This is a genomic window from Wenjunlia tyrosinilytica (assembly GCF_014646055.1).
GTDB lineage: Bacteria > Actinomycetota > Actinomycetes > Streptomycetales > Streptomycetaceae > Wenjunlia > Wenjunlia tyrosinilytica.
Map to the genome: position 1 here is coordinate 57,672 of NZ_BMMS01000018.1, position 57,671 is coordinate 115,342.

Annotated in this window: 48 protein-coding genes (2 of these 48 cut by a window edge); 19 read left to right on the forward strand and 29 right to left on the reverse strand. The window is 71.2% G+C overall.

The window, feature by feature from the left end:
• The 13 genes from IEY86_RS20820 to IEY86_RS20880 all read right to left on the reverse strand — a co-directional run.
• Nucleotides 1–2,105: the 5' portion of an MMPL family transporter gene (locus tag IEY86_RS20820; protein WP_229698625.1), read on the reverse strand. The gene continues 157 nt to the left of window position 1, outside the view; only the first 2,105 of its 2,262 coding nucleotides appear in the window; the start codon lies at nt 2,103–2,105; the stop codon falls past the left edge of the window.
• Between the two features lie 399 nt (nt 2,106–2,504).
• The gene (locus IEY86_RS20825; protein ID WP_189133304.1) at nt 2,505–3,251 is read right to left on the reverse strand and encodes a sirohydrochlorin chelatase; all 747 of its coding nucleotides are present in this window, start codon (nt 3,249–3,251) and stop codon (nt 2,505–2,507) included.
• A gap of 23 nt (nt 3,252–3,274) precedes the next feature.
• Nucleotides 3,275–4,336, reverse strand: a complete 1,062-nt coding sequence (locus tag IEY86_RS20830; protein ID WP_229698626.1) for an ABC transporter permease — start codon at nt 4,334–4,336, stop codon at nt 3,275–3,277.
• Nucleotides 4,323–5,132, reverse strand: a complete 810-nt coding sequence (locus IEY86_RS20835) for an ABC transporter ATP-binding protein (RefSeq protein ID WP_189133305.1) — start codon at nt 5,130–5,132, stop codon at nt 4,323–4,325. Before IEY86_RS20835 ends, IEY86_RS20830 begins: the two co-directional genes overlap by 14 nt.
• A gap of 72 nt (nt 5,133–5,204) precedes the next feature.
• A complete protein-coding gene (locus IEY86_RS20840; RefSeq protein ID WP_189133306.1) occupies nt 5,205–6,341 on the reverse strand; it encodes an aliphatic sulfonate ABC transporter substrate-binding protein in 1,137 nt (378 codons plus the stop codon).
• A 193-nt stretch (nt 6,342–6,534) separates the two neighbouring features.
• Nucleotides 6,535–7,851: a sulfate adenylyltransferase subunit 1 gene (locus IEY86_RS20850; protein ID WP_189133308.1), complete on the reverse strand. Its 1,317-nt coding sequence runs from the start codon at nt 7,849–7,851 to the stop codon at nt 6,535–6,537.
• A gap of 2 nt (nt 7,852–7,853) precedes the next feature.
• Nucleotides 7,854–8,807: a sulfate adenylyltransferase subunit CysD gene (cysD, locus tag IEY86_RS20855; protein ID WP_189133309.1), complete on the reverse strand. Its 954-nt coding sequence runs from the start codon at nt 8,805–8,807 to the stop codon at nt 7,854–7,856.
• The gene (gene cysC / locus IEY86_RS20860; RefSeq protein WP_189133310.1) at nt 8,804–9,454 is read right to left on the reverse strand and encodes an adenylyl-sulfate kinase; all 651 of its coding nucleotides are present in this window, start codon (nt 9,452–9,454) and stop codon (nt 8,804–8,806) included. Before cysC ends, cysD begins: the two co-directional genes overlap by 4 nt.
• Nucleotides 9,451–10,155 (reverse strand): phosphoadenylyl-sulfate reductase, encoded by a 705-nt coding sequence (locus IEY86_RS20865; RefSeq protein ID WP_189133311.1) that lies wholly within the window; start codon nt 10,153–10,155, stop codon nt 9,451–9,453. The genes cysC and IEY86_RS20865 overlap by 4 nt, the downstream gene beginning before the upstream one ends.
• Entirely contained in the window at nt 10,152–10,373 is a 222-nt protein-coding gene (locus IEY86_RS20870; RefSeq protein WP_189133312.1) for a hypothetical protein, read from the reverse strand. Before IEY86_RS20870 ends, IEY86_RS20865 begins: the two co-directional genes overlap by 4 nt.
• 118 nt (nt 10,374–10,491) lie before the next feature.
• Entirely contained in the window at nt 10,492–12,240 is a 1,749-nt protein-coding gene (locus IEY86_RS20875) for a nitrite/sulfite reductase (RefSeq protein ID WP_189133313.1), read from the reverse strand.
• 178 nt (nt 12,241–12,418) lie between these two features.
• Entirely contained in the window at nt 12,419–12,502 is an 84-nt protein-coding gene (locus IEY86_RS38135; protein WP_373287063.1) for a putative leader peptide, read from the reverse strand.
• 342 nt (nt 12,503–12,844) lie between these two features.
• Complete coding sequence (locus IEY86_RS20880; RefSeq protein ID WP_189133314.1) at nt 12,845–13,432, reverse strand: GNAT family N-acetyltransferase; 588 nt, start codon at nt 13,430–13,432, stop codon at nt 12,845–12,847.
• A gap of 326 nt (nt 13,433–13,758) precedes the next feature.
• On the opposite strand from IEY86_RS20880, the gene IEY86_RS20885 reads away from it, so the two are divergent.
• Nucleotides 13,759–14,718, forward strand: a complete 960-nt coding sequence (locus tag IEY86_RS20885) for a carbohydrate kinase family protein (protein ID WP_189133315.1) — start codon at nt 13,759–13,761, stop codon at nt 14,716–14,718.
• A 36-nt stretch (nt 14,719–14,754) separates the two neighbouring features.
• Here IEY86_RS20885 and IEY86_RS20890 read toward each other — a convergent pair whose 3' ends face one another.
• Nucleotides 14,755–16,392, reverse strand: a complete 1,638-nt coding sequence (locus tag IEY86_RS20890) for an acyl-CoA dehydrogenase family protein (RefSeq protein WP_189133316.1) — start codon at nt 16,390–16,392, stop codon at nt 14,755–14,757.
• An 18-nt stretch (nt 16,393–16,410) separates the two neighbouring features.
• Here IEY86_RS20890 and IEY86_RS20895 point away from each other — a divergent pair, with 18 nt between their 5' ends.
• A complete protein-coding gene (locus IEY86_RS20895) occupies nt 16,411–17,595 on the forward strand; it encodes a YihY/virulence factor BrkB family protein (RefSeq protein ID WP_189133317.1) in 1,185 nt (394 codons plus the stop codon).
• Nucleotides 17,596–17,885: 290 nt separating this feature from the next.
• Nucleotides 17,886–19,016, forward strand: a complete 1,131-nt coding sequence (gene rsgA, locus IEY86_RS20900; RefSeq protein ID WP_229698628.1) for a ribosome small subunit-dependent GTPase A — start codon at nt 17,886–17,888, stop codon at nt 19,014–19,016.
• Nucleotides 19,017–19,056: 40 nt separating this feature from the next.
• On the opposite strand, the gene IEY86_RS37590 is transcribed toward rsgA, so the two are convergent.
• Entirely contained in the window at nt 19,057–19,182 is a 126-nt protein-coding gene (locus tag IEY86_RS37590) for a hypothetical protein (RefSeq protein WP_265805124.1), read from the reverse strand.
• 264 nt (nt 19,183–19,446) lie between these two features.
• Here IEY86_RS37590 and IEY86_RS20905 point away from each other — a divergent pair, with 264 nt between their 5' ends.
• The 4 genes from IEY86_RS20905 (at nt 19,447) to IEY86_RS20920 (ending at nt 24,051) form a co-directional block, all read left to right on the forward strand.
• Nucleotides 19,447–20,730, forward strand: coding sequence for an ABC transporter substrate-binding protein (locus tag IEY86_RS20905; RefSeq protein WP_189133318.1), 1,284 nt, complete (start codon nt 19,447–19,449; stop codon nt 20,728–20,730).
• A gap of 30 nt (nt 20,731–20,760) precedes the next feature.
• The gene (locus tag IEY86_RS20910) at nt 20,761–21,738 is read left to right on the forward strand and encodes a carbohydrate ABC transporter permease (protein ID WP_189133319.1); all 978 of its coding nucleotides are present in this window, start codon (nt 20,761–20,763) and stop codon (nt 21,736–21,738) included.
• Nucleotides 21,739–21,753: 15 nt separating this feature from the next.
• On the forward strand, nt 21,754–22,599 hold the full coding sequence (locus IEY86_RS20915; protein WP_189133320.1) for a carbohydrate ABC transporter permease: 846 nt from the start codon (nt 21,754–21,756) through the stop codon (nt 22,597–22,599).
• Nucleotides 22,600–22,668: 69 nt separating this feature from the next.
• Nucleotides 22,669–24,051: a GH1 family beta-glucosidase gene (locus IEY86_RS20920; RefSeq protein ID WP_189133414.1), complete on the forward strand. Its 1,383-nt coding sequence runs from the start codon at nt 22,669–22,671 to the stop codon at nt 24,049–24,051.
• A 272-nt stretch (nt 24,052–24,323) separates the two neighbouring features.
• On the opposite strand, the gene IEY86_RS20925 is transcribed toward IEY86_RS20920, so the two are convergent.
• Entirely contained in the window at nt 24,324–25,346 is a 1,023-nt protein-coding gene (locus tag IEY86_RS20925) for a LacI family DNA-binding transcriptional regulator (RefSeq protein WP_189133321.1), read from the reverse strand.
• Nucleotides 25,347–25,487: 141 nt separating this feature from the next.
• Here IEY86_RS20925 and IEY86_RS20930 point away from each other — a divergent pair, with 141 nt between their 5' ends.
• Nucleotides 25,488–27,242, forward strand: coding sequence for an AlkA N-terminal domain-containing protein (locus IEY86_RS20930; protein ID WP_229698629.1), 1,755 nt, complete (start codon nt 25,488–25,490; stop codon nt 27,240–27,242).
• Nucleotides 27,239–27,730, forward strand: a complete 492-nt coding sequence (locus tag IEY86_RS20935; protein WP_189133322.1) for a methylated-DNA--[protein]-cysteine S-methyltransferase — start codon at nt 27,239–27,241, stop codon at nt 27,728–27,730. The genes IEY86_RS20930 and IEY86_RS20935 overlap by 4 nt, the downstream gene beginning before the upstream one ends.
• A 130-nt stretch (nt 27,731–27,860) precedes the next feature.
• Here IEY86_RS20935 and IEY86_RS20940 read toward each other — a convergent pair whose 3' ends face one another.
• The 5 genes from IEY86_RS20940 to IEY86_RS20960 all read right to left on the reverse strand — a co-directional run bounded on the left by IEY86_RS20940 (nt 27,861) and on the right by IEY86_RS20960 (nt 31,572).
• Nucleotides 27,861–28,343, reverse strand: coding sequence for a DUF456 domain-containing protein (locus IEY86_RS20940; RefSeq protein WP_189133323.1), 483 nt, complete (start codon nt 28,341–28,343; stop codon nt 27,861–27,863).
• 120 nt (nt 28,344–28,463) lie between these two features.
• The gene (locus IEY86_RS20945; RefSeq protein WP_373287064.1) at nt 28,464–29,045 is read right to left on the reverse strand and encodes a DUF305 domain-containing protein; all 582 of its coding nucleotides are present in this window, start codon (nt 29,043–29,045) and stop codon (nt 28,464–28,466) included.
• A gap of 176 nt (nt 29,046–29,221) precedes the next feature.
• A complete protein-coding gene (locus tag IEY86_RS20950; protein WP_189133324.1) occupies nt 29,222–29,869 on the reverse strand; it encodes a thioredoxin-like domain-containing protein in 648 nt (215 codons plus the stop codon).
• Between the two features lie 159 nt (nt 29,870–30,028).
• The gene (locus tag IEY86_RS20955) at nt 30,029–30,490 is read right to left on the reverse strand and encodes a hypothetical protein (protein WP_189133325.1); all 462 of its coding nucleotides are present in this window, start codon (nt 30,488–30,490) and stop codon (nt 30,029–30,031) included.
• 50 nt (nt 30,491–30,540) lie between these two features.
• Nucleotides 30,541–31,572 carry a helix-turn-helix domain-containing protein gene (locus IEY86_RS20960; protein WP_189133416.1) on the reverse strand — a complete coding sequence of 344 codons (1,032 nt, stop codon included), beginning with the start codon at nt 31,570–31,572 and terminating at the stop codon, nt 30,541–30,543.
• A gap of 166 nt (nt 31,573–31,738) precedes the next feature.
• On the opposite strand from IEY86_RS20960, the gene IEY86_RS20965 reads away from it, so the two are divergent.
• From IEY86_RS20965 to fxsT, 7 genes are all read left to right on the forward strand, one after another.
• On the forward strand, nt 31,739–33,100 hold the full coding sequence (locus IEY86_RS20965) for a protein phosphatase 2C domain-containing protein (protein ID WP_189133326.1): 1,362 nt from the start codon (nt 31,739–31,741) through the stop codon (nt 33,098–33,100).
• Nucleotides 33,101–33,220: 120 nt separating this feature from the next.
• Entirely contained in the window at nt 33,221–34,963 is a 1,743-nt protein-coding gene (locus tag IEY86_RS20970; protein ID WP_189133327.1) for a pyruvate dehydrogenase, read from the forward strand.
• A gap of 74 nt (nt 34,964–35,037) precedes the next feature.
• Entirely contained in the window at nt 35,038–35,514 is a 477-nt protein-coding gene (locus IEY86_RS20975) for an ATP-binding protein (RefSeq protein ID WP_308425158.1), read from the forward strand.
• A gap of 150 nt (nt 35,515–35,664) precedes the next feature.
• On the forward strand, nt 35,665–36,843 hold the full coding sequence (locus IEY86_RS20980) for a hypothetical protein (RefSeq protein ID WP_189133328.1): 1,179 nt from the start codon (nt 35,665–35,667) through the stop codon (nt 36,841–36,843).
• 70 nt (nt 36,844–36,913) lie between these two features.
• Nucleotides 36,914–38,356, forward strand: a complete 1,443-nt coding sequence (locus IEY86_RS20985; protein WP_189133329.1) for a VMAP-C domain-containing protein — start codon at nt 36,914–36,916, stop codon at nt 38,354–38,356.
• Complete coding sequence (locus IEY86_RS20990; RefSeq protein WP_229698630.1) at nt 38,356–39,513, forward strand: AAA family ATPase; 1,158 nt, start codon at nt 38,356–38,358, stop codon at nt 39,511–39,513. Before IEY86_RS20985 ends, IEY86_RS20990 begins: the two co-directional genes overlap by 1 nt.
• Nucleotides 39,514–39,647: 134 nt before the next feature.
• Nucleotides 39,648–44,018: an FxSxx-COOH system tetratricopeptide repeat protein gene (gene fxsT, locus IEY86_RS20995; RefSeq protein WP_189133330.1), complete on the forward strand. Its 4,371-nt coding sequence runs from the start codon at nt 39,648–39,650 to the stop codon at nt 44,016–44,018.
• 21 nt (nt 44,019–44,039) lie between these two features.
• Here the strand turns inward: fxsT and IEY86_RS21000 are convergent, their stop codons facing one another.
• From IEY86_RS21000 to IEY86_RS21035, 8 genes are all read right to left on the reverse strand, one after another.
• Nucleotides 44,040–45,893, reverse strand: a complete 1,854-nt coding sequence (locus tag IEY86_RS21000; RefSeq protein WP_189133331.1) for an HEXXH motif domain-containing protein — start codon at nt 45,891–45,893, stop codon at nt 44,040–44,042.
• A gap of 9 nt (nt 45,894–45,902) precedes the next feature.
• A complete protein-coding gene (locus IEY86_RS21005; protein WP_189133332.1) occupies nt 45,903–46,067 on the reverse strand; it encodes a hypothetical protein in 165 nt (54 codons plus the stop codon).
• Between the two features lie 124 nt (nt 46,068–46,191).
• Nucleotides 46,192–47,391, reverse strand: coding sequence for an effector-associated domain 2-containing protein (locus tag IEY86_RS21010; RefSeq protein WP_189133333.1), 1,200 nt, complete (start codon nt 47,389–47,391; stop codon nt 46,192–46,194).
• 231 nt (nt 47,392–47,622) lie between these two features.
• The gene (locus IEY86_RS21015; protein WP_189133334.1) at nt 47,623–49,101 is read right to left on the reverse strand and encodes a glutamate-cysteine ligase family protein; all 1,479 of its coding nucleotides are present in this window, start codon (nt 49,099–49,101) and stop codon (nt 47,623–47,625) included.
• Between the two features lie 39 nt (nt 49,102–49,140).
• Nucleotides 49,141–50,394, reverse strand: coding sequence for a cation diffusion facilitator family transporter (locus tag IEY86_RS21020; RefSeq protein ID WP_189133335.1), 1,254 nt, complete (start codon nt 50,392–50,394; stop codon nt 49,141–49,143).
• Nucleotides 50,395–50,502: 108 nt separating this feature from the next.
• Entirely contained in the window at nt 50,503–51,567 is a 1,065-nt protein-coding gene (locus IEY86_RS21025; protein ID WP_189133336.1) for a DUF2637 domain-containing protein, read from the reverse strand.
• A gap of 261 nt (nt 51,568–51,828) precedes the next feature.
• Entirely contained in the window at nt 51,829–52,557 is a 729-nt protein-coding gene (locus IEY86_RS21030; RefSeq protein WP_229698631.1) for a hypothetical protein, read from the reverse strand.
• 197 nt (nt 52,558–52,754) lie between these two features.
• Nucleotides 52,755–54,395: a PucR family transcriptional regulator gene (locus IEY86_RS21035; protein ID WP_189133337.1), complete on the reverse strand. Its 1,641-nt coding sequence runs from the start codon at nt 54,393–54,395 to the stop codon at nt 52,755–52,757.
• A gap of 290 nt (nt 54,396–54,685) precedes the next feature.
• On the opposite strand from IEY86_RS21035, the gene IEY86_RS21040 reads away from it, so the two are divergent.
• The 3 genes in view from IEY86_RS21040 to pucD are tightly spaced (at most 1 nt apart) and all read left to right on the forward strand, a layout consistent with a single transcriptional unit that may run on beyond the window.
• Nucleotides 54,686–55,579, forward strand: a complete 894-nt coding sequence (locus IEY86_RS21040) for an FAD binding domain-containing protein (RefSeq protein ID WP_189133338.1) — start codon at nt 54,686–54,688, stop codon at nt 55,577–55,579.
• The gene (locus IEY86_RS21045) at nt 55,570–56,193 is read left to right on the forward strand and encodes a (2Fe-2S)-binding protein (protein WP_189133339.1); all 624 of its coding nucleotides are present in this window, start codon (nt 55,570–55,572) and stop codon (nt 56,191–56,193) included. Before IEY86_RS21040 ends, IEY86_RS21045 begins: the two co-directional genes overlap by 10 nt.
• A 1-nt stretch (nt 56,194) precedes the next feature.
• On the forward strand, nt 56,195–57,671 hold the 5' portion of the coding sequence (gene pucD, locus IEY86_RS21050) for a xanthine dehydrogenase subunit D (protein ID WP_189133340.1). The gene runs 902 nt beyond the window's last position; 1,477 of the gene's 2,379 nt are visible here — the first part of the coding sequence; its start codon is at nt 56,195–56,197; the stop codon falls past the right edge of the window.

The window sequence follows — 57,671 nt, forward strand, 5'->3', positions numbered from 1 at the left end:
GGGAGGAGCACCGCGCGGATGAGCGTGGCGTCGATCAGGACGGCCACCGCGAGGCCGACGCCGAGCTGCTTCATGGTCTGCATCGACAGCGTTCCGAAGACCGCGAACACGGCGACCATGATCACCGCCGCGCTGGTGACGACACCCGCGGTGCTGGTGATGCCCCGGAAGATGGCCGCGCGGGTCGCCAGCCCCTGCTCATGGGCCTCCTTGATCCGCGAGAGCACGAAGACGTGGTAGTCCATGCTCAGGCCGAACAGGATCACGAACAGGAACAGCGGCAGCCACGACTGCACCGCGCCCACGCCCTCCGCGCCGACCAGCGAGGCGCCCCAGCCGTGCTGGAAGACCATGGTCAGCACACCGTAGGCGGCGCCGACCGACAGCAGGTTGAGCACGATCGTCGTGGCGGCGATGGTGAGCGAGCGGAACGACAGCAGCATCAGGATCGCCGCCAGGGCCAGCACGAACCCGAACACCGGCACCACACCGTCGCCGAGCTGCTTGCTGAAGTCCACCGAGGCGGCCGTCGAGCCCGCGATCGCCGTGGTGGCGCCGTCCACATGGCCGAGGGTGGCCGGAACGACGTCGTGGCGCAGGGTCCCCAGCGCCTTCTCGCTGGCGCTGTCATTGCCGTCGCCCGCCAGCGGAACGTCGATCACCGCGACATTCGAGGACTTGTGCAGGGTGACCGTGACCGGGCCCTCGCTGGCTCCGGAGGAGACCGCCTGCCTCTTGAACGCGGCTATCGCGCCGCTCACGGGGCCGGAGGTGATGCCGTCCGCCTTGACCACGACCTGGGCGGGCTCGGAGCCGCCGGGGAACGCCTCGTTGATGTGGTTGGACGCCTGGACGACCGCAACGCTGTCGTCGGCCTCCTGCTGCAACGTCAGATGCGCGGTGTTGAGGCCGATCACCGGCACCGCGAGCAGGACCAGCGCCCCTCCGGCGACCGCCGCCGACATCCCGGGACGCCCGAGCACACGGGTCAGGACCGCCCGCCAGAAGCGGCTGCCGTCGCTGTTCTTCTTCATTCGGTGCAGGAACGGCACCCGGCCCTTCTCCACCCGGTCCCCCAGCATCGACAGCAGGGCGGGCAGGACGGTCAGCGAGCCCACGACCGCGGTGAGCACCACCAGGATCGTGGCCACGCCCATCGCCTTGAAGGTGCCTATGCCGGTGAAGAACATCCCCGCCATCGCGGCCATCACCGTGAGCCCCGACACCAGCACGGCACGGCCCGAGGTGGCCGCGGCGATCCGCAGCGCGGTCTGGGCGTCGTGCCCGGCCTCCCGCTCCTCGCGCTCCCGGCGCAGATAGAACAGGCAGTAGTCCACACCCACGGCGAGGCCCACGAGCAGCATGACCGAACTGGCGTCGTCACTGGTGTGGATGGAGTGGCTGGCCACCGCGACCAGGCCGGAGGCCCCGATGAACGCGGTCAGCGCCAGGGCCACGGGAAGGAGCGCGGCCACGAGCGCGCCGAAGGCTATGAGCAGGATGCCCAGCGCCAGCGGCACCGCCGTCCACTCGGCCTTCCGGAAGTCGCCGTCGACGATGTCGCTGAAGTATTTGTCAGCGCTCGCCCCGCCGAACTCCTCGATACGCAGCGCCTTGTGCTCGCTCTGGACCCTGGCCACCGCGTCGAGGACCGGCTGCACATGTGCGGACGCGTCGTCCGCGGGCCCCCGCATGTCGAACTGCACCAGCGCCGAGCGCTTGTCCTTCGACACCGTGCCCGACTGATAGGGGCTGCTGACGTGCTCGACCTTGCCCGTCCGGTTCACGGCCGCGACGATGTCGTCCACCGCGGCACGGAAGGCCGGGTCCCCGGCGGAGACCGAGCCGTCCCTGGCCTGCACGAGGACCATCTCATTGGCCGGATCCTCGATACCCGCCTCGTCGAGGATCTTGACGGCGCGGCCGAACTCGCCCGGCACCTCCTCGGCTTCGGTCAGGTTGGTCCGGCCGGCCATGCCGCCGATCACGGTGGCCAGCGCCACCAGCAACAGCCAGCCGAAGACGGCTGTCTTCCTGTGCCGGGCGCTCCAGCCCCCGATGGCGGCGGCCAGGCCCTGCTTGGCGCCGCCGTGCTTGTGCGACACGGTGTCCTCCCCCTCGGTGAACGGGTCCGTCGATGCTCCGAATGCGATGCGGTCGACGCTACGGGCGGCCGGTTCGAGGGCCCATCCGGCGCACAGGTGATTACGGGCGGGGGTGCTCCTCCGCGGGGGGTGGGGCATTCCCTACCTGTCCAAGGTCGATGCCCCTTACACGGAGGCGGCCGAAGCATCCGGCCGAAGCCGTCGGGAAAGCCGCCGGGAAAGCCGCAGGCCGAAGCCGCCGGGAAAGCCGTCGGCCGAAGCCGCCGGGGAAGGCGCCGAGGGGCAGACGAGGGGGCCACCCGGGGAAGGCGCCGAGGAGGCCACCGGCCGAAGCCGCCGAGGGGGAGCCGCCGTTGGGAGCCGCCGGGGGAGGTGCTGCGTGGACGGCGGGTCGGCCGGTCAGGCCGACAGGGCCGCGGGCTGCGCCACGCGGGCCTCGTCGAAGCGCGCCAGCAGCAGCCGTGCCACCTCGGGAGCGTCACCGAGGACGTCCGCCACGGTGTCGGCGCCGGCCGCGCGGGCACCGCGCACGATCCGGTCCGGCAGAAAGCCCGGAGCCAGCACGTACGGCGCGACGGCGATGTGCTCCACGCCGTCGCGGCGCAACCGCTCCACCGCTTCTTCCGTACGCGGACCTCTGGCGGAGGCGAACGCGGGGACCACGGCGCACCAACCGGTACGCCGCCACTCCCGCGCGACTTCTGCGATCACCGCGACCGCCTCCGGGTCCGAGGAGCCCGCCGAGGCCAGGACGACCCCGGTCGAGCGTTCGCCGGGCCACACCCCGGCCTCCCGCAGCCGCCGGTCGAGGGCGTCCTGCAACAGGGGAGAGGGGCCGAGGACCCAGGCCCTGGTGATGTCGAGCCCCGGGTTGCGGGCCGAGGCGAGGTCCAGCACCTGCGGGATGTCGGCCTTGGCGTGGAAGGCCCGCGTCAGCAGCAGCGGCAGCGCGACCACTTCCCGCCGCCCCTGCGCCGCCAGCCGGTCGAGCACCTGCCCGACGCCGGGCCCGCAGTGGTCCAGGAATCCGGTCTCCACACGCAGCCCCGGCCGCAGCCGCCGGACCCTCGCGGTCAGGGACCGGACGGTCTCGGCATGCCGCGGGTCGCGGCTGCCGTGGGCGATGATGACCAGGACGGGGTTCATGGGAGACCTAACGGACCGACGACCTACAGAGAGCGGGCGATCAGGCCGCGGCTGCGCAGCACCCGCCGCTCGATCGGGGAGAAGACGAGCAGTTCGATGCCGATGCCGACGACCAGGATGAGCAGGATCGCGGCGAGCACACCGGGCATGTCGGAGTTGCCGCGGGCGTTCTCCAACTGCTGGCCGAGGCCCACACCGAGGTCGGGGGAGTGCGTGATCAGCTCCGCCGCCATCAGCGAGCGCCAGGAGAAGGCCCAGCCCTGCTTGAGCCCCGCGAGATACCCCGGCAGCGCGGCGGGCAGCAGCACATGCCGGATCCCGCTGAGCCCGGCGGCACCCAGGGTGCGCCCGGCCCGCAGGAACAGCGGGGGCACCTGGTCGACGCCGGACACCAGGCCGTTGGCGATGGAGGGGACGGCGCCAAGGAGCACCACCGCGTAGATCGTGGAGTCGTTCAGCCCGAACCAGATGATCGCCGCGGGCACCCAGGCGACCGACGGCAGGGACTGGAGTCCCGACAGGATCGGGCCGATGGCGGCACGCACGAACGGCACCCGGGCGACGAGCAGCCCCAGCGGGGTGCCGATGGCGAGTGAGGCGAGGAAGCCGAGGGCGCCGCGGCTCAGGCTCTGCCAGACCACGCCCAGGAGCGTGCCCTTGTGCCACTGGTCGCTCAGTGAGTGCCAGACGTCCAGCGGGCTGGGCAGCATGTAGTCGGGCTTGACGTCCGCGGCGGCGAGGATCTGCCACACACCGAGGACGAGCACGACGGCCACGACCGGCGGCAGGACCTTGTGCAGCAGGATCGTGCCGAGCGGCACCCGGGACTGTGCCTGCGTCTCCAGGGCGTCCAGACCGGCCTCGAGGCCACCGAGGTCGTCCCCGACAGGACGGTCGCCCGCACTCCCGTGTGTGGCCTGCGTGTCCTCGAGCCCGGCGTCCGCGACTGCGCTGCCCTCGAGCCCGGCGTCCTTGAACCCGGCGTCCTTGAACCCGGCGTCCTCGAGTCCAGCGGCCCCGGTCTTCTCGGCGTCCTGGCCATCGGTGGTGACGCCCGCGGACCGCCCGGTGTCAGTGCTGGCCATGTCGACGGATCTCCCCCCGCAGTTGTTCGGTGATCTCGATGGACAGATCGGCGACCGCGGCGTCCTCGATGCGGCGCGGCTGGGGGATGTCGACCCGCCACTCGCGGGCGATGCGCCCTGGCCGCGAGGACAGCAGCACGACCCGCTGGGCCAGCCGGACCGCCTCGCGGACGTTGTGGGTGACGAACAGGATGGACACGCCGGTCTCGGACCAGATCCGCGTCAGCTCGTCGTGCAGGACATCGCGGGTGATCGCGTCCAGGGCCGCGAAGGGCTCGTCCATCAGCAGGACCGGGGTCGCCTGGGAGAGCGCGCGGGCCAGCGCCACCCGTTGGCGCATCCCGCCGGACAGCTCGTGGACCCGCTTTCCGTAGGCGCCCCGCAGCCGCACGATCTCCAGGAGCCGCTCGGCCTCGCCGCGCCGCTCGGAGCGCGGGACCCCGCGAAGCCGCAGGGCGAGTTCGATGTTCTTGCCCGCGGTCAGCCACGGGAACAGCGCGTGCTCCTGGAACATGAGCGCGGGACGGCCGCCGGGCACCTCGATGCTGCCGGCCGACGGCCTGTCGAGGTCGGCGACGAGATTGAGCAGGGTGGACTTGCCGCATCCCGAGGCACCGAGGAGGCAGACGAACTCACCGGGCGCCACGTCCAGACTGATGTCGTCGAGCACCGTCTGCGCAGCGCCGGGACGACCGAACGACTTCGACACGTGGTTCAGACGGACGGCGGGTGAAGCGGAGTCCACGAAGTCTGCGCCGGACTCGGCCTTGACGAGGGTGGTTGCCATCGAGGTCACCTCCTTGGGTCGGGGGCCGGTCCGCCCCGCCGCACGGGGGCGGGGCGGACCGGTGTGTCCGCTTGACGTGCGTTACTTGGCGCCGAGTCCCGCGTCGGCGACCTCCGGCTGTCCCTCGGCCTTGAGCACCTTGTTCAGGAGCGTCAGGTCGTAGATCCCCTTGAGGTCGACCTTGTCGAGCAGGCCCGCCTTGATGCCGTGGTCGGCCTCCTGCTGGAGGGTGGAGGCCAGCGGGTCATTGGTGATCTGCACGTTCTTGAAGGCGGGGTCGAGCACCTCGTCGGGCAGGGCCTTGCCGGAGAGCGTCTCCAGAGCGGAGTTGATGTCCTTCTTGGCCTTGTCGGGGTTGGCGGTGATCCAGGCGTTGGTCTTCACCGAGCCGCGCAGCACGGCCTCGACCACGTCCGGGTGCTCCTTGAGGAACTTCTGGGAGACGATCACGTTCGTGATGACGAACTTGCCGTCCTTCCACAGCGTCTTCTCGTCCAGGGCGACCTTGCCGCCTGCCGCGACCAGCTTGGAGGCGGTGGGCTCGGGCACCCAGGCGCCGTCGAGGTCACCGCGCTGGAAGGAGGTGGGGATCTCCTTGTTGTCCTGGCGGATGACCTTCACGTCGCCCTTGCCCGTCTGGGCGTCGACCTTCAGGCCCTTCTCCGCCAGGTAGTTCAGCAGCGCCACGTCCTGCGTATTGCCGAGCTGGGGAGTGGCTATCCGCTTGCCCTTGAGGTCGTCCAGGCCCTTGATCTTCTTGGGGTTGACGACGAGCGAGACACCGCCGGAGGCCGAGCCGGAGATGATCTTCAGGCTCTGGCCCTTGGACTTCACATAGCCGTTGATCGACGGGGAGGGGCCGATCCAGCCGATGTCGATCGCACCCGCGTTGAGGGCCTCGATCTCCGCCGGGCCGGCGTTGAACACCTGGGTCTTGACCGAGGTTCCGCCGAGCTCCTTGGCGAACAGGCCTTCCTGGAGGCCCACGATGGGAGTGGCGTGAGTGGTGTTGCCGAAGTAGCCGATCTTCACCTCGGAGGCGGACAGCTTCTTCTTGTTCGCGTTGGCCGCGGGAGCGGCCTTCTTGGAGTCGTCCTTCTTCTCCGAGCCGTAGCCGCAGGCGCCGAGAACGCCGATCACGGGGATGAGCGCGGCCACGGCGATCAGACGCCGGGAGGAGCGGATGGTTCTGGAGGGCGTGGACTGAGCGGATGACACGGGAGGGTTTCCTCTCGGCGGGGTCCGGGCGTCAGGGCGCGGACCGGACAGCGATATGTCTTCGGTGCTGGTACTGCGACAGGGTGGGGACAGCGGTGATCGTCAGCGCACACATCGCGCCACCCCGCCCTGCCCACTGCTCAGTTGGCCGCCGCTGATCCAGCCGCCCAGCTTGTCGAACGTGGAGAAGACCTCACATGCCATGTGCCGCACCCCCCGAGAAAGCCTCGCCGACCAGGCCGGCGGTCAGTGTCGTACCGTCGGCGGCGTCGATGAGCAGGAACGAGCCGGTGCGCCGCGAGACCGCGTAGGCGTCCAGCGCCAGCGGCTCGGCCGTGCGCAGCACGACCCGCCCGATGTCGTTCACCTTCAGCGACCCCGGCCGCTCCTGCTTGTCCAGTGTGTCGATGTCCAGGCGGTGGGTGATGTCCTTCACGATCGCCTTGACCGTGCGGGTCGTGTGCTTCAGCAGCACCCGGTCACCCACGCGCAGCTCGCGCTCGTTGAGGTGGCAGACCGTCGCCTCGACGTCCTTGACCGCCGCGGGCGCCTGCGCCGTCGGGGCGATCAGGTCACCGCGGGCGATGTCGATGTCGTCGGCCAGCCGTACGGCCACGGACTGCGGGGCCCAGGCGACGTCCACCGGCTCACCGAGCAGGTCGATGCCCGCGATCGTGGAGGTGTGGCCGGACGGCAGCACGGTGACCGGCTCGCCCACCCGCAGCACACCGGAGGCGATCTGGCCCGCGTAGCCGCGGTAGTCCCGGAACTGCTCCGTCTGCGGGCGGATCACGTACTGGACCGGAAGGCGCGCCGCCTCGTCGCTCGGGTCGCTGCCGACCGGGATGGTCTCCAGATGCTCCAGCAGGGTCGGGCCGCCGTACCAGTCCATGTTGGCGGACGGCTCCACCACGTTGTCCCCGGCCAGGGCCGAGATCGGTATCGAGGTGACGTCCGGCACGCCCAGGGAGGCGGCGTAGGCGGTGAACTCCTCGGCGATCGCCGCGAAGACGGGCTCCGACCAGTCGACCAGGTCCATCTTGTTCACGGCCAGCACCACATGCGGCACCCGCAGGAGCGCGGCGACCGCGGCGTGGCGGCGGGTCTGCTCGACCACCCCGTTGCGGGCGTCGACCAGGACCACGGCCAGCTCCGCCGTGGAGGCGCCGGTCACCATGTTCCGCGTGTACTGCACATGTCCGGGGGTGTCGGCCAGGATGAACCGCCGCCGGGCGGTGGCGAAGTAGCGGTAGGCGACATCGATGGTGATGCCCTGCTCGCGCTCGGCCCGCAGCCCGTCGGTCAGCAGCGCCAGGTCCGGCGCGTCCTGGCCGCGGCTGCGCGAGGCGTGCTCGACGGCCTCGAGCTGGTCGGTCAGCACCGACTTGGAGTCGTGCAGAAGCCGGCCGACGAGGGTCGACTTGCCGTCGTCCACCGAGCCCGCGGTGGCGAAGCGCAGCAGGGAGGTGGCGCTGACCTGCTGGAGGTCGACGGTGGTGTTCGCACTCATGGTTAGAAGTACCCCTCGCGCTTGCGGTCCTCCATGGCGGCCTCGGACATCTTGTCGTCGGCCCGGGTCGCTCCCCGCTCGGTCAGGCGGCTGGCGGCCACCTCGGTGATCACCTCGGGGACGGTGGCGGCGGAGGACTCCACCGCGCCCGTGCACGACATGTCGCCGACCGTGCGGTACCGCACCATGCGGCGCTCGACCGCCTCGCCCTCCTTGGGGCCGCCCCACTCGCCGGGCGCCAGCCACATGCCGTTGCGGCTGAACACCTCGCGCTCGTGGGCGAAGTAGATCTCGGGCAGCTCGATCCGCTCGCGCAGGATGTACTGCCACACATCCAGCTCGGTCCAGTTGGACAGCGGGAAGACACGCACATGCTCACCGGGCGCGTGGCGGCCGTTGTAGAGCTGCCACAGCTCGGGGCGCTGCCGGCGCGGGTCCCACGCCCCGAACTCGTCCCGCAGGGAGAACACGCGCTCCTTGGCGCGGGCCTTCTCCTCGTCCCGGCGCCCGCCGCCGAACACCGCGTCGAAGCGCCCGTTCTCGATGGCCTCGAGCAGGGGAACGGTCTGCAGTGGGTTGCGGGTGCCGTCGGGACGCTCGCGCAGCCTGCCGCCGTCGATGTACTCCTGCACGGAGGCGACCACGAGCCGCAGCCCGTGCGCCTCGACCGTGCGGTCGCGGTACTCGATGACCTCGGGGAAGTTGTGCCCGGTGTCCACGTGGAGCAGGGTGAACGGGACCGGCGCCGGGCGGAACGCCTTGAGCGCCAGGTGCAGCATCACGATCGAGTCCTTGCCGCCGGAGAACAGCAGCACAGGGCGCTCGAACTCGCCGGCGACCTCACGGAAGATGTGGACCGCCTCGGACTCCAGGGCGTCCAGGTGGCTGAGCGTGTAGGGGTTCTCCAGCGTCTCGGCCGTCTCGACGGCCGTGATCACACCGCGTGCGTCGCTCATGCCAGACCCCTTTCAACGAGCAGCGCGTGCAGCGCCGCCGCGGACTCGTCCACCGTCTGCGTGTGCGCCTCGATCCGGCCGTCCGGCCGCTCCGGGGCCTCGTAGGGGTCGTCCACACCGGTGAGGCCGGAGATCTCCCCCGCCCGCTGCTTGGCGTACAGGCCCTTCACATCGCGGTCCGAGCAGACCTCGACGGGGGTGGCCACATGGACCTCCACGTACGGCGTCCCCGCCGCGTCGTGCCGCTTGCGCACGGCCTCACGGCTGTCCGCGTACGGCGCGATGACGGGCGCCAGCACCTTCACCCCGTGCGAGGCGAGCAGTTCGGCGACGAAGCCGATGCGCTGGACGTTCTGGTGCCGGTCCTCGCGGGAGAAGCCGAGCCCGGCGGAGAGGAAGGTGCGGATCTCGTCGCCGTCCAGCACCTCGACCCGGTGGCCGTCGCCGCGCAGCCTCTCGGCCAGGGCGAAGGCGATCGTGGTCTTGCCCGCGCTCGGCAGACCTGTGAGCCAGACGGTGGCTCCCCGGTCCGTGACGGTCATCTGCGGCTCCTGCTCCTTCGCGTGCCCGGTGTGCGCGTGTTCTGTCCCGGCATGCCCGGTCGTCGTGGCATCCCTCGTCGTCGTGGCCGTCGTCGTCGTTGTCATCCGTGCAGCCCGCACTCGGTCTTGGCCCGGCCCGCCCAGCGGCCCGCGCGGGCGTCCTCGCCCTCCAGCACCCGGCGGGTGCAGGGCGCGCAGCCGACGGAGGCGTATCCGTCCGTCAGCAGGGGGTTGGTGAGGACTCCGTGCTCCGCCGCGTAGGCGTCCACGTCGTCCTGGGTCCAGCGGGCGATGGGGGAGACCTTCACCTTGCCGCGGCGGGGATCCCAGCCGACGACCGGGGTGTTCGCGCGGGTCGGCGACTCGTCGCGGCGCAGCCCGGTGGCCCAGGCGTCGTACCCGGCCAGGCCCTCCTCCAGCGGCTTGACCTTGCGCAGGGCGCAGCACAGGTCCGGGTCGCGGTCGTGCAGCTTCGGCCCGTACTCGGCGTCCTGTTCGGCAACGGACTGGCGGGGCGTCAGAGTTATGACGTTGACGTCGTAGACCTCGGCGACGGCGTCACGGGTGCCGATCGTCTCCGGGAAGTGGTAGCCGGTGTCCAGGAAGACCACGTCCACACCGGGGCGGGCGCGGGAGGCCAGGTGGGCCACGACCGCGTCCTCCATCGAGGACGTCACGCAGAACCGGTCGCCGAACTTGTCGGCGGCCCAGCGCAGCACCTCGAGCGCCGACGCCTCCTCCAGCTCTCTGCCCGCCCGTTCGGCCAGCTTCTCCAGCTCCTCCGCAGTGCGCTGAGCGGTGGTCACCCGGTGCCCCTCTCGCGGTCGGTGGTGGTGTTGCCGGTGGTGGTGGTGCCGGTGGTCGTGCCGACGGCCTGAAGGCCCTTGGCCAGCAGGCCGAGGAACTTCAGCTGGAACGCGCGCGAGCAGGCGGCGCACTCCCAGGCGCCGTGCCCCTCCTCGGAGGGACGCAGGTCCTCGTCGCCGCAGTAGGGGCAGTAGAACGGTGCGGCTCGCTCGCTCACTGCTCCGCCCTTTCGTTCGCTTCTCCGCCCGCTCGGCGAAGCTCCGGTGCGTTGCGGACCTGCGGTTGGGCGGCCTCGCGTGCGTCGCTCACTGGAGTGCCTTCGTTCGCTTCTCCGCTCACTGGAGTGCCTCCTCCGGCGCGCGCGCCGCCCACTGGGCGAAGCGCTCGCCGTCCTCGCGGTCGTCCTGGAAGCGGCGCAGCACCCGCTCGACGTAGTCGGGCAGTTCGGCGGCGGTGACCTTCAGACCGCGGACCTTGCGGCCGAAGCCGGGCTCGAGGCCGAGAGCGCCACCGAGGTGCACCTGGTAGCCCTCCACCTGGTTGCCCTCGCTGTCGGTGACGAGCTGGCCCTTGAGGCCGATGTCGGCGACCTGGATACGGGCGCAGGCGTTGGGGCAGCCGTTGACGTTGATCGTGAGGGGCTGGTCGAAATCGGGCAGGCGCTTCTCGAGCTCGTCGATGAGCGACGAGCCGCGGGCCTTGGTCTCCACGATCGCGAGCTTGCAGAACTCGATGCCGGTGCAGGCCATGGTGCCGCGCCGGAACGGGGACGGGTCGACCCTCAGGTCCAGCGCCTCGAGGCCGGCGACCAGGGATTCGATCCGCGACTCCTCGACGTCGAGCACGATCATCTTCTGCTCGACGGTGGTGCGCAGGCGGTCGGACCCGTGCTCGGCGGCCAGTTCGGCGATCCTCGTCAAGGTGGCACCGTCGACGCGTCCGACGCGCGGGGCGAAGCCGACGTAGTAGCGGCCGTCCTTCTGCCGGTGCACACCGACGTGGTCGCGCCACTGCTCGAGCGGCTGCTCGGGCGCGGGTCCGTCGATGAGCTCACGCTCGAGGTACTCGTCCTGGAGCACCTGGCGGAACTTCTCGGCACCCCAGTCGGCGACGAGGAACTTCAGCCGCGCCCGGTTGCGCAGTCGGCGGTAGCCGTAGTCGCGGAAGATCCCGATGACACCGGCCCAGACGTCGGGCACCTCGTCCAGCGGGACCCACGCGCCGAGCCGGACACCGATCTTGGGGTTGGTCGACAGGCCGCCGCCGACCCACAGGTCGAAGCCGGGGCCGTGCTCGGGGTGCTCGACGCCGACGAACGCGATGTCGTTGATCTCGTGGGCGACGTCGAGGAGCGGGGATCCGGAGATCGCCGTCTTGAACTTGCGGGGGAGGTTGGAGAACTCCTTGCTCCCGATGTACCGGCTGTGGATCGCGTCGATGGCGGGCGTGCCGTCGATGATCTCGTCCTCGGCGATCCCGGCGACCGGCGAGCCGAGGATGACGCGGGGGGTGTCACCGCATGCCTCGGTCGTGGACAGGCCGACGCTCTCGAGACGGCGCCAGATCTCCGGTACGTCCTCGATTCGGATCCAGTGGTACTGCACATTCTGCCGGTCGGTGATGTCGGCCGTGCCGCGGGCGAACTCCTGGGAGATCTCACCGATGGTGCGCAGCTGCTCGGCGGTCAGCCGCCCGCCGTCGACGCGCACCCGCATCATGAAGAACTTGTCGTCCAGCTCCTCCGGCTCCAGGATCGCGGTCTTGCCGCCGTCGATCCCGGGCTTGCGCTGGGTGTACAGGCCCCACCAGCGCATCCGGCCGCGCAGATCGGCCCCGTCGATGGAGTCGAAGCCGCGGTGGGCGTAGATCGTCTCGATGCGTGCCCGGACGTTGAGACCGTCGTCGTCCTTCTTGGTCTGCTCGTTGGCGTTGAGCGGTGTGAGGTGTCCCGCGGCCCACTGGCCCTCGCCGCGGTGGCGGCTCTTGCGGGCGCCACCGGCTGCGCCGGCGCCCCGGGCACCGGCGCCGGGGGAGGCGCCGTCCGGGGCGTTCGCGGAGCTGGACGAACGGGGGGTGGCGGCCATGGAGCGTCCTTCAGGCGAGCAAGCGGGTGGGCGGATGGGCGCGGCGGACGAACCCCGGCCGGACGTGACGGGTTCACCGTCGACGGCGGCCGATTCGGATGCCGAGGAGTGTCGGGACGACCGGGTGCGCGCCCGCACATCCGCGGCGGCGGGGACGGCGTGGGGTCTGCGCTCGAAGTCAGATCACCGGACAGATGGCGCTGGACATGCGGCCGAGGTCGACGTGAAGTCGACCTACCAAGGCGGTTCCGGCGCGTGACATGTGGGAAGCGTGGCACGCGGGTCTCGGGCCAGTCCACTGACATCCACTATCTGGACATCATTGGCTCGAATGGCGAGACAGTGTGTCGTGCGCCACGAAAGCCCGTGGGCCGGGCTCCCGGGCATCCTCTCAGCACCCTCTTGGCTGGATCGGCTCGGCTGGATCTGTTCGGCGGGATGCCCCGCGGATCCCCAGCCCGATCCCCCGCCCGATCCCCTCAGCCCGATCCCCTCAGCGCGATCCCCCAGCGCTATCCCCCCAGCACGATCCCCTCAGCACGATCCCCTCAGCGGTACCTCCTCGGCGGGACCCCCGGAGCGTGACCCGCAGAGCGGGACCCCCTCAGCGGGCGCCCGGCCACGGGCCGGGCGTGGGGCCCACCGTTTCCGGACGGGTGCGGGCGTCGTAGATCCGCATGCCCCGGCGCTCGTAGTTCCCCAGGGCCGCGGGGCCGTCCAGCGAGCAGGTGTGCACCCACACCCGGGTGGTCACCCGCCGACCGGTGTGGCGTTCCGCGAGGTCCCAGGCGCGGGCCAGGCCGAACGAGAGCAGATGGCCGCCGAGGCCCCGGCCGGTGAACGAGGGCAGCAGGCCGAAGTAGGCGATCTCCACCGTGGCGCCGTCCTGCGCGTCGAGCTCCACGAATCCCGCCGGTGTGCCGCGTACGTAAAGCACCCAGGTCTCCGAGCCCGCCCGGCCCAGCCACTCCTCCCACTGCCGGTGACTCCAGGGCAGCCGGTCGGTCCAGTGGTGGTCGCCACCGACCGCGGTATAGAGGAACCGGCTGAATTCGGGCGAGGCGATCTCGGCTCGCAGGATGTCCGTCCCACTCTCCGGACCGGGTGCGGCGGAGGGGGAGAGGTCGCCGGGGGAGGTCTGCTCGAGAAACCAGGTGGTCACGTCGACGGCGGGGGCGTTCGGGGCGTTCATGCGGCGACCCAATCACGGGTGGCGCCCTCCGCCCATTCGCGACGGCGGCAGCGGTCACACGAGACGGGCGCCACCGCGTGCCGATGGCACGCACACCCCACGGTCGGGAACGCGGCCCGCGAGCGGTTCGGTACGGCAACGCGCTCGTGTCCAAAGCCTGGACGCTGATTCAAAGTGACGCTGATTCCAAGTAATGAACCGAGGCGAGGAACGAACGGGCACAAGCGGTCAGAGGCGGTCACAGGCGCGTGCCACCCGGGTGGCTCTGCCGGAGCGAAGATCGGGCAGAGTTGGGGGCACGCCGTTCACCCCCGGAAAGGCACCTCATGACCCTCAGCAGGCCCATTGCCGTCCTCGGAGAGGCCGTCGCCGATGCCTTCGTCGAACCCGGCCGCAGCGAGGCGGGTGAACTGGCGCTGCGCGTCCTCCCCGGCGGCGGCCCTGCCAACACCGCCGTGGCGCTCGCCCGCCTCGGCACCCCCACCCGGTTCCTCGGGCGGCTGTCCAACGACGTGTTCGGCCGCCTCTTCCGGGCCCACCTCACCGAGTCCGGGGTCGACCTGACCGGCTGCCCGGAGGCCGCCGAGCCCAGCACCCTGGCGGTGGCCGACATCGACGAGCGGGGCCATGCCCGCTACTCGTTCCACGCCGAGGGGACCGCCGACTGGCAGTGGACCCGCCCCGAGCTCCAGCAGGGCATGCCGCAGGACGCCGTCTGCGTGCACACCGGCTCACTGGCGCTCGTGCGCGAGCCGGGCGGGACGCGCGTGGAGGAGATGCTCGCCGAGGTCCGCACCCGGGCGACTGTCTCGATAGACCCCAATGTCCGTCTGCACCTCGTACCCCCGGACGTCTACCGCACGGCCCTGCCCCGGTGGTGCGCCGTCGCCGACATCCTGCGCCTCAGCGACGACGACCTGGCCCAGATCCGCCCCGGTATGCCGGTGGAGGAGGCGTGCGACACCTGGCACGCGGCCGGGGTGGGCCTGGTGGTGATCACCCGCGGTCGGCACGGCGCCGTGGCGTCGCTGGCCGGGGAACGGGTCCGGGTGCCCGCGCCCAAGGTCGAGACGGTGGACTCGGTCGGCGCGGGCGACGCGTTCACCGCGGGGCTGCTGCACTGGCTGCACGCCCATGGCCGCCTCGGCGGGCGCCTCGACGGGCTCACCATCGACGAGGTGCGCGAGGCGGCGACCCTGGCGGCGAAGGTCGCCGCCCTCACCTGCTCGGTCAGCGGGGCGAACCCGCCGTACGCCGAGCAGCTCGACGGCATGCCGGTCGGCTAGAGCGCGGTCGCGGGCCCGCTGCGGGGCGGCGTTCCGCTACAGGTCGACCTTCGCCCGGTTGACGATGCCGCTCAGGTCCAGGCTGCCCGGAAGCGTTCCGAACGCCGAGCCCCAGTCCCCGGCGAGGCGTGAGGCGCAGAAGGCGTCCGAGACCTCGGGGGGCGCGAACCGCACGAGCAGCGACCCCTGGAGCACCAGCGCCATCCGCTCCACCAGCCGCCGGGCCCTGGCCTCGATGCCGTCGAGGTCGGCCAGCTCGGTGAGCATGTCCTTGATCGCCGCGTCGAGGCGGTGGTCGGCTCCGCGGGCCCGGCCGACCTCGGTCAGGAAGGCGTTGAGCGACTGCGGCTCGCGCTGGATGGCGCGCAGCACATCGAGGGCGTTGACGTTGCCCGAGCCCTCCCAGACGGAGTTCAGCGGCGCCTCGCGGTAGAGCCTGGGCATGCCGGACTCCTCCACGTAGCCGTTCCCGCCCAGGCACTCCAGCGCCTCGGCGGCGAGCGGAGCGCAGCGCTTGGTCACCCAGTACTTGGAGACGGCCACGGCCAGGCGGCGGAAGTGCCGCTCCTGCTCGCTGTCGTCGTCGAACGCGGCGGCCAGGCGCAGAGCGGTCGTGGCGGCGGCCTCGGACTCCACGGCCAGGTCGGCCAGCACATTGCGCATGAGCGGCTTGTCGATGAGCGGGCCGCCGAAGGCGCTGCGGTGGGCCGTGTGGTGGATCGCCTGCGCCACGGCCCGGCGCATCAGCGCGGCGGACCCCAGCACGCAGTCGAGGCGGGTGGCCGACACCATCTCGATGATCGTGGCGACGCCTCGCCCCTCCTCGCCGACGCGGCGCACCCAGGTGCCGTCGAACTCCACCTCGGAGGAGGCGTTCGAGCGGTTGCCGAGCTTGTCCTTCAGGCGCTGGATCCGGAAGACATTGCGGGTGCCGTCCTCCAGGACACGGGGCAGAAGGAAACACGTGAGGCCGCCCGGGGCCTGCCCCAGCACCAGGAAGACATCCGACATCGGAGCGGAGCAGAACCACTTGTGACCCGTCAGCAGGTACTCGCCCTCGGCCGCCAGCGGCTCGGCCCGCGTGGTGTTGGCCCGGACGTCGGAGCCGCCCTGCTTCTCCGTCATGCCCATCCCGGCCAGGCATCCGGCCTTCTGCGAGGCGGGCCTGAGGTCCTGGACGTAGACGCGGGAGGTCAGCAGGGGTTCCCACTGCCGGGCCAGCTCCGGTTCGGCGCGCAGGGCCGGTACGGCGGCGTGGGTCATCGACAGTGGACAGGCATGACCGGCTTCGGCCTGGGTCCAGACGATGAACGAGGCCGCGCGTCGCAGATGCCCTCCCGGACGGGTCCACGCGTCGCCGGTCAGTCCCTTGGACACCGAGTGGCCGAGGAGCCGGTGCCAGGCGGGGTGGAAGTCCACCTCGTCGACGCGGTTGCCGTAGCGGTCGTGGGTGCGGAGCACCGGTTCGTGCCGGTTCGCGTCCTCACCCCACCGTTGAGCCTGCGCGGACCCCGCCGAGTGCCCCAGATCGCTCAGATCGCGGAAGAGTTCCTCGTGCAGTTCGGGCGCGGCGTGGCGCCGCACCCCCTCGGTCAGCGCCGCGTCCGAGGAGAAGACGTCGTACCCGACGAGCGGCACTGCCTGGTTGGTCACGGTGTGAGTGGGAGGCGTCATGGAAGATACGGTAAGTAGGTGCAAGCAGCAGGCGAAACACCTGGGGGGAAGACTCCCAAGCACCGGGCCACGCGAAACCGGCTCCCGGGGCGAATCAGGCGGGTGAGGATCGCCACGCGTGGCGTTTCCGTTCGTAGGATCGTCTGGCTGCTGTTGAAGGACACGGTGAACTCCTGCATGGAGTACCGGGTCACCGGTTTGGCGGCGGAGGCCGCGTTTTTCACGCTGTTGTCGTTGCCGCCGTTGCTGCTGAGCCTCGTGGGTGCTCTGGGGTATCTCGACACGATCATCGGGACCGACACCATCGACCACATCCGGTCGAACATCCTCACCGCCTCGGGGAAGGTCCTGTCCGCGCAGGGTGTGGACCAGTTGGTGCGGCCGCTGCTCAAGAGCGCCTTCGGCGGGGGACGGCCCGACCTGATCTCGATCGGCTTCGTCATCGCGCTGTGGTCGGGATCGCGGGCGCTGAACGTGTTCGTCGACACCATCACGATCATGTACGGGCTGGAGGGGCGGCGGGGGATCGTCAAGACGCGGCTGCTGTCGTTCATGCTCTACGTGATCGCCCTGGTCATCGGGGCGGTGGTGCTGCCGCTTATGGTGGTGGGGCCCGACGCGGTGGTCCATCTCCTGCCGTTCAGCGCGGGGGCGGTACATGTCCTGTACTGGCCCGTGGTGCTGGTGTTGTCGGTGGTGTTCCTGACGACGCTGTACCACGTATCGGTGCCGGTGCGGACGCCGTGGCAGGAGGACATCCCCGGGGCGCTGGTGGCGCTGCTGATGTGGGTGGTCGGCAGTGTGGTGCTGAGGATCTATCTCACCCGTACGGTGGAAGGGCCGTCGCTGTACGGATCGCTGGCGGCGCCGGTGGCGGTGCTGCTGTGGATCGGTGTGTCGGCGTTCGCGGTGCTGGTGGGGGCCGCGGTGAACGCTTCCATCGACCGGGTGTGGCCGTCGCTGGCGACGGCCGCCGCTCGCGAGGAGAACGCGCTGGCCGCGGAGAAGGCGGCCGCCGCCGTGGTCGCGCAGGCCGCCGCCCGGCGGCGGGCGGCGGAGGAGGGCGAGGAGTACGAGGCGGAGGATCCGCCGGCGGAGTTCCCGGAACGGTGGGCCCATTTCTTGCCGCCGGACGATTTCCGGGCGCATTTGCGCACGAAGAACGGCTCGAAGCGCCCCTCGGAGGGTGAGCCGGAAGAGTGATCCCCGCTGTGGTGACGGTTGGGCCGGTGGGCTGCGATTGGTCCGCGCGAGCCCGTGGCATCAGCGCGAATATTCAGTGGCGGGCCCCGGCCCGCGCCGCTAGCGTTTCCTCCGCCGCGCGGCCGAATGCCGCGTGCCCATGGGAGATCCGGAGGTGAGGAGAATGGCCGTCATGACGATGCCCGCTGCCCGCGTGCAGCACACATTCCTCTCCATCCTCCCGGTCTCCGGCTGACTTCCCGCGCGTCTTCGCGACAACAGCTGGGGCCACCTTCGAAGGGTCATCCACGTTGTCCGTCCTTCCCGAGATCCCGCACACCCTCGCCGACTACGGCTGGGACAGCGCTTTCGCCGAAGACTTCTCGCTCCACCACTGCCACCGCACCACCGATCTCATACCCGGCCGCATCATCCGGGTCGACCGCGGCCGCTGCGACGTCGTGATCAGCACCCGCCGGAGCACCAGTTCGGACACAAGCACCGCCCCGGTCACCGTCGTCCCCGCCGACATCGCACCGGTGCACACCTCCGACCCCATGGAATGGGCCTGCACCGGCGACTGGGTCGCCCTCGACCCACCCTCCGCCAACACCCTCGCCACCGTCCGCGCCCTGCTCCCGCGCCGCACCGCCATGGTCCGCTCCACCTCCTCCAAACGGTCCGAGGGCCAGGTACTGGCGGCCAATGTCGACCACGTGGTCGTCGCCGTCTGCCTCGCCACCCAGCCCGACCTCGGCAGGCTCGAGCGGTTTCTCGCCCTCGCCTGGGAGAGCGGTGCCCAGCCGCTCGTCGTACTGACCAAGGCCGACCTCGCCACCGACGCCGAATATGTCAGGGCGGACACCGAGGCCGCCGCTCCCGGCGTCCAGGTACTCGTCGTCAGTTCCGAGACCGGCGAGGGAATCGACGTCCTGTCAGCCGTCCTGGCCGGCAGCACGTCCGTCCTCATCGGGCGATCCGGCGCGGGCAAGTCCACCCTCGCCAATACCCTCCTCGGCCAGGAGGTCCAGGAGGTCAACCACACCCGCGACAGCGACGGCAAGGGCCGCCACACCACCGTTGCCCGCGATCTGCTTCCCCTGCCCTTCGGCGGGGTCCTGATCGACACACCGGGCCTTCGCGGTGTGGGCCTGTGGGACGCCGAGTCCGGACTCCAGCAGGTGTTCTCCGAGATCGAGGAACTGGCGCAGGAATGCCGTTTCCACGACTGCGCCCACAACCGCGAGCCCGGTTGCGCGGTGCTCAACGCGGTGGAGGACGGCGCCCTCACCGTCCGCCGCCTGGAGAGCTACCGCAAACTCCTCCGGGAGAACGCCTGGATCGCCTCGCGCACGGACGCGAGGCTGCGTGCCGAGCGGCTGCGGCACTGGAAGATGATCCACAAATCGGTGCGCGACTCGGGTGTCACCCGTCGGCGGTGAGTCCCGCCGCCGACACGCAGCCGCCGACACGCAGCCGCCGTCACCCGATGTGCGGGGGGCGGCGGCGACGCCCGTGAAGCGGGCTGCCCTCGTGCCAGAAGGTGTAGATCACACTGCCGGCGCCGAGCGCGACGATGACGACTCCGAGGACGAACGTGGCGACCAAGGTGCCCTCCTGCGGGCGACGCCGGGCACGGTGGGGAACGGGCCCGTCACGGATGGTGTATGCCGGTGATGTGCCCTTGGCGCGCAGCCCCCACACGCCTTGACGGGAAACAGAAGTGGAGCACGCCATTCCGCTCCCCGTTATGAAGCCGAGACAGTCGTGATCTCCAGTCGTCCCTTGACAGTGGTTCGGCGCCCACCCCATTGTGAGAGCGCTCTCAAAACGAGACACACACTGTTCACAAGTTGAACATCAGGAGGACGCATGGGCACGACGCGGATCGTGCGCGGGGCCAGGATCTTCGCGACGTGCGGCGCGGCGGCGCTGGTGCTGACCGCTTGCGGCTCGAACTCTGGCTCCGGCGGCGGCGACATCACACTCACAGTCGCGGACTTCGGCGGCTTCGGCTACGACAAGCTCATCAAGGACTACGAGAAGAGCCACCCCGGCATCAAGGTCAAGGAGAAGGTGGCTCAGTTCGACCCCCACCACCAGCAGTTGAGCACTCAGCTCGCCGCGGGCGCCGGAGCCGCCGACGTCGTGGCGATAGAAGAGGGCTACCTGCCCAAGTTCCGCCAGTCCAAGGACAAGTTCGTCAACCTCGCCGACCACGGGGCCGACAAGCTCAAGGACCGGTGGCTGCCCTGGAAGTGGGAGCAGGGGGTCACCGACAACGGCAAGTACGTCCTCGGCTACGGCACCGACATCGGCTCCCTGGCGATGTGCTACAACACCGAGCTGTTCAAGAAGGCCGGTCTGCCCACGGACCGGGACAAGGTTTCCGCCCTGTGGACGACGTGGGACGACTACCTCGGCGTCGGGCACAAGTTCGTCCGCAAGGTCAAGGGCGCCGGCTGGTACGACACCGACCAGAACCTGTTCACCGCGATCATGAACCAGACCCAGTACGGGTTCTTCGACCAGGACGACAAGTTCATCGGCGACACCAACCCCAAGGTCAAGGAGGCGTTCCTGCAAGCCGGCAAGGACGCCAAGAAGCTCTCGGCCAAGCTGCTCGCCTTCTCGCCGCAGTGGAGCGCCGGGATCAAGAAGGGCGCCATGGCGACGATCCCGTGCCCGTCCTGGATGAACGGCCTGATCGAGACCGCGGCCGGCAAGGAGAACTCCGGGAAGTGGGACATCGCCAAGCTCCCCGGCGACGGCGGTAACTGGGGCGGTTCCTTCCTGACCGTTCCCAAGCAGGGCAAGCACCCGAAGGAGGCCGCGGAGCTGGCCGCGTGGCTGACCGCCCCGGAGCAGGAGAAGCGCCTGTTCGCCGAGGTCGGCGCGCTGCCGTCGCAGCCGGCGCTGCTGAAGGACCCCGCGATCCTCGGCAAGACGCGGCCGTTCTTCAACAACGCTCCCGTGGGCAAGATCTACGGCGATTCGGCCACCGCGCTCCAGCCCAACTACCGCGGCTCGCGTGACGGTGACATCCGCCCCGGCTTCAGCAACGCCCTGATCCGCGTCGAGCAGGGCAAGCAGTCGCCAGAGGCATCGTTCAACCAGGCGATCAAGGAAGCCAAGAAGGCCCTCAAGCTCGGGTAATCCCCGGCACCGGATGACAGGGAAGTGACGATGGCGGTGCAGACCGCTGAGAAGGCCCCGCCCGCGCCGAAGAGGAGCGCGGGCGGGGCACCGGAGAAGCGAGGCAGGAAGCGGGCCTTCGGCTTCGACCGCAAGGTCACGCCGTACTTGTTCGTCATCCCGTTCTTCGTCGTGTTCGGCGTCTTCGGGCTCTATCCCATCCTCTACACGTTCTGGGTGTCGCTGCACGACTGGCACCTGGTCAACGGCGAACTCGGCTTCGTGGGCCTGGACAACTTCACCGAGCTGTTCCACGACCCCGACTTCTACCGGGCGTTGCGCAACACGCTCAGCATCTTCGTCATTTCCACCTTCCCGCAGCTGCTGTTCGCGCTCGGCATCGCGTGGATGCTGGACACGAAGCTGCGGGCCCGTTCGTTCTGGCGCTCGGCGGTGCTCGTTCCCAACGTGGTCTCGATCGTCGCCGTGGGAGTCGTGTTCTCCCAGATGTTCGCGCCGAGCGACTGGAGCGTGAGCAACTGGCTGCTCTCGCTGGTCGGCCTCGGCGCGGTCGACTGGCCCGCCAACGTCTGGTCCTCGCACCTGGCCATCAGCGTCATGGTGATCTGGCGCTGGACCGGCTACAACGCGCTGATCTACCTGGCCGCGATGCAGGCGGTCCCACGTGAGCTCTACGAGTCCGCCGAGCTCGACGGCGCGAGCCGCTGGACGACGTTCTGGAGCGTGACCGTCCCGTCGATCCGGCCGACGATCGTCTTCACCGTCGTCATCTCGACCATCGGCGGGCTCCAACTCTTCACCGAGCCCCTGCTCTTCGGCGGTGTCAACGGCCAGGAGGGCGGCAGCGACCACCAGTTCCAGACGCTGACGCTCCTGCTCTACAAGTACGCCTTCGTCCAGCAGAACTCGGGCTACGCCTCCGCCATCTCCTGGGTGCTGTTCCTGCTGATCGCACTGATGGCCGTCGTCAACCTGCTGCTCGTGCGGCGCATCTCGTCCACCCGCTGAGAGGGCTCGTCTCCCATGGCCGCGAAGTCAACCGCGAGGGCCGAACGGCGCCCCGGTCCGCTCGTCTACACGGCGATGGCGCTGCTCGTCCTCGCCTCGCTCTTCCCCCTGTACTGGACGTTCGTTGTCGCCTCCAACGACAACTCGGTGATCGGCCAGTCCACTCCACCGCTCGTTCCGGGCGGCCACCTGTTCGACAACTTCTCCAGGGTCTTCGACTCGGTGGAGTTCTGGATCGCGATGAAGAACAGCCTGATCATCTCGACGACCACGGCTGTCAGCAATGTCGTGCTCTCGACGATGGCCGGGTTCGCCTTCGCCAAACTGCGGTTCCGCGGGCGGAACCTCCTGCTGGGCACGGTGGTCGCCACCGTCATGGTGCCGACCCAGCTGGGCATCGTCCCGCTCTACATGATGATCACCAAGATGGGGCTGTTCGCCTCCGTCTCCGCGGTCATCCTCCCGTCGCTGGTCTCCGCGTTCGGTGTCTTCTGGATGCGCCAGGCCATCGACGAGAACATACCCGACGAACTGGTGGAGGCCGCCCGGGTCGACGGCTGCCGCCTGATCGGGGTGTGGTGGCACGTCGTGCTGCCGGGAGTGCGCTCCACCGCCTCGGTGCTGGCCATGTTCGTGTTCATGACGGCCTGGAACGACTTCTTCTGGCCGCTCATCGTCCTGCCGCCCGGCACCGGGGGCACCGTGCAGACCGTTCTCAGCCAGCTCGCGGCCGGGTACTTCACCGACTACTCGCTCATCATGAGCGGCGCCTTCCTCGGAGTGCTGCCGTTGCTCGTGCTGTTCGTGGCGTTCGCCCGGCAGATCGTCTCCGGCGTCATGGCCGGCGCGGTCAAGGGCTGATCCCGCCGGCCCGACCGGCCGACCGACTCTAGGAGAAGTTTCCAGGTGACCAACCTCTTTACCTCCACCATGCCCGCTCACGCCTCCCGGGGCCCCCTGCGCTTCCCCGAGACCTTCCGCTGGGGCGTTTCCACCGCGGCCATCCAGATCGAGGGCGCGACGCGAGCGGACGGCAGAGGCCGCTCCATCTGGGACACGTTCAGCGAGCGGCCGGGCGCCGTCCTCGACGGCGACACCCCCGAACATGCCTGCGACCACTACCGGCGATGGCCCCAGGACATCGCGCTGATGCGGGAGTTGGGCGTGGGTTCCTACCGCTTCTCCATCGCCTGGCCGCGTATCCAGCCGCAGGGGCGCGGCCCCGCCCTCGAAGCCGGTCTCGACTTCTACGACCGCCTCGTCGACGGCCTGCTCGAAGTGGGGATCGACCCGGTCGCCACGCTCTACCACTGGGATCTTCCGCAGGCGCTCGAGGACGAGGGCGGCTGGGCCGAGCGGGGGACGGCGCAGCGCTTCGCCGAGTACGCCCATGTCGTGGCGGGCAGGCTCGGCGACCGCGTCAGGCAGTGGTCCACACTGAATGAGCCCTGGTGCTCGGCCTTCCTCGGCTACTGCAACGGTGTCCACGCCCCCGGCCGCACGGAGCCCGCCGCGGCGCTGGCCGCGATGCACCATCTCCTGCTCGGCCATGGACTGGCCGTCGAGGCGCTGCGCTCGCAGGCACCGGACGCCAGGCTGTCCATCGTCCTCAACCTCACCCAGGTGCACGGCGACGACCCGGAGGCCGTGCGCAAGGTGGACGGCCTGCACAACCGCGTCTACCTCGACCCGGTGCTCCTCGGGCGCTACCCGGCCGACGTGGTCGAGGACACCCGGCACCTCACCGACTGGTCGTTCGTCCGCGAGGGCGACGCGGCGACGATCGCCGCGCCCATCGACTGGCTGGGCATCAATTACTACGCACCCGCGCACGTCGGGGCCGCCGCCGACCCCTCGGAGGTGACCACCGGTGCGCTGCCGGGCCTGCGCGGAGTGGTGTACCTGCCGCCGAGGCCCCCGCTGACCGGCATCGGCTGGGAACAGGACCCGGCTTCCTTGACCTCGCTGCTGCTGCGTCTGAGCCATGACTACCCCGGTGTGCCGCTGGTGATCACCGAGAACGGGGCCGCGTTCCCCGACGCCGTCGGCCCCGACGGCGGGGTGGACGACGCCGACCGGCTCGCCTACATCGACGGGCATCTGCGGGCGGTCCACGCGGCCATCGAGGGCGGCGCCCCGGTCCAGGGCTATCTGGCCTGGTCGCTGCTGGACAACTTCGAATGGGCCTTCGGCTACAGCCAGCGCTTCGGCCTGGTGCATGTGGACTACGAGACGCAGGAGCGCACGATCAAGCGAAGCGGCCACTGGTACGCGCGGGTGGCCCGCTCCGGTGAGCTGCCGGCGACGGACTGAGGCGCCCTACCGCGGCGCTGCGACGGCACTGCGCGCTGCGCGCTGCGACGGCACATCGAGGCGCGCCATGGCGCGCGCGAATGACTCCGGGGCGCGGAAATCTGGGGAGACGTCCGTGCCCCGGGCCGGCACCCGGGCACCCCGAGCCTGACCTCGGGGTGCCCGGGGCACCATCGCGGTCGCACGTGCTCCCGGGCCCGGCAACGAACGTTCCAGGCCACGGCCCCGACGCGGGCCCCGGTACCAACGTCTTCGATGGAGGGGCGGCACGCTCAGGCGGAGGCGCGCCGCACCAGGCGGGTCGGCATTATCGCCGGGGTGAGGCCCTCGGGACCCTCGGCGAGCAGGCGCAGGAGCAGACGGGTCATCTCCCTGCCCATCTCCTCCACGTCCTGGCGGACGGTGGTCAGCGGGGGATCGGTCCACAGCGCTATGGACTCTATGTCGTCGAAGCCGACCACGGCGACGTCCTCGGGCACCCGCTTCCCGCGCTCGTGCAGGACGGTCAGGGCGCCCGAGGCCATGAGGTCGTTCCCGACGAACACCGCGTCCAGGTCGGGGGCGGCATCCAGGAGCTGGGCCATCGCCCGCTCCCCGCCCGCGCGGGTGAAGTCACCGTGGGCGAGCAGGGACGGGTCGGCGTCGGGAAGGATGTCCTGGTAGCCGAGCAGGCGGTCGGTGGCGGACGTCTGGTCCAGGGGGCCGGTGATGTGCGCGATCCGGCGGCGGCCGAGCGCGATCAGATGCTGGACGGCGAGGCGGCCACCGCCCCGGTTGTCGCTGTCGACGTAGATCGTGTCCTCGTCCATCTGCCGGATGGGACGCCCCCCGAAGACGGTCGGCAGGCCGGCCTGGCGGGTCATCGCGGGCAGGGGGTCGTCCTCGTGGAGCGAGAACATCAGGGCGCCGTCCACATGCTGGCCGGCCAAGTAGCGGCCCACCCGTGCGTAGTCCCGGCGGTTCTCCACGAGCAGGAGCACCAGCTGGCAGTCCGCGGCGGTCAGCTCCAGGCTCATACCGCGCAGATGCGTGCCGAAGAACGGGTCGCCGAACAGCCGGGTCTCCGACTCGGCGACGATGACGGCCACCGCGTCGTGGCGGCGGGTGACCAGGGTGCGCGCCGCCTGGTTGGGTACGTATCCGAGCTCCGCGATCGACCGTTCCACACGTTGGCGGACCGGGCGGCGGACGCCGGGCGAGCCGTTGACGACGCGCGATACGGTCGCGCGGGAGACGCCCGCGTGCTCGGCCACGGCTTCGAGCGTGGGTCTGGTCCTGGAGCGGGAATCGGACACTGGTCACTCCTCGTTCACCGGATGCCGTGGCGGAAGCCTATCGGGTGACGGCACAGATGTGAGAGCGCTCCCACCACAGGGGAGGAAGCCATGTCCGATTCCCGCCAGTCCAACCCCGCCCGGTGACGCAGACTGGACGACATGATCGATGAAGAGACCGCCTACCAGGCAGTGCGCAGCCGGGACTCGCGCTTCGACGGCGTGTTCTTCCTCGGCGTCGCCACCACCGGCATCTACTGCCGCCCCAGCTGCCCGGCGGTCACCCCGAAGCGTCCCAACGCACGCTTCTACCCGACCGCCGCCGCGGCGCAGGGGGCGGGCTTCCGCGCCTGCCGCCGATGCCGCCCCGACGCCGTGCCGGGCTCGCCGGAGTGGAACGTCCGCGCCGATGTCGTGGGCCGTGCCATGCGGCTGATCGGTGACGGTGTCGTGGACCGTGAAGGCGTCAGCGGGCTCGCCGAACGCCTCGGCTACAGCACCAGGCAGGTCCACCGCCAGCTCACCGCCGAGCTGGGCGCGGGCCCCGTGGCGCTGGCCCGGGCCCAGCGGGCGCACGCCGCCCGTGTCCTGCTCCAGACCACGCAGCTGCCGGTGACCGAGACGGCGTTCGCGGCCGGGTTCGCGAGCGTACGGCAGTTCAACGACACCATCCGGGCCGTCTACGGCTACACGCCCAGGGAGCTTCGGGCGGCGGCGGGAGGCGGCAGCACCGGGCGGGGAGCGGGATCCTCGGGACTCGTTCCGCTGCGCCTGGCCCACCGCGCCCCCTACGACGCCGCCGGGGTCTTCGACTTCCTGGCCGCCCGTACGGTCCCCGGCGTCGAGGAGATGGCGGGCCCGCCCGGCGTGCGCACCTACCGCCGCACCCTGCGGCTGCCCAACGGGCACGGAGTCGCCGAGGTGGACGAGCCCCGCGGCTCCCGGCAGACGCACTGGCTGGACTGCCGCCTGCGCCTGTCCGACCTGCGCGACCTGACCACGGCGGTGCAGCGGATGCGGGCCCTGTTCGACCTGGACGCGGATCCGGGGGCCATCGCCGAACGACTCGGAGCCGACCCATGGCTCGGCCCACTGGTGGCCGCGCGGCCCGGTCTGCGCTCGCCCGGTTCCCCCGACCCGCACGAGCACGCGCTGCGAGCGGTCCTCGGCCGGCAGGTGACCCTCGAGGCGGCGAGGACGCTCGCGGGGCGGCTCACCGCGGCCCTCGGACAGCCGCTGCCCGAGCCGAGCGGTGGCCTGACCCATCTCTTCCCCGGCCCCGCCTCCGTTGCCGCAGCCGAGCTGGACGTGCTCGGCATGCCCGACGCGCGAAGTCGAGCGCTGCGGGGCCTCGCCGAGGCACTCGCCGACGCGACCGTGTCCCTCGATCCCGGAACCGACCGGGACGACGCAGCCAGGGCGCTGCTGGCCCTGCCCGGTATCGGCCCCTGGACGGTCGGTTCCATCCGCATGCGGGCGCTGGGCGACCCCGATGTCCTTCTGCCCTGGGACGCCGGAGTGCCACAGGGGCTGCTGAGCCTGCGGCCGCCGACCGGCCCCGGCCCCGATTTCCCGGGCTCCGATTTCCCAGGCTCCGACGTCTCGGGCCCTGATGTCTCGGGCCCTGATGCCTTGGGCCCTGATGCCTTGGGCTCCGGCGTCTCGGGCTCCGGCTCCGATCCCCGGGAGAACGTGTCCCAGCGCTGGCGGCCTTGGCGCAGCTATGCCACCCACCTCCTGTGGGCCGCCGCCGGTGCCCCCCACCCCACTGCCTCCCGCCCCGTGCCCTCAAGCCCCACCACCTCCCGCCCCACCACCTCCCGCCCCACCACCTCCCGCCCCACCACCTCCCGCCCCACCACCTCCCGCCCCGCTACCTCCCGCCCCGCTACCTCCCGCCATGGAGGCGAACAATGACGCTGTACACGACCACCCCGAGCCCCCTCGGCGAGCTTCTGCTGGCGGGGGAGGAGAGCGACGGCGCTTTCGCCCTGGCCTCCGTCACCGTGCCCGACCAGCGCCGGGGCGCCGTCGTCCTGCCCCACTGGCGGCGTGACCCCGTGCCGTTCAAGGAGGCCCTGAGCCAGCTCGAGGCCTACTTCGCCGGGGAGCTCAAGCAGTTCGACCTGCCGCTCGCCCCCGTGGGCACCCCGTTCCGCCGACGTGTGTGGCAGGCGCTCGACGAGGTCCCCTACGGCAGCACCACGACGTATCGGCGGCTGAGCGAGGCGGCCGGCTCGCCCGGCGCGGTCCGTGCGGTCGGCGGGGCGGTCGGTGCCAATCCGCTGCTCGTGATCCGCGCCTGCCACCGGGTGATCGGATCCGACGGCACCCTCACCGGCTACGCGGGCGGCCTCGACCGCAAGCGCAGCCTCCTGACCATCGAAGGAGCCCTGCTGGTGTGACGGCCGGTGGCGGTCCTGGGCGGCGAAGGCGGCCTTCGATGTCGGTGCGTCCGGGATTCCGCCGGGGTGCCGCCGGGTACCGCTGGGCTTCCGCGGGGTTCCGCCGGGGTGCCGCCGGGCCCGGACCTCGTCAGCCGAAGAGGACCGCGCCACTCCAGGCCCCGGCCACCAGCAGGGCGGCGAACAGCTCGATGAGGACACCGAAGCCGATGGCCCTCAGCGCCGTCCTCGTCGACACCCAGGCATGGGAGTGGCCCCCCAGGCGCAGCCACTCCATCGCGTAGACACCCAGGACGAAGCCGATCGCCAGGCCGATCAGCGGAATCAGGAAGAAGCCGACCACCCCGGCCACGCCGCCGACCGCCAAGGTCCGCCAGGGCACCCCGGCCTCTCGCATGCTGCGGCTGGGGAGCAGCCATTTCAGGACCTGGTTCACCAGCAGAACGGCCGTGGCGCCGACCAGGACGAACCAGGCCAGGGAGGTGCGCTCGGCCAGGGCCCACCACAGGACGGCGGCCCAGCACAGGAGCACTCCGGGCAGGCCGGGCACCAGCACGCCGACGATGCCGAACAGCATGACCAGGCCGACGAGGCAGAGCTGAGCGGTCCCCATGAGGGCAAGCCTGCCCGATGCGAGCGGCTCACACCCGCTGTGACGCCGTTCGGCAGGCTCATGGCACCCCCGTGACGCCGTTCCCGCACGCTCATGGCCTTCCGGGAACGGCGCCGTGGGTCATCCCACCCGGGGCACGCCCCGCTTGCGCAGCATGTCGTTCATCATGTCGATCTCGGACTGCTGGCCCTCGGCCATGGTCTTGGCGAGTCCGTGGATCTGCTTGTCGTCCGACAGGTCGACCGCGCCCTGCGCCATCTCGATGCCGCCCTTGTGATGGGCGATCATCAGGCGCAGGTACAGGATCTCCGCGGCCTTGCCCCTGGCCTTGCGCAGCTTGTCCAGCTCCGCGTTCGTGGCCATACCGGGCATCAGGGAGCCGTCATGGGCCTTGTACGAGGCGTGGTGGCCACCCATCCAGGCCATGGGCGGCTTGTCCCCGGTCGGGGTCAGCCCCCACACGTCCAGCCACCCGAGCAGCATGCCGCGCTGGTTGGCCTGGGTGTTGGCGATGTCGTAGGCGAGCCGGCGCACGTCCGCGTCGCCGGTGCTGTCGCGGACGATGAACGACATCTCCACCGCCTGCTGGTGGTGGACCGCCATGTCGCGGGCGAAGCCGGCCTCCGGGGAGTGGTCCCCGGGGGTCGAGCCGCCGCCGTCGAGGTGGACCAGCGCCGCGGCCAGGGCCAGGCACAGGGCCAGGACCGCGCCGACCGCGGCGGGCCACCAGACCCGGCGCCGGGGCTGCGGCCCGGGACCGCCTTCGGTCCCGAACTCCTCGGCACCGTCCTCCGGGTCCTTCGCGGACCCGGAGGCGCCGGACTCCCGCGTCACGGGATCGTCCTCGGCCCGCGCGGTGACGCCGTCACGCTCGCGCGTCACGGGGTCGGCTTCCCTCCGGTGCAGGCGGCACCCTTCTCACGGGTCTGCTCGCCGTTGACGTACCACTTGAAGAACTGGTTGACCCTCGGGTCCTTGGCGCTGTCCACGGTGAGCTGGTGGCCCCAGGCGCTCAGCGTGATCACGCCGGACTGGCTCGGGAAGGGGCTCATCAGCGAGTACGGCTTCTGCTTGACCATGTCGGCGAGCGTCTTGATGTCCGCCTTGCCGGCCTTGCTGTTGTAGGTGACCCAGACGCTGCCGTGCTCGAGCGCGTGGACCGCGTTCTCGTTGCGCAGCGGCTTGTCGTAGACGTCGCCGTTGCAGTTCTGCCACACCGGGTCGTGGTCGCCGCCGACCGGCGGGGACTGCGGGTACTTCACCGAGTGGCTGACGTGTTTGAAGGTCAGCCCGCCGTAGGTCTTCTCGCCCTGCACCCGCGCCTTGGGCGGCTTGGAGCTCGCGCTGTTGTCGTCCTTGGAGGCGGACGCGATGATCGCCCAGCCGCCGCCCACCATGCCCGCGAGGACCACGACCCCCGCGACGACGGCGATTATTCGATTGCGGCGCTCGCGAGCGGCCTCGGCGCGGCGCATCTCCTCGGCGCGGGCGCGGCGGGCCGAAGCGTTCTGCTTGGCGGAACCCATGGGTAGTCCTTGTCCCCGCCGCGGATCTGCGCGGCGGTGCGGAATGGAAATCGAACGGATGCTGCGGTGCACGGATGCTGCGGTGCACGGATGCGGTGGTGCTGGGTGCGCGAGCGCGGTGCCGCCCTCGTCCGGGGAGCGCCGCGGGGGCATCCGGTATCAGGTCCGCAGTACCTGGAGGCGGTGCAGGTCCGGGGAGAGGTCGCTGCCCGGGAGCGGGCCCGCAGGACCCGGCGCCGGCAGGGCCACGGCGATCGGCAGCCGGGGCGGGACCGCGGGGGCGGGCTGCGGCAGCGGCCCGGGAAGCGTCGCTCCCGCGTTCTGCTCGCTGGAGCCGTCGCAGCCGCTGTGGCCCGTACCGTCGCCGGCCGCGGAGCACACATGGGCGGTGGGCGCCGTCCGGTCGGCCTTCGCGTCGACGTCGTGCGGCCGGACCTTCACGGCGGCGGGCGCGGCCGCGTGTGCCTTCATGGGCAGGGACCGGTGGTGCACGCCCCCGCGTGGCGCCAGGCTGCCCGAGCACACCAGGAGGGCGGCCAGCAGTGTCGCCAGGGCGCAGCCGAGCACGGCGAGCCGGGCCAGGCGCTCGGCGTCGCGGCTTCGGGGCTGCGCTGTGGTCATTGCCACAGATAGTAGCCAGCGCGGATGGGGGTGGTGCCAGGGCCTCGGACTCAATGTTGCCGGTCCGTGTCCCACTCCGGGCTGCGCCCGCCGCCCCGTCCTCGGCGGGCCACCCACCCCTTCTCGTACGCGTGCCAGCCCAGTTGGAGGCGGGTGGTCACCTGCGCCAGCTCCATCAGCCGTTTCACCCGGCGCTGCACCGTGCGCAGGCCCAGATCCAGCTGCTTGGCGACCGAGGTGTCCGTGAACCCGGCCAGCAGAAGGGACAGGATCTGCAGGTCCACCCCGTCCGGCACCCGCCTTCCCTCCTGCACCACCGCGTCGCCGTCGGCGAGGTGGACCGGCTGCGCCCGCGCCCACACCGCGTCGAACAGGCTCAGCAGGGAGTCGAGCAACCCGCTGGCGTGCACCACCAGCGCGTTCGGCTCCACGGCGTCCTGGACGAGGGGGACCATGCCCAGCGAGCGGTCCACGACGACGAGCCTGGTGGGCACCTTGTCCGCCACTCGGATGCCCATCCCCCGCTCCAGGGCCGCCCGCAGTCCCGTGATGCCGCCGGGGTCGGCGAGCACATCCCGTTCCACGACCATCCGTGACCGCACTCCCCGGCCGCAGGCCTGTGCCGGTGCGTCGTCGTGAGGCCCGTCCGGGACCACGGGAGCCTCGGTCACCAGCGCGCAGACCTCCTCGGCCGCTCCCTGCCGCAACTGCTCGAAACGGTGCCGCACCGCCTCGGTGCCGGTCACCACCTCGACCAGGTCGTGCGCCTCCCGGCCCGTCGCGCCCGAGCGGTACTCACGGGCCAGGGCCCGCGTGGCCGCCTCCGCCTGCTCCAGCCCCTGCCTCTGCCGGCTCAGCAGCGCCCCCAGCGCCACCGCCGGAGGCGCCGCCACATACCGGTCCGGCCGACCGGAGGAGTGAGCGGCCAGTCCGTGCTGTTCCAGCCTGTGCAGCGTCCGCAGGATGTCGTCCTCGGCATGTCCGAGCCTGCGGGCCAGATCGGCCACGTCGGCCGCGCCGAGGCCGACAAGTGTCCTGTAGGTGGTCTCTTCGATCTCGTCGAGGCCGACCGCGCCGAGCACCGGCATTCCCTCCCCCAAGTCCCGCGTCCGTCACGCTCCCCGTGTGGCGGTTCGCGGCCATGGCGCAAACCCGCCGTCGGAGCATCTTCCCTCCAGGTGCGTGTTCTGTGCCAGTCTCCTCGTCGTTCGCCTCCTCACCGGGCCGCCCTCTGTGGACAATAGGTGCATGAGCCAGCAGGGGGACCCGCATCACGGCGAGGACGAGTGGTGGCAGCAGCTCTACGGAGCGGCCCAGCGAGACACCGTTCCCGAGCCGGGCCAGGAGAGCGTCGACAAGCACTTCGACGCCGTGCGGACGGTGATGGACGGGGGACGGACCACGGACGGCGACGACCATCGGGGCGACGACCTCGACGACTTGCCGGACGACGGCCTGCACGACGGTGGCGTGCCGGACGACCGCTCGCCGGACGACGGCCTGCAGGACGACGGCCTGCAGGACGACGACTTCCAGGACGGCGACTTGCGGGAGGACGGCTTCCCGGACACGCCGCCGGGCCCCGTGCCCGAACAGCGCACCGATCCCTACCGGGCGCCCGCGACGCTGCGCCTGCGTACCGTCTCCGCCCCGCAGGGACAGGACCCCGGCCGGGGACGGGACGCCGGTCAGGCGCACGACCCCGGCCGAGGACAGGCGTCCGGCCCGGCGGCGGGGAAGCGGCCCCCGCCCGCCTACGTCGGCGACCGGCCGCCCACTTACGCCCCCGAGCCAACCGCCTGGCCCGCCGCGGATCCCGAGGACATGGAGTCGCTCACCCCCGACACCGTGGTCGACGGCGCCCAGTACGGGCCGCTGACCCTGCGTGCCGCCTCCGTCCGCGGAGACTCCGCCCGCTACCGGGGACAGCCGCGCAGGGACGCCATGCTGACGGTTCGTTTCGGGGAGGGCGACAGCGCACTGCTCCTGCTCGCGGTCGCCTGCGGGGAGCGGACCGGTGAGGATTCCCACCTGGCCGCCCGCGAGGCCTGCCGCTGGATAGCCTCGGCGGTCGGACGGCACAGCGACCGCCTCGCCGAGGACATACGGGCCGCGCGCCGAGGCTCGCTGAAGTCGGGGCTCCAGCGGCTGACCGACCGCTGCCTCGGCCAGCTGCGGCTGCGCGCCCGTGAGCTGGGCTTCGAGCCGGAGGAGTACACCGCCGGACTGCGCTGCCTCCTGCTGCCCGCCGACCGGCAGTGCCGCACCCGGGTGTTCTTCGGCGTCGGCGACGGCGGACTGTTCCGCCTGCGCGACGGGGAGTGGCAGGACCTCGATCCCGTGCGCGACCCGCGGGCCGAGGAGACCGGTGGGGAGGTCCATCGGAGTTTCCGCTTCCGTGCCTCGGTGGGCCGCCCGGGTGACGCACTGCTGCTGTGCACACAGGGGCTGGCCTCGGTCCTGCGCGCGGAGCCCGACCTCGTCGGCCTGCTGGCCGAGCGCTGGTCCGGCGGCACCGCGCCGGGACTGGTCGACTTCCTGCGGGACACCCAGATACGGGCCAAGGGCTACGCCGACGACCGGACGAGCGCCGCCGCCTGGGAGGCATGACGGAACCGTTTGGCGAAGGCCGGTGACGAGGCGGTGCGCCCGAGGTGGTGCCGTCCGGGCTCGCGTGTGTACATGGAGTGAGGTACCCGACACCGCCAGACCCGCCCGGAGGGATGACCGATGGCCAAGCAGACCGTCGCCGAGCAGTTCGTCGACATCCTCGTGCGCGCCGGAGTGCAGCGTCTCTACGGGGTCGTGGGGGACAGCCTCAATCCGGTCGTGGACGCCATTCGGCGCAATGCCGCCATCGACTGGGTGCAGGTGCGCCACGAGGAGGCGGCGGCCTTCGCGGCCGGGGCGCAGGCCCAGCTCACCGGGAGGCTCGCGGTCTGCGCCGGCTCCTGCGGCCCCGGCAACGTCCACCTGATCAACGGTCTCTACGACGCCCACCGCAGCATGGCGCCCGTCCTCGCGCTCGCCTCCCACATCCCCAGCAGTGAGATCGGCACCGGCTACTTCCAGGAGACCCACCCGGACCGGCTGTTCAGCGAGTGCAGCCACTACAGCGAACTCATCTCCAGCCCCGGGCAGATGCCGCGTGTCCTCCAGACCGCCATCCAGCACGCGGTGGGACGTGGCGGGGTCAGTGTCGTGGCGCTGCCCGGCGACATCGCCGCCCAGCAGGCGCCACAGCGCAGCATCGAGCACGCCATGGTCACCGAGCGGCCGACGGCGCGCCCCGGTGACGCCGAGATCGACCGCCTTGCCCGGATGGTCGACGACGCCGACCGGGTCACCCTCTTCTGCGGCAGCGGCACGGCGGGGGCGCACGACGAGGTGATGACCTTCGCCGAGCGGGTGAAGTCCCCTGTGGGGCACGCCCTGCGCGGCAAGGAGCACATCCAGTACGACAACCCCTACGACGTCGGGATGAGCGGTCTGCTCGGCTACGGAGCCGCCTACGAGGCGATGCACGAGTGCGACCTGCTGATCCTGCTCGGCACCGACTTCCCGTACAACGCGTTCCTGCCCGACGACGTGGCGATCGTCCAGGTCGATGTGCGCCCGGAACACCTCGGCCGCCGCTCCAAGCTGGACCTGGCGGTGTGGGGCGATGTCCGGGAGACCCTGCGCTGCCTGACGCCGAGGGTGCGGCCCAAGCAGGACCGCCGGTTCCTGGACCGGATGCTGAACAAGCACGCCGAGGCGCTCGAAGGCGTCATCAAGGCGTACACCCGCAAGGTGGACAAGCACATCCCGATCCACCCGGAGTACGTGGCCTCGATCCTCGACGAGGAGGCCGACGAGGACGCGGTGTTCACCGTGGACACCGGGATGTGCAATGTGTGGGCGGCCCGCTATCTGACGCCCAACGGCAGGCGCCGGGTCATCGGCTCCTTCACCCACGGCTCGATGGCCAACGCCATGCCGCAGGCGATCGGCGCCCAGTTCCTCGACCGCGACCGCCAGATCATCTCCATGTCCGGCGACGGCGGCTTCTCCATGCTGATGGGCGACTTCCTCACCCTCGTCCAGTACCGACTGCCGGTGAAGATCGTCCTGTTCAACAACTCCTCGCTCGGCATGGTGGAGTTGGAGATGCTCGTCGCCGGACTGCCCGCCTACGGCACGCACAACGTCAACCCCGACTTCGCCGCCATCGCCAGGGCCGCCGGCGCCTACGGTGTGCGCGTGGAGAAGCCCAAGCAGTTGCGGGACGCGCTGCGCGGCGCTTTCGACCACAAGGGACCGGCGCTCGTCGACATCGTCACCGATCCCAACGCCCTGTCCATCCCCCCGAAGATCACCGGGGACCAGCTCAGCGGCTTCGCGCTGTCCATGGGCAAGATGGTGCTCGACGGAGGCGTAGGCCGCATGGTGCAGATGGCCCGCTCGAACATCCGGAACATCCCGCGCCCCTGACGCCCACCAGTGCGCGGGGTGGATCTGGCCAAAATGCCCCAGCCGGGACATTGAGGGACTGGACCAACGACCCGATGGGCATCCATCTCGTCAAGATGTTCGACGCGTACTGGACGGGCACGAGTCGGGGAGTGGGGCGAGAAATGGACGCGCCGGGCGTCAGACGGCTGCACAGGTATGTGCAGCGGGCCGACCTCAAGGCGGTCGCCGACGTACGACGCATGCTGCGGGACGCGTTACTGCAGTGGGGCGCCGAGGAGTTGACGGAGACCGCGGAGTTGCTGACCAGCGAACTGGTCACCAACGCGCTCGTCCACACCGACGACGACGCCCTCTTCGTGGCCGTGCTCACCGGGGAGGGCCCGGCCCGCCGCCTGAGAGTGGAGGTCCGCGACGACACTCCCCACCGGGCGTATCTGCGCCATCCCGACGGCTTCGCGGTCTCCGGTCGCGGGCTGCTGCTCGTCCAGAGCCTGGCCGACGCCTGGGGGACGCGAGCGCATGGAGGGGGCAAGGCCATCTGGTTCGAACTCACCGAGAGACCCGACTGAGCCCCTGCGGCTGACTTACTGTCACCGGCACAGCGTCAAAAGCTTGTTGAAGACGACGCCGATCGGAATGGTTTACCACTCCGATGCATTACTCTTCCCTCGCGACCGCGTGCTCGATGAGAGGATTCCCCGGTCGGTGAGGGGGGGTCCATGACGACAGTGGTGTTCATCCATGGCACAGGTGTGCGCGAGCTGCGCTACGGCCAGGCGCTGGACCGCATCCGCCGGGGGCTGTCGCGTCACCGTCCCGACCTGACCGTGAGCCCCTGCTACTGGGGCGGCACCCTGGGCTCGCGCCTCGGAGCCGACGGTCGGTCGGTCCCCGGCCTCGGCCCCGCCGACGACTTCAGCGAGCAGGACCGGGAACGGGCCCGCTGGGCGATGCTGTACGACCGGCCCCTGTACGAGCTGGAACTGCTCGAGGTCGCCGGGGGACGCCCGCCACGGATGACTCCGGGAGGCCGGGAGCCGGGAGCGGAGCTCGCCGAGCGGCTCGAGGCGTGCGCCGAACAGCCCGAGGTGCGTGGGGCGTTCGAGGCAGCGGGACTGGACGAGGGCCCCTCCCCGGCCGTGGCCGCCGTCGCCGGCTCGCGCGCCTGCCGAGCCGCCCTGGCCCGCCTGGAGGAGGACACCGCGGCCGTCCGCGGCATGCTCGCCCGGGCCGTCACCGCCCAGGCGCTGGCCCAGGTCGACGGCGGCCCGGGAACCGTCGACCCCGGCGCACGCGACGCCGTCGTGGGCGCGCTGCTCGACGCCCTCGGCGGCGACGAGTACGGAATCGGCGAGGTCGGGGCGAAGGTCCTGCGGACCGCGGGAGCGCTCGCCCTCCAGTTCGGCGGCGACCGCCTTGTGGTGAACCGGCGCGGCGACTGGACCGAGGAGCGGCATCCCCTGGCGGGGGACGTGATGGCGTATCTCGCCCGCGGGGGAGGGATACGCGACTTCATCGCGGAGCGGGTCCGGGCCGTCGAGGGCCCCGTCGCGCTGCTCGCCCACAGCCTCGGCGGGGTCGCCGCCGTGGACCTCCTCGTCCAACAGGAGCTGCCCCAGGTGGAGTTGCTGGTGACGGTCGGGTCGCAGGCGCCCTTCCTCTACGAGTTGGACGCACTGCCGTGCCTGCCGTTCCCGACCGCCCTGCCCGCCCGCTTCCCCCGCTGGGTCAATGTCTTCGACCGCCGCGACCTCCTGTCGTACCTGGCGCGGCCGGTCTTCCCCGGGAGGGCGGAAGATGTCGAAGTCGACAACGGACAGCCTGTCACCACCGCCCACAGTGGGTACTGGAACAACGAGAGTATCTACCGGTTGCTCGCGAGCGAGGTGCGAGCGTGACCGCCATGATGGGCGTTCGGGGGGCAACGTGCCTGGTCAGGACGGGCGATCGTTTCGGCTCAGGATTTTGATGAAGACGGCTCGCGTGCTCGAGGCATGCCCGACGGTCAAGGACGCGACCAGCAGGCAGCTGTGGCTCGAAATGGTGGAAGAGGAGTTGGGACAGCGGCTCGACCTACGCAATCAGACCCGGCTGCGCCCCCTGGTGGTGGAGCTGACCAGGACATGTGCCGCGATACCCGCCGGGCTGGACGTGCTCGTCGATGTGCTCGCGGCGCTGGAGGGCGAGTCGTCGAGGGAGGTCAGCGGGCTGCGCTCGCTGATGGACGAGTGGAGCGCGGTGGAGTTCTTCGCCGACGCCGACTGGACGCTGCTGCAGCAGACCCTGAACGAGGTCACCGTGCGCGGCCACGTGGCGCTCGGCGAGGCGGCGACGGAGGGGCGCGTCCGCATACCGCCGCGCTGCACCGACGCCTGGACCTGCTTCGCCTTCCTGACGGGCGTCAACAGCCCCTCCGGCACGCTGCCGCCCAGCATGGTCTTCCTCGAACTGCTGGCGGAGCAGATCGAGGACCCGGTCGGCGTGCGCGTGCTGCGGCAGTGGAACCAGCGGTGGGCGCACCGCTGGAACCTCACCGCGGAACTGGAGAACACCCGTTGGCGCCGCTCCCCGGAGAAGCCGGAGCCCGCCTCGACGGCGAGGCTGATCATCCAGCTCGACCCCGACGGTGTGGACCCCGACTCCTACACGCTGTCGTACTGGCAGGAGTGGGACGCCGCCGGCCGGCACTGCGAACGGGGCGAGGACAGGCTGGTGAAGCGGGAGGACCTGGAACTCGTGGTGGAGGAACTGGTCGAGCGGATGGAGGACTCATGGGCCGAGCGGTCGAGTCCCGTGTGGCTGGAGTTCTTCCTTCCGTGGGAGCTTCTCAACGCCCCGGTGGAATGGTGGGCGAAGGAAACGCGTTCTGACTTACCGTCGCCCCTGATCGGCGACTACCCGATCATCGTGCGCAGTCTGGAGAGGCTGCGTATGCGCAAGTGGCACCGTCCCTGGCGGCAGCGGTGGCAGCATCTGACCAACCGCCCGGCCGACAGCCGCGCACACTGGAGCAACCCCGTCGGTGAGGATCATGTGCAGCGCCTGGAGATGGAATTGAAGGCGGACGACCACCTGGTCTCCCTGGTGCTCAGCGAGCCCCCGCTGCCCGACGGCGGCACGGGCCAGCAGGAGGTGCTGGTGGCCCTGCGAGCAGGCCTGCCGGTGATCATATGGAACCGCGAGGACTGCTCCACGGAGGCCTTCCGGGCCGTGGTCGCGGAACTTTTGGCCGATGCGGGTCTGGCCAACCTCCCGGGCCATGCACGACAGTTGAAGCTCGACGCTTCGCGTCTGGATCCCGTGCACCCAGCCAGTCGCGCCGCTAGGAACCTGACAGTTCTCTGGGACGACCCAGGACGGCAACCGGGAGGCCGCGACGCCTCCGGGTTCTTGGGAGAGGGGTGGCGTTGATGACGGGCAACGCTACCGGTGACGCCGCACACCAGGAGCGGCATTCGAACGGGGACACCGCGCGGGCCGGACAGCAGTGGTGGCTGTACCAGGGGACGGGCCTTCCCCTGCCCCGGGATGTGCGCGACGCCAAGTGGCCCGAGCCCCCGCACTGGAGGAACTTCGACGGCGGTCCCGACCTCCCGCCACCCCCGGACGACCGGGCCGAGGTCGACCGCAGGCTCGGTGAGCAGGCCCTTCCGTTCCGTGTGGACCCGCACGAGGTCTCGATGGTGAACGCGGCCCTGTATCTGCGCAGACCGCTCCTCGTGACAGGGCGCCCGGGGTCCGGCAAGTCGAGCCTGGCCTTTCGTATAGCCCGCGAACTGCGGCTGGGCCGCGTGCTCAAGTGGCCGATCACCAGCCGGACAAGGCTTCGTTCGGGTCTGTACGAATTCGACACCGTGGGGAGGGCCCAGGCATCCGGCCAGTACTGGGCCAGGGTGGCCGCGATGGGCGGAGTGGCGGCGCTGTCGGAGTCCGCGGAGGAGGACGAGCCGTCCGGAGCCCGGGCGGACCGGCACGACCACGTGGGCGACTACCTTCACCTGGGTCCGCTGGGGACCGCTCTCCTTCCGCAGAAGCTGCCGAGGGTCCTCCTCATCGACGAGCTGGACAAAAGCGACATAGATCTGCCGAACGACCTGCTCAACATCTTCGAGGACGGGGAGTTCGCCGTCCCGGAACTCGTTCGGGTGAGGGATCGTACCCCCGAGGTGAACGTCCATTCCGCAGATCCGAACAGAAGGGTCCAGGTCAGGGATGGAATTGTTCGGTGTCATGCGTTTCCGGTCGTCGTTATTACATCCAATGGCGAAAGGGAGTTTCCGGCTCCGTTCCTCCGCCGCTGTCTGACACTGGAAATGAGCGATCCCGATGAGGAAGCATTGGCCGCCATGGTGGCAGCGCACTTCCCCTCCGGGCTCGATGAATCGGCCACGGACCTGATCAGGGCCTTCCTCAGCCGGGGGGAGCGGGTGGGCGGCCTCGCCGCCGACCAGCTGTTGAACGCCGTGTACCTCGCGACCTCGGGCGGGATCCGCACCGACCACGACGACGAGACCTGGCAGGCCGTACTCGAGGCGATCTGGCACCGGCTGTCACCGGCAGGGCCCTGATGGCCCCGGAAGGAAGGCGCCCCCCGATCGCGCCCGCGGACGAAGTGGCCGGGTCGCCTCACCGCGGCATGAACCGGGGTGCGCGTCGCCACGCCTCCGGCCGGAGGACATCGGCCGATCCCCTGTGGTACGAGGTGGCGGACGCCCTCTGGCTCGCCGAGCGGATCGCCGCGGCCGACAGCCCCCGGCCTGCCGAACCGCACTCCGACGAGCCGGAGGAGGGCGGCAGTTCCGACGTCCCGGACGATCCCGGCCCCGCCGCCGACGAGCCGTCCTGGCCGTCGGCGGGGAGCGAAGCCTCCGACGCCCCGACGCCCGGCCACCTGCCACCGGACGTACCCGGCCGGCCGCCACCGGAGACGACCGCGACGGCGCCCTCGACCGCCACCGGCCGCGTTCGGCCCGGCGGAAGGAGTGGAAGCCCCCCTCCCCCGGGCCGGTTACGCGGTCCCGGAGGGCGGCGCGGCCATCGCGGCCTGGCCGTCGACCCGCTGATCCGCGCCGTGCGTCCGTTGCGCCAGACCGTGGAGTCCGTTCACGAGTTCAGGCTCGACGAGGAGGCCACGGCGGAATGCATGGCGGCCGACCCCGCCATGTGGACCCCGGTGTGCGAACCGGAGGAAGAACTCCGCTCCGAGGTCGTCCTCGTCGTCGACGCCGGCCCCACGATGCTGATCTGGCAGGAGACCGTCGCGCAATTGGACGAACTCCTCGTGAGGTCCGGAAGCTTCAGGTCCACCCGGGTGCGGCGGCTGCGCACGGACTCCTCCATTCCCGAGGACGTGACCCTGCTGTCGTCGTCCGTGCCGGGGGTGGGATACGACCCCGGGGAACTCATCGATCCCACCGGCCGCCGTATCGTCCTCGTGCTCACGGACGGCTTGGCGCCCGCCTGGGACTCCCAGGCCGTGCTGCCACTGCTGCAACGGTGGGGGAGGGTGATGCCCGTCGCCGTCGTGCACCTCCTCCCGTCCACCCTGTGGCACCGCTCGGGGCTGGACCCCCAACGACTCGGCCTGCGGGCCACTTCGCCGTGGCAACCCAACTCCCGGCTCGACTGGGTCTCCAGGGGCATACCGCGGGATCTGCTCGACCCGGTGGCCCAGCCGGTCCCCGACGGCGCTGTCCCCGTCCCCGTGCTGGAGCTCGACCCGCGCTGGCTGCGGGCATGGGTCGGCCTGCTCGTCGGCGGCCGCGCGGAGTGGACGACCATGACGGGTGTGCTGGCCGGGCCGTGGAAGGGCCCCAGGGACGCCGCTCGGGCGGCGCCGGTGCCGGAGGCGACGGCGCTGGAGAAGGTCCTGTCCTTCCGCGCGCAGGCGACCCCGGAGGCGTTCATGCTTGCCGCCCGGCTCGCCGCGGCGCCCCTGCGGCTGCCCGTCATCAAGAGGGTGCAGGAGCGGCTCGTCCCGGCTTCGCGGGCCTCGCACGTGAGCGAGTTGCTCATGAGTCCCCTGGTGTCCGCCTCTTCCGGCGAGGGAGCGCCCGGCTTCGCGTTCGACTTCGCCCCCGGGGTGCGCGAGGAACTGCTGGCGACCGCTCGCCGTGCCGAGACCGTCCGGGTGCTCAAGACCGTGGCCGACGCCATGGAGGAGTGCGGCGGGGGATACTCCCCCGACCTGGTGGAGGCGCTGACCACACCGGGGACCGCTTCGGCCCCTCGGGTCACGCAGAGCAGCGCGCCCCTGCTGCGGATCGAGCAGCAAGTGATGCAGGCGATGTCGGGGCAGCACCTCAGTCGGGCCCGGCAGCTCTCGGAACTTCTCGGGGATCCGGCCGCTCCCGGCGGCTCTGCACCATCCGGGGTGTCTTCCGGCGACACGGCTCCAGACCGTGACCCGGACCGCAGATCACCTGAGAAAGTGAGCCGGCCCCACGGCTCGTCGGGCGCGCAGTTCGCCGCGGACCGGCAACCGTCCACGAGCCTCCGCGCGACCGGTCAGGAGGCCCAAACGAACACTGGAGGGACGCAAGTGACTCAGACCACCGCGGAGCCGACCGCGGAGCGGCGGTACTCAACCGGGCGGCCGGCGGTGTGGGGCAACATCCCGCAACGCAACCCCAATTTCACCGGCCGCGAAGAGCTCCTGGCTGCCCTGCGAGAGCGGCTGGAGGCAGGCACCACCGCGGTCCTGCCCGAGGCCCTGCACGGCATGGGCGGTGTAGGCAAGTCCCAGTTGGCAGTTGAATACGTATACCGCCATCAAGCCGATTACGACGTCATTTGGTGGATTCCCTCCGAGCGCAAGGCGCAGGCCGCCCAGGCGCTGGTGGAGCTGGCCCAGCAGATGCGCCTGCCGGTGAAGGGCGAGGCCAACCAGGCGGTGCCCGCGCTTCGGGAGGCGCTTCGCCGGGGAGAGCCCTACGAGCGATGGCTCCTTGTCTTCGACAACGCCGAAAGTCCGGACACTGTGCGGGAGTTCTTCCCACAGGGAGGATCCGGGTCGATTCTCGTGACATCACGCAATCTGCAGTGGGGCAGCGTGGCACGCCCCCTCGAAGTCGACGTGTTCGCGCGCGAGGAGAGCAAGTCACTGCTGCGCCGCCGTGATCCCGGCCTCACCGAGGAGGAGTCGGAGCGGCTCGCCGTCGCGCTGGGAGACCTGCCCCTCGCCGTGGAGCAGGCGGCAGCCTGGCGCGCGGAGACCGGGATGCCCGCGGACGAATACCTGCGGCTGTTCGAGCAGAAGCGCACCGAACTGCTCGAGGTCTCCCCGCCGTTGGACTACCAGCTGCCCGTCGCCGCGGCCTGGAACGTCTCGCTCGACCAGATCGAGCTGCGCAACCCGGCGGCGCTGCAGCTCCTCCAGGTCGCCTCGTTCCTCGCTCCCGAGCCCGTGGCGCGGTCCCTGTTCTCCAGCGCCCGCAACGCCTCCATCGCGCCCGAGCTGGACGCGGCCCTGAGGGATCCGCTGCGACTCGCCCGAGCCATCAGGGAGATCAACCGCTACTCCTTGGCGCGCATCGACCACCGGAAGAACTCCATTCAGATGCACCGGCTGGTCCAGGCGGTGCTCCTGAGCCGGATGACCGAGGAGGAGCGCGACACGATGCTCCGCGGAGCCCGCGCGCTCATCGCCTCCGGCGACCCGAACAACCCCGAGTCGGCCGAGGCCTGGCCCCGCTACGCCGAGCTGTACCCCCACGTGGTCGCCTCCAAGGCGGAGGAGTCCGACGACCCCTGGGTCCGCGAGCTTGTCATGAACACCGCCAAGTACTTGTACCGGTGGGGCGAGCACGAAGAGGCCAGGGCGTTCTCCCAGCGCGCCTACGAGACCTGGAAGCGGGAGCGGGGCGAGGAGGACGAGTCCACACTCGTCATGGCCCAGTGGCTGGGCTTCATGCTCTTCGCCGTCGGCCGCTACAGGGAGGCGGCCGAGCTCAACGCGCACACGCTGAGCATCTACGAGGAGACCGTCCCCGAGGACCGCGAGGACGCCCTCGAGGCCATCGGAGCCGTGGCCATCGACCACCGGGTCCAGGGCGACTTCGCCCGCGCCCTGGAGCTGTCGGAGACCGTCTACACCCGGTCGATGCACGCCTTCGGTGAGGACGACCCCACGACGCTGAACGCGGCGCACAACCTCGCCGTGAGTCTGCGTCTGGCCGGAGAGTTCGCGCGCGCCCGCGACCTCGACGACGAGACATGGCAGCGCAAGGTCCAGGTCTTCGGCGAGGACCACGAGCTGAGCCTGATCACCCGTGCCGGCCTCACCATCGACCGGCGTGAGCTGGGCGACTACGTGGAGGCGCGCAAGGAGCAGGAGGACAGCGTCCAGAAGTACCGCCAGCTCATGGGCGACGGACACCCCGGCACCCTGCGGGCGGAGCGCCACCTGTCGGTCGCGTTGCGCAAGGCGGGAGCACACGAGCAGGCACGCGAGCTGTCCGACGCGGTGACGAGGAAGTTCACGGCCCGCTACGGCGTCGAGCACCCCGACACCACCGCTGCTGCCCTGAACCACTCGGTGGACCTGCGGCAGACCGGCGACCTGGCGGCGGCGAAGGAGCGGGGCCAGGAACTCCTCGAGCGCTACACCGGAACCCTGGGGGAAGAGCATCCGCACACCGTCTCCACCGCGGTCAACCTGGCCATCACGCTGCGGCTGATGGGCGAGCTCGAAGCCGCGCTGCGCATGGACGAGAAGGCCCTCGAGACCTTCCGCCTGCGTTTGTCGGACGACCACCCCTCGACTCTGGTGTGCCGCACCAACCTGGCCAGCGACCTCTACGCGCTGGGTGAGTTCGACCGAGCCCTGGAGCTCGACACCGACACCCTGGAGCGGTCCACCAGGGTGCTGGGTGAGTCCCACCCCTCGACCCTCGCCATCGCGCTCAACCGTGCCCTGGACCTGCGGGCGCTGCGCCACACGCAGGAGGCCGAGGAACTGCACGCAAGGGCTCTGGCCGGGTTCCAGGGGGTGCTGGGCAGCGACCACCCGGCCACCATGGCGGCCTCGGGGTGGATGAGGGCCGACTGCGACATCGACCCGATGCCGCTGTGACCCGGCCGGCCGGGCGCTGGGTCAACCGGCGTCCGGCCGCAGGGCAGGCCCGAGCCACAGGGCCAGCTCCCGTACCGAAGGGGTCTTTCCGGCCTCACTGAGGATCGCCTGCCGCACCGCTCGGACGAGTTCCGGGCGGTGCAGCAGTATGTGGTCGCTGTCACCCGTCCCGTGCAGGCACATGGCCAGCCCCGCCAGGTGCGGCGGCGAGTCGGGACGCTCCACCAAAGCGGCCTCGTAGCGTTCGCCCGCCTCTTCCAGGTCGCCGGACACGTAGTCGAGGTCCGCCGGAACGGCGCCGGACACCTGCTGCCCGGGGTTCGGATCGGCACGCAGACGGCGGAATTCGACGGGGTCGACCAGCTGGAGCCTTGCCAGCACCGCGCGAGTGTCGAGCCACTGCGCACGCGGGTCGGATACGACACGGGATTGTTCAACGCTTGTGAGCGGCAAGGGCACCGCCTGGCCCCGGGACCAGGCTCGAGCCAGCTCGGCCACGAGCTCGCGGTCGGGTCGAAGATGCCACAGGCGCCAGCTGATCCGGTGGTCCACAGCCGCCGCCTCGGCGGCCGACAGCACGTTGGCGGGCACCGGTTCGGTCTGCCAGGAGGCCAGCCGTTGCGACAAGGTGTCCACGAGATGCCGGCCGTAGTCCGTGAGTTCGGGGCGTTCCTGGAGAATCCGCAGGGCGGAGAGCGTCTGACGCCTCCACAGGGCGAACTCGTATTGAGCGAGGTCGGCCTCGGGTCCGCTCAGCCGCGTTCGGCGCTCCCGCCAGAAGCAGGTGACTCCGGAGAAGGCGTAGACGCCCTGCAGGAGTCCCTTGGCGGGGCGGGGATCGTCCCGCCAAGGGGCGTACAACGGCTCCGGCCCGGCGTCGCCGTCGCAGAGGTCGACCAGCCTCTGGAGGCCGTTGAGCTTGATGTGCTGGAACTCGTGGATCAGGGTCACCGCCAACTCGGACGCGGTGCCCGGCTGGGAGGCGAGGGCCGAGCCGAATGCGTCGGCTCCGGAGGCACTGTAGACGCGGAAACGTTCCCCCTGATACACGGGAACGATCTCCTTCAGGCCGCGGGCGAGAGTCTCAGCGGCCGCGGGCTGTTCCTCGTTCAGGAGCGACCACGCCTCGTCGAACAGCTCACGCCACCTGTCCACCGCGGCGGGAGGACACCTTTGCGCCAACGTGGGCACCTGGAGCGCCCGATACGGATCCAGGTCGTCGAACGCAATGTCGATGGACCGTGCGCGCGCCTGTGCCCTGAGCCTGCGCACGCTCTGCCAGCCCGGCGCGTCGTCGCGCGGATTCGGCGGCAGTTCGACGACATGAGCGTCCACCCGGACCGTGGTCGGCCCGGCGGCGCGGCGCGCCCTGGCGATTCCCCAGAGAGTCTTGCCGCGAGGTGGCATCGACGCCCCGCCGAGCGAGGGAAGCACCGCCAGTTCGCCGTACACGGGGATGCTCATATGGAAATCCAGCCCCGCCAGTGTCGCGGCGGCGGCGGCCAGGGCGTGCAGGTAGCCGACCTCTGCCCACAGTGGCGCCGGCGTCGCGGGAGCGGCACCGTGAAGTCGGCGCAGGACATGCGCGCACCATCTCCCTACCTGCGGCGTGAGCAGCAGTGATTCCACAGCCTCGGGGGCCTGCTGATGCGACCGCACGAGCAGCGTCCAGGCGTGGTCCACGGAAGGCAGCCGCCCGGTGGCGCCCGGGCGCTCGCGGGCACTGCGCAGCAGGGCATAGAGCATGAGCATGCGATGGCTGCGCTCGGCGGCCAGCAGCGCGTCGATTGCCTCCGCGCCGGCATCGCCTGCCGCGAAAGCGGTGAAATGGTCGACGATCAGGCGGTGCCGCTGGAACCCAGGGTCGGAGTCCACCACGCCGGGCTAGGAATTCGAGCCGGCGACGCTGTTCTGTGGGTCGGCTATCTGCTGGAGAAGACGGGCCATGGCAGGCGCGAGAATCCGGTCGTCCTGCATGTCCAGAACTTCAATGCTGACCCCTGTCAGATCGACGAGATCGGACTCTATTGCCGCCTGGGGCAGATCCATCGTGCCGACTCCTCCTTCTGCGGCCCGAGTCGCCATCGCGCCGCTCGTTCCATGATGTGCCAACTCCCCAAGCTGGGGAAGACCGAGTCCAGGCCACGAACCACGGGCGGACGAAGGGTGGCGGTCACCTTTCCGCATGGTTCATCAACTCCGCGGCGGCAGCGTCCACTTGCTCAATGGCAGCCGAGCCGTTCGCAAAGAATCGGACGGATTCCACCAGTTCCTCCAGGGCTCCTGGGTACCGCAGACAGGTGCGAACGATGTCCAGCGTGTCCGTGCGGGCGGCCGGGTGCCGGCGGACCGAGGCGTAGACCTCGAGGCGCAGCAGTCCCAACACCTGTTCACGGGCGGCCGGTTCGGTCATGGCGGGAAGCTCGAGCAGTGCCTCCACGAACGCCGTCAGCGCACGGAGCGGCGGCGCGGAGGTGGCGGCGGGCCCGCCCGCGGCTCGCTGCCTCGGGTCGGACGGCGGCTCCCGCAGCACCTGTCCCACATCCCCGGCGGGGCTCCGGTGCCAGAAGTATGTGGGGGTCTGCCGTGTCCGCCCCTGTTCCCGCAAGGCGGTGAAGCGGCGGTTGAGGGTGGTGGTCAGCTCGTGCGGGTCCGGGAGCCACGACCCTCCTGCGGGGGTGGGGGCAGGGGTCTGGAGGAGGTCGAGCACCTCGCGGCTGAACAGGCCGCCGCGCGGGCTGCCCCGGTTGATCGCCGACTGGCCGGGGCCCGCGGCGAAGAGGACGAACTGCTCGCGGCCCGGGACGGACAGGCCCGCCGCCGGGGTCTCCAACGGCAGGGTGCGGTCGAGCGACTGAGGGTCGGCGAAGCGCTGGCACGCGTCGATCAGCCACATCTGCCGCTGGAAGGAGGGGATGAGGTCGGTGCGGAACGAGGCGAGGGTCGGGTCGACCGCCAGATTGGTCCGGTCCTCGTCCGAGGCGTCGGCGTGGAACAGCCGTTTGTCGCCATGGATGTCGACGGCGCCGTGTCCCATCCACACCACGCACAGCAAGTCGCCCCGCTCGGCCGTAAGTTGACGGAAGAGTACTTCGTGGACGTGTTGACGCCGCGCGGGCGTCACCGCGAGGGACAGGCGTGACTGGTCGAGCAGATGGGTGTTGGCCGGCAGCGGGGAGGCCAGCAGCCTGATCCGCTCCGGCGGCACGCCGCGGTCGAGGAACCACCGGGTGAAGGCGAGGGCGTCCCTCACCGGCCCGTCGAGACTCCAGGCGGAACCGGCCGCGTAGACCTCGGCGGCCACGACGACCACGCTGGTGCGCGCCGGATCGGTGTTTCGCCACTCGGAGGCGGCCGGTGAGTCGGGGGACACAGGAGTGGTCCTTCCCCTGTCCCGGCTCCGCGAAGCGCGCCGGTGCCGGCTGGGAAGTCCGCGACCGGAGAGTCACGACGGCGGTACTCGTCGGCCGAGGGTCCGCCGGTGCCCGCCGAGAAGCCGCCGGTGGCAGCCGCGGGCCTGCGGGCCTGCGCCCGTCGGCGGCACCGGAGGACTGGCGCCGACGGCGGCGCCGGGGCTCGCCGACTCCCGCCGAAAGGCCGCCTGTCAGCCGATCGGCCAGGAGTGCACCGGCTCATTGGTGTGCATGTGCTCCAGATACCGCAGGGTCATCCTGCGCAGGGCCTCGTGCCGGTCCACGCCCTCGCCGCGCTCGATCGCCTCGGTGGTCTCCATCTGCCACGCCGCGCCGTTGCGGCCGGTCAGGCAGCGCTGCTCGATGATGCCGAGCAGCGGGTCGCGCCACGCCGCGTCGATGCCGGAGCGCTCCAGGCCCTCGTGGGCCAGCGGCAGCAGTCGGCGCAGGACCAGTTCGGCCGCCGGGACCACACCGACGCCCGGCCAGTACAGACGCGACTCGATGCCGTGGCGGGCGCCCGCGTGCAGATTGTCCTCGGCCGCCGAGAACGACATCCGCGTCCACATCGGCCGCTCGTCCTCGGCCAGGGCGCGGGTGAGCCCGTAGTAGAAGGCGCCATTGGCGGCGACGTCGGCCACGGAGGGACCGGCGGGCAGCACACGGTTCTCCACCCGAAGGTGCGGCTTGCCGTCGACGACCGCGTACACCGGGCGGTTCCAGCGGTAGACCGTTCCGTTGTGCAGGGTCAGCTCCGAAAGTTCGGGGATGTCACCGTTCTCCAGCGTCCGCCGAGGGTCCTCGTCGTCGCAGATGGGCAGCAGCGCCGGGAAGTAGCGCGCGTTCTCCTCGAACAGGTCGAAGACCGAGGTGATCCAGCGCTCGCCGAACCACACCCGGGGCCGCACACCCTGGAGCTTCAGCTCCTCGGCACGGGTGTCGGTGGCCTGCTCGAACAGCGGGATCCGCGTCTCGTGCCAGAGCCGTTTGCCGAACAGGTACGGCGAGTTGGCGGCCAGGGCGACCTGGACGCCCGCGACGAGCTGGGCGGCGTTCCAGTAGTCGGCGAACTCGTCGGGGCTGACCTGGAGATGGAACTGCGCACTGGTGCACGCGGCCTCCGGGGTGATGCTGTCCGCGTAGACGTGCAGGCGCTCCACCCCGTCCAGGGACAGGCGCAGGTCCTCCCCGCGGGCGGCGAAGACCTGCTCGTTGAGGAGGTGGTAGCGGGGGTTCTCCGACAGGGCGCCCGGACCGACGTCGTCCTGCGTCAGCGTCGGCAGGATGCCGATCATGATCAGATGCGCTCCGAGCGCGCCCGCCCGCCTCTCGGCGTGGTTGAGGGCGTCGCGGATCTCCTGCTCCCAGGCGGCGGGGCCACCGGTCGACAGGCGGCGGGGCGGGATGTCGATCTCCAGATTGAACCGGCCCAGCTCGGTCGACCAGGCGGGATCGGCTATGGCCTCGAGCACCTCGTGGTTGCGCATGGCGGGTTCGGCGTCCTCGTGCACGAGGTTCAACTCGATCTCGAGGCCGACCTGCGGGCGCTCGAAGTCGAAGCGCGACTCGCGCAGCATCCTCTCCAGGACATCGAGGCACACATGCACCTTGTCCCGGTAGCGGCGTCGGTCCTCGCGGGTGAATTCGAGCGCCGGGACATCGCGTCCCATGTGCCCTCCCGAGACTTCTCGGCGGCAGGGCCCCTGGTCTCAGCGTCCCACGGCCCGCCCGCCCGGGCCAGTGATGGCCGCCCCCCGGGTGAATCCGGGGTGGGCGAATGCGGGGTGGGCGCGAATGTGGTGGGCGAGAACGCGGTGGTGGTCGTCGCCGCCCGGCCGGGAGAGCGGGTCGGCGTGCACCGTGGCGGCCATGAGCCGGGGCACCGCGTGGATCAGGGCGTGCTCGGCCGCCGCGGCGACCGCGTGGGCCTCCACCACGGTGAGGGTGTCGTCGACCAGGATCTCCGCCTCGGCCCGCATCCGGTGCCCGATCCACCGCAGCCGCACCGCTCCGAGGCCGCGCACTCCGTCCACCGCGACGAGGGCGGACTCGGCTGTGTCGACCAGTTCCGGGTCGACCGCGTCCATCAGCCGCCGCAATACCTCCCGGGCGGCACCCCACAGCACGGCCACGATCGCGGCGGTGATCGCCAGGCCGACCACGGGGTCCGCCCACCGCCACCCGAGGGCGGCCCCACCCGCGCCCAGCAGTACGGCCAATGAGGTGAAAGCGTCGCCACGGGCGTGCATCCCGTCCGCGACCAGGGCCGCCGAGCCCATCCGCCGACCGGTGCGGATGCGGTAGCGGGCCACCCACTCGTTCCCGGCGAAGCCGGCCACCGCGGCCGCGGCCACCGCCGGCAGGTGGGTGACGTCGTGCGGGTGGAGAAGCCGGTCCGCGGCCTCGTACCCGGCGAACGCGGCCGAGGCTGCGATGGTGAGCACGATCGCGATCCCGGCCAGGTCCTCGGCGCGCCCGTATCCGTAGGTGAAGCGGCGGCCGGCGGCCCGGCGGCCCAGGAGGAACGCGACCGCGAGGGGCAGGGAGGTCAGGGCGTCGGCCGCATTGTGGACGGTGTCGCCGAGCAGCGCCACCGACCCGGACGAGACGGCGACCAGCGCCTGGACCGCGGCGGTCACCCCGAGGACGGTGAGGGAGATCCACAGCGTGCGCAGGCCCTCGGCGGAGGATTCCAGCGCGGAGTCCACCTTGTCGCCGGGGTCGTGCGAGTGCGGCCGGAAGGGATGCAGGAGCGCGTGCAGCCGGCCGCGGTGAGCGTGGTCATGGCCGCGGTCGTGCGGGTGGCCGTGGGCGCGTCGGCGCGCGCGGCCGCCTTCGTGATCACGACCGCGGGCGTGCTCGTGCGGGTGGCCGTGCTCGTGGGCGTGGGGGTGGCCGTGGGCTTGGGGGTGGCCGTGGGCGTCGGGGTGGGCGTCGCCGTGAGGATGCTCATGACCGTGCATGCCATCACCGTGGCATGCGAAGTCCGTTGCAGCCACTGCCGTTCAAACGACCGTGGGCAGCTGCGATGTCCTCGCAACTGCCCACGTCATGCCTCGGTGCCCTCGGAATCAACCGAACTGCTGCTCAAGATCCTTGAGCTTGCGCTCCAGGGAGTCCAGGCGCGGGAGGGCGAGCGTGTCGTCCTCGGCCGTCAGGTCGATCGGCGTCCTGCCTTTGTCCGCGGCGGCCCGCTCCCCTTTCTCCGGGACCGGCTGGAGGGCCAGGCGGCTGCCGCGGGCGGGGAGCTCTCCGGCGGGGGCGGCCTCGGGGGCCGCTATGGCAGGCTCCGAGGTCGTCGAGGAGGGCAGCGCCGGGACCTGCCGCCCGCCGCGACCGAGGTTCCAGCTGCGGTGCTGCCGGTTGAGCGCACGGATCTTGGCCCGCTCGAGCCGGTCCGAGTCGCGCTGCCGCAGGCGCTCCTGCTCCTTCTGGCGGCGGTCCTCGCGGACCTCCTCCACGGCCTCGTCGAGGCTGCGGACGTTCTCCAGGAGCATCAGCGACCAGGCGCCGTACGTCTCACGCGGGGCACGCAGCCACCGCACGATGCGGATCTGCGGCAGCGGACGCGGCACGAGGCCCTGCTCGCGCAGTGCCGCCCGCCTCGTCTGCTTCAGCGCGCGGTCGAACAGGACCGCCGCCGACAGCGACATCCCGGCGAAGAACTCCGGGGCACCGGCGTGGCCCAGGCCGCGCGGGGCGTGCACCCAGTTGAACCAGGCCGACGCCGCCGCGAACGCCCACACCAGCAGGCGCGAACCCAGGGCCGCGTCACCGTGGCTCGCCTCCCGGACGGCGAGGACGGAGCAGAACATCGCCGCGCCGTCCAGGCCGAAGGGCACCAGGTACTCCCAGCCCCCGGAGAGGTTGAGGTTCTGCTGGCCGAAGCCGACGAGTCCGTGGAACGACAGAGCGGCGGCCACCGCGGCGCAGCAGAAGAGGAGCAGGTAGGAGAAGCTGCCGTAGATCAGTTCCTTGCGCCTGCGGCGCTCCTCGCTGCGCTCCCAGCTGTCCGTCTGGGCGTTGTCCTCGGCATTGCCGCCCCGGGTGCGCAGGTAGGCCGTCGCCACCGCGGCGACCGCCAGCAGCGCCAGGCCCGTCAGGGCCCAGGCAAGCGGTATGTCCGAGAGTCTCATGTGATCCCATGCCTCGCTTGTGTCGGGCGACTGACGCCCCATCTTGGCGGATGGAGGGCAGCGTACAAGGCGGTTTGGGGCAACTGTGCAACGCTCTGATGACAACTGGAGCCAAAAGGGCACACTTTGACCTTGATCGATCGAGCGATCAGGGCAACTCCCATATAAAAGCGGCCATTGGGGTGCCGTCAGGCCGTGCCGCATGAGACGGCCGGACGGGCCCGCGGCTGCTCGAAACGGTGCGCGGCGACGGCCATCGCCTTACGTCGGAGCGAGCTGGTTCGACAGCCACACCGGGATACCGCCCAGGAGTTGCACCAGCCGTGCCGCCTCCGCCCGCAGCCTGGCCGCCTCGACCTCGGACTCCACGTCCGCGAGCGCCGTCAGCGCGGGTGCGACGCCGACGAGGTAGCCGAGCTGTTCGCGCAGCCGCAGGGACTCGGTGAACCCGTGCCTGGCCTCGGCGAGATCGCCGTCCTGGAACGCGAGTCCGGCCAGATGCCGCCAGGTGAACGAGCAGAGCAGGTCGTCGCCGGCTTCGGTGGCGCCCGCGTGGGCGCGGCGGTAGGCGACACGTGCGGCGGGGGCGTTGTGGGACAGGTGCTCGGAGATCAGGCCGCGGCGGAAGTCGAGCAGCGGGCGGTTGGGCGAGTCGAGGGCGAGGAGGGCGGCGCCGCGGCCGAGGGCGGCCCGTGCCTCGTCCGCCCGGTCCCGGGCGCCGAGGACGGTCGACGCGTAGGCGAGGTGGCCCCGCTCGCAGGCGGCGGCTCCGCGTTGTTCATCCGTTCGGGCGAGCGCCTCGGCGGCCCGCAGGGCGTCCTCGGCCTCGGACCACCCGGACGAGGTGAACATGCACTGCTCGATCAGCACCGCGGTGCGCTCCAGGGCCGACCCCGGGTCGTTCGCGTCCACCTCCAGGAGCCGGGCCGCCTCTCCCCAGCACCCCCGCGATCTCAGCCGCCACACATCCGACACGGCGGTGTCCGCCACAGTCAGTCCTCCCCGGGTACGAGCAATGCCGGCAGTTGTCCGCAGTGGGCGCAGTCCAGCACGAGGCGGGGGCCCACGCCAAGAGGCAGTGATCGATTGGATGATCCAATTTTCGTGGTCTCGTCCACGCCCGACGGCCGCGGGAGCGCCCGGTCGGCGCCGGTCGGCCCCGTGCGGAGCGAGCCGGTCGGCGCCGGTCAGCTCATGCGCAGCGCGAGGAAGAAGTCCAGCTTGTCCTCCAGCCGCGACAGGTCCCTGCCGGTGAGCTGCTCGATACGGCCGATGCGGTAGCGCAGCGTGTTGACATGCAGATGGAGCCGGGTGGCGCACCTGGTCCAGGAGCCGTCGCACTCCAGGAATGCCTCCAGCGTGGGGACCAGCTCGGCGCGGTGCCGCTGGTCGTACCCGCGCAGCGGCTCCAGCAGCCGGGCGGTGAAGGCCCGCCGGACGTCGTCCGGGACGAACGGCAGCAACAGGACGTGGGAGGCCAGCTCCTCGTGCCCGGCGACGCAGACCTGCCCCGGGCGGGCGGCGGCCACCCGCCGGGCGTGCCGGGCCTCCTCCAGGGCGCCGCGCAGCCCCTCGGCGGAATGGACGGTGGCGCTGACGCCCACGGTCAGCCGTCCGTCGGCGGCCAGGCCCATCGCCAGCGGCCCGCCGATGGCGGCCAGCAGGTCGGCGGCGAGCAGTTCCCCCTTCTGCTCCTCACCGGACGGCATGGGCACCAGGGCCACCGCCTCGATTCCGTCGTGCGCCACGGCGATGCGCTCGGACGGGTCGCCCCCGGCCGCGAAGGGGTCCGCCAGCACCTCCTCCAGAAGCGCCTGGGCGACGGAGCCCGAGGGAAGGGCCTGCTCGCCGCTCCACTCCACGGTCGCGACCACGACCTGCCAGTGCGGGCCCGTGCCGACACCCGGCAGGAGGACCGGCCCGGCGACCCGCAGGCGTGCGGCCACCTCGGCGGGCGAGGCACCGGCCTGGACGAGGTCGAGCACCTCCTGGGCGAGGCGGCGCCGCACCATACGGGCGGCGTCGCGCCGGTCCCGTTCCACCGCGATCAGCTGGGCGACACCGCGCACCAGGTCGAGACGCTCGGCGGGCCAGTCGGCCGAGTCCGCCTCCACGGCCAGCAGCCAGTCGGACAGCGCCGAGCCGCGGACCTCGGCATCGGCGCCGCGCCGGACCGGGAAGAGCGAGTACCGGCGGCCTCGCACGGCCGTGCGGTGCGGCCCCGGGCGGCTGCCGCGCTGGGCGGCCAGGTGCTCGCCCGCCAGGGCGGCGCCCGTCTCGTGGGAAAGCCCGGGGGCCACCCCGGCGATCTGCCGCCCGATGGGGGACAGGACGAAGGCCCGCAGGTCGAGGTCGGAGTCGAGCAGGCCCAGGACGGCGTCCGGGCCGCCGCCCTCGGGCCCGGAGGACATCAGCCTGCGGTGCCGCTCGACGACGGCGGCCAGGTCCCCGGCCCGCTCGGTGGAGACCTGCCGCACCACGTGCTCCGTGATGGCGGCGAAGGCGACGTTCTCGTCCACCGCGAACAGCGGCAGATGGTGCTTGGCGCAGGCACGCACCAGGTCGTCGGGGATGGCGCCCTGCTCCGCCTCGCCCGCGGCGAGGCCCGCCACACCGGCCGAGGCCAGGATGCGCACGAAGCGTTCGGAGTCCTCGGGCGAGTGCCGCCAGGCCAGCCCGGTCAGCACCAGCTCCCCGCCCTTGAGGTAGCGGCTGGGGTCGCGCAGGTCGGTGGTCATCACGCCGCGGACCGTGCGGTCGAGTTCGTCCCCGCCCCCCAGCAGCCGCAGGCCCAGTTCGTCCGTTTCCAGCAGTGCCTGCAGACGCATGTTCGCCACTTCCTCGTGTCCGGGGCGCCCACCCGGCCCGGGCGGCCGGTGCACCTGTCGACCCGTTGTGCATCCAGGGTCGCGCCCGGCCCGTTCCATCGGTGTTGCGGCACGGGTCTCGTGAGGTTTCACGAGACCCCTCTTCGGAGGAATCTACAAGACCGCGGCCCCACCCACAGAAGTCCTTCATGCGTTCGGTGACTGCACCCGGATGGCCCGCTGTCGGTGTACTGGCGCCATACCTCGTGAACAGCACATGCACCGTTCCCGGAAACGAAGAGAGCGCCCACATGGAGTTCCTGCGCCCCGCCGACTGGGAGGAGGCCCTGGCCGCCAAGGCGGAGCATCCCTCGGCCGTGCCCATCGCGGGCGGCACGGATGTGATGGTCGAGCTGAACTTCGACCACCGCCGCCCCGACGTGCTCGTGGACCTCAACCGGATCGCCGAGCTCGAGGAGTGGGAGGTCGGTGAGGACGTCGTCCGCCTCGGCGCCTCCGTCTCCTACACCCGCGTCATCGAGGAGCTCTCCGCCGAGCTGCCGGGCCTTGCGCTGGCCGCGCGCACCGTGGGCTCTCCGCAGATCCGCAACCGCGGCAGCGTCGGTGGCAACCTCGGCGCGGCCTCGCCCGCGGGTGACTCGCACCCCCCGCTGCTGGCCGCGGGCGCGGAGGTCGAGGCCGAGTCGGTCCGGGGCACCCGCCTGATCCCGGTCGAGGAGTTCTACACCGGCGTCAAGCGCAACGCGCTCGCGCCCGACGAGCTGATCAGGGCGGTGCGCATCAGGAAGGCCGACGGCCCCCAGCAGTTCTCCAAGGTCGGCACCCGCAACGCCATGGTGATCGCGGTGTGCGCCTTCGCCGTCGCGCTGCACCCCGGGACCCGCACGGTGCGCACCGGCATCGGCTCCGCCGCCCCCACGCCCGTGCGCGCCCGCGAGGCCGAGCGGTTCCTCGACGCGGCGCTCGAGGAGGGCGGCCACTGGGACAACGGCAAGATCATCCCACCGTCCGTGGCCCGCCGGTTCGGCGAGCTGGTCGCGGGCGCCGCCAACCCCATCGACGACGTGCGGGGCAGCGCCAGATACCGCAGGCACGCCCTCACGGTGATGGCCCGCCGCACGCTCGGCTGGACCTGGGAAGAGCTGCGCGGCCGCGGCGACGAGAGGAGTGAGCGATGCGCGTGACCTTCACCGTCAACGGCCGCCGCCAGGAGGCCGACGACGTCTGGGAGGGCGAGAGCCTGCTCTACCTCCTGCGTGAGCGGCTGGGCCTGCCCGGCTCGAAGAACGCCTGCGAGCAGGGCGAGTGCGGCTCCTGCACCGTCCGCCTCGACGGCGCCCCCGTCTGCGCCTGCCTCGTCGCCGCCGGACAGGTCGAGGGCCGCGAGGTCGTCACCGTCGAGGGCCTGGCGGACCACTCCAGGGAGCGCTCCGAGGGCGGACGCACCACCGGTGCCCGCGGAACGAGCCTCGACGAGGCCAGGACGTGGCAGGCGGGCCCCACCGGCGTCGGGCCCGGCTCGCACGCCGCCGACTCCCTGACCGGCGGGGGCACCGAGCTGTCCCCGATCCAGCAGGCGTTCATCGACGCCGGAGCGGTGCAGTGCGGCTTCTGCACTCCGGGCCTGCTCGTCACCGCCGACGAACTGCTCGAACGCAATGCGTCCCCCTCCGACGCCGACATCCGCGAGGCGCTGTCGGGGAACCTGTGCCGCTGCACGGGCTACGAGACGATCCTCGACGCGGTACGCCTGGCGGCCGCCCGCGGCGGGACCGCGAAGGCCGGAGAGGGTGCCTGAGATGGGCGTTGTCCGTACCCCCACGAACCTCACCCAGGGCAGCGGCACCAGGGGCGGTGTCGGGGAGTCCACGCTCCGCCCCGACGGCACCCTGAAGGTGACCGGCGAGTTCGCCTACGCGTCCGACATGTGGCACGACGACATGCTGTGGGGCTTCACCCTGCGCAGCCCCCACGCCCACGCCCGGATCCTGTCGATCGACACCGCACAGGCGCTGCGGACGCCCGGCGTCCACGCCGTCATGACCCATGACGACCTGCGGTTCGAGACCCGTTACGGCCTGGAGTACCAGGACACCCCGGTCCTCGCCGACGCGGTGGTCCGCCACCACGGAGAACCGGTGGCCCTCGTCGCCGCCGACCACCCCGAGACCGCCCGGCGTGCCGCCGCCAAGATCAAGGTGGACTACGAGCCGCTGCCGCTGGTGATCGACGAGGAGACAGCGACCGCCCCGGACGCGCCGCTGCTGCACCCCCACCGCGACGACCACCACAAGGACCACGTCCCGCACCCGAACATCGTCCACCGCCAGCCCATCGTGCGCGGCGACGTCGAGGCCGCGAAGGCGCGGGCCGATGTGATCGTCACCGGTGAGTACGAGGTCGGCATGCAGGACCAGGCGTTCCTCGGCCCGGAGTCCGGCCTCGCCGTCCCCGCGGAGGACGGCGGTGTGGACCTGTACATCGCCACCCAATGGCTGCACGCGGACCTGCGCCAGATCGCCCCCGTCCTCGGCCTGCCCGAGGAGAAGGTGCGGATGACGCTCTCCGGCGTCGGCGGCGCCTTCGGCGGCCGTGAGGACCTGTCCATGCAGGTCCACGCCTGCCTGCTGGCCCTGCACACCGGCAAGCCGGTGAAGATCGTCTACAACCGGTTCGAGTCGTTCTTCGGCCATGTCCACCGGCACCCGGCCAAGCTCCACTACGAGCACGGTGCGACCCGGGACGGCCGGATCACGCATATGAAGTGCCGGATCGTACTGGACGGCGGCGCCTACGCGTCGTCCTCCCCGGCCGTCGTCGGCAATGCGTCCTCCCTGTCCGTCGGCCCCTACGTGATCGACAACGTCGAGATCGAGGCCCTGGCGCTCTACACCAACAACCCGCCCTGCGGCGCCATGCGCGGCTTCGGCGCGGTCCAGGCGTGCTTCGCCTACGAGGCCCAGATGGACAGGCTGGCCGCGGAGCTGGACATGGACCCGGTGGGGTTCCGGCAGATCAACGCGATGTCCCAGGGCGCGGTCATGCCGACCGGCCAGGTCGTCGACTCCCCGGCCCCGGTCGCCGAACTGCTGCGCCGGGTCAAGGCGATGCCGATGCCGCCGGAGCGGCAGTGGCTCTGCGCGGGCAGCGGCGCCGATGTGCGGGCCCTGCCGGGCGGCCTGTCCAACACCACCCACGGCGAGGGCGTGGTCCGCGGGGTGGGATACGCGGTCGGCATCAAGAACGTCGGCTTCTCCGAGGGCTTCGACGACTACT

Coding starts and splice junctions, on each gene's coding strand:
- IEY86_RS20990 (WP_229698630.1), top strand. CDS start 38,356: ATGACGGGCAACGCTACCGGTGACGCCGCACACCAGGAGCGGCATTCG.
- IEY86_RS21025 (WP_189133336.1), bottom strand. CDS start 51,567: ATGAGACTCTCGGACATACCGCTTGCCTGGGCCCTGACGGGCCTGGCG.
- IEY86_RS20970 (WP_189133327.1), top strand. CDS start 33,221: ATGGCCAAGCAGACCGTCGCCGAGCAGTTCGTCGACATCCTCGTGCGC.
- IEY86_RS38135 (WP_373287063.1), bottom strand. CDS start 12,502: ATGTCACGCGCCGGAACCGCCTTGGTAGGTCGACTTCACGTCGACCTC.
- IEY86_RS21045 (WP_189133339.1), top strand. CDS start 55,570: ATGCGCGTGACCTTCACCGTCAACGGCCGCCGCCAGGAGGCCGACGAC.
- IEY86_RS20915 (WP_189133320.1), top strand. CDS start 21,754: ATGGCCGCGAAGTCAACCGCGAGGGCCGAACGGCGCCCCGGTCCGCTC.
- IEY86_RS20885 (WP_189133315.1), top strand. CDS start 13,759: ATGACCCTCAGCAGGCCCATTGCCGTCCTCGGAGAGGCCGTCGCCGAT.
- IEY86_RS20850 (WP_189133308.1), bottom strand. CDS start 7,851: ATGAGTGCGAACACCACCGTCGACCTCCAGCAGGTCAGCGCCACCTCC.
- IEY86_RS20985 (WP_189133329.1), top strand. CDS start 36,914: ATGAAGACGGCTCGCGTGCTCGAGGCATGCCCGACGGTCAAGGACGCG.
- IEY86_RS20830 (WP_229698626.1), bottom strand. CDS start 4,336: ATGGCCAGCACTGACACCGGGCGGTCCGCGGGCGTCACCACCGATGGC.
- IEY86_RS20880 (WP_189133314.1), bottom strand. CDS start 13,432: ATGAACGCCCCGAACGCCCCCGCCGTCGACGTGACCACCTGGTTTCTC.
- IEY86_RS20905 (WP_189133318.1), top strand. CDS start 19,447: ATGGGCACGACGCGGATCGTGCGCGGGGCCAGGATCTTCGCGACGTGC.
- IEY86_RS20930 (WP_229698629.1), top strand. CDS start 25,488: ATGATCGATGAAGAGACCGCCTACCAGGCAGTGCGCAGCCGGGACTCG.
- IEY86_RS20965 (WP_189133326.1), top strand. CDS start 31,739: ATGAGCCAGCAGGGGGACCCGCATCACGGCGAGGACGAGTGGTGGCAG.
- IEY86_RS20975 (WP_308425158.1), top strand. CDS start 35,038: ATGGGCATCCATCTCGTCAAGATGTTCGACGCGTACTGGACGGGCACG.
- IEY86_RS20935 (WP_189133322.1), top strand. CDS start 27,239: ATGACGCTGTACACGACCACCCCGAGCCCCCTCGGCGAGCTTCTGCTG.
- IEY86_RS21005 (WP_189133332.1), bottom strand. CDS start 46,067: ATGGATCTGCCCCAGGCGGCAATAGAGTCCGATCTCGTCGATCTGACA.
- IEY86_RS21015 (WP_189133334.1), bottom strand. CDS start 49,101: ATGGGACGCGATGTCCCGGCGCTCGAATTCACCCGCGAGGACCGACGC.
- IEY86_RS20940 (WP_189133323.1), bottom strand. CDS start 28,343: ATGGGGACCGCTCAGCTCTGCCTCGTCGGCCTGGTCATGCTGTTCGGC.
- cysD (WP_189133309.1), bottom strand. CDS start 8,807: ATGAGCGACGCACGCGGTGTGATCACGGCCGTCGAGACGGCCGAGACG.
- IEY86_RS20825 (WP_189133304.1), bottom strand. CDS start 3,251: ATGAACCCCGTCCTGGTCATCATCGCCCACGGCAGCCGCGACCCGCGG.
- IEY86_RS20875 (WP_189133313.1), bottom strand. CDS start 12,240: ATGGCCGCCACCCCCCGTTCGTCCAGCTCCGCGAACGCCCCGGACGGC.
- cysC (WP_189133310.1), bottom strand. CDS start 9,454: ATGACAACGACGACGACGGCCACGACGACGAGGGATGCCACGACGACC.
- IEY86_RS20910 (WP_189133319.1), top strand. CDS start 20,761: ATGGCGGTGCAGACCGCTGAGAAGGCCCCGCCCGCGCCGAAGAGGAGC.
- IEY86_RS21035 (WP_189133337.1), bottom strand. CDS start 54,395: ATGCGTCTGCAGGCACTGCTGGAAACGGACGAACTGGGCCTGCGGCTG.
- IEY86_RS20980 (WP_189133328.1), top strand. CDS start 35,665: ATGACGACAGTGGTGTTCATCCATGGCACAGGTGTGCGCGAGCTGCGC.
- IEY86_RS21020 (WP_189133335.1), bottom strand. CDS start 50,394: ATGCACGGTCATGAGCATCCTCACGGCGACGCCCACCCCGACGCCCAC.
- IEY86_RS20920 (WP_189133414.1), top strand. CDS start 22,669: ATGCCCGCTCACGCCTCCCGGGGCCCCCTGCGCTTCCCCGAGACCTTC.
- IEY86_RS21040 (WP_189133338.1), top strand. CDS start 54,686: ATGGAGTTCCTGCGCCCCGCCGACTGGGAGGAGGCCCTGGCCGCCAAG.
- IEY86_RS20955 (WP_189133325.1), bottom strand. CDS start 30,490: ATGACCACAGCGCAGCCCCGAAGCCGCGACGCCGAGCGCCTGGCCCGG.
- IEY86_RS20890 (WP_189133316.1), bottom strand. CDS start 16,392: ATGACGCCTCCCACTCACACCGTGACCAACCAGGCAGTGCCGCTCGTC.
- IEY86_RS20950 (WP_189133324.1), bottom strand. CDS start 29,869: ATGGGTTCCGCCAAGCAGAACGCTTCGGCCCGCCGCGCCCGCGCCGAG.